A 55,382-nucleotide genomic window follows, 5' to 3' on the forward strand; every position below is an offset into this window, starting at 1 on the left:
GGCGGGGACACGAGTGCCCGAATCGCGGTGAGCAATGTGAGCCCGTCGGGCGGCGGCATGACGATGTCCAGCAGAACCAGGTCAGGTGTGTCCTCCTGCACGCGCGCGAGTGCCGCGTCACTCGGGGTGACGTGCACCGACAGGTCGTGGTGGGAGCTCAGGATGCAGCGCAGGGCGTCCCGCACGAGCTCCTCGTCGTCCACGACGAGCACACGGATCATCACTGACTCCCGACAGGTGAGCGGCCGAAGGTAGGAGAGCTGAAACCCTCCGCAGGGAGGAGATCGCCCCAAGTCCAGGGTGCGACTATTGCTTGCGCATCATAGGCCGGTCCGGAAGGACGGCTGCGCTCATGATCTGCGGCCGCAGGCCGTGCAACGGGGGAGAAGAACAGTGAACGGGACGGCGACCGCCGAATGCAGGACGGCCAGAGAATCCACTAGCCAAGCATGCTCAGTTCCTGATGACATATCGCGGATCTGCGGGAACGACCTCTCCGTGCTGACCCACCGGGAACGGGAGACGCTCGTCAGGATCGGTGGCGGATTCACCAATGCCGCGATCGCCCGCGGTCTCGGTATCAGCGAGAGGACCGTCAAGAAGCACGTCTCCAGCATACTCGAAAAACTTGCTGTCGCGTCCAGAGTGGAGGCCGCACTGATTGCGGTACTGCGCCACGGTGATCTGTGCGAGTCAGGGTGTACGCATGGCCACCTCCCGAAAGGCCACTAGCAGAAGTCCTCGTAGGTCAGGGATGTTTGCTGGGAGTGGAAAGGGCCGACCGGGCCGCTTTCCAGTAGGGAGGAATTATGTCTGCCAAGGTCTCAAAGATGATGCGTGCACGCGCGGGCGCCTTCGTTGTCGCCGGTGCGGCAGTTCTCATGGCAGGAATGGCAGTACCGGCGCACGCCACTTCGGACTCCACTGTTTGGAACATTCCGGGCGGGAACAAGATAACGGTCAACGCCTGGCACTGCGGTCTGTACGTGAATGCCTGCGACTGGAAGGCGTCCACAAAGATGAGCGGTTCCAACCCCAAGAACGCCCAGTGGATCCAGAACCGCGCCGAGTTGCGGGCGCATGGTGTGAGCGCCAGTCTGACGATCTCCAAGACGCCCTCGGCGACGCTCACCATGAAGAGCCGGTCGCTGGGCGAGGTCCGGCTGAGGAACACCAAGACCTGGATCGCCGACACCAGCGGCCAGATGAAGCCCAGCAAGTTGACCGTGCACGTCTCGACCAAGAGCTGCGGCTCCGCCCAGGTCAACAGCAGCATCAAGGTGAGCGAGAAGTGCGCCTACGCGGGCGCATTCTGACCGTGTCGCGTGCAGGAGCCCTTCTTCGAAGGGCTCTCTGCGCGTGGTGCGGTTGCGCACTGATCGCCTCGTGCGCCGGCGCACCGGCTGAGCCTCATGCCCCGGAGCCGGTAACGCAACTCAGCGTGCTCGTCAGCTCGCAGAACGGTCTGTACTACCACCCGTTCCTTCGGGAGGAACCGGCCAGCCCGGAGGCACAGGCATATGCGCTACGCACGCTGGCTGAGGTAGGCGTCGATCCCAGGCTCAGCATCTCTGACGAGGAGGTTCGAGCCATGCGCGGCGATGCTGTCGCCGCGTCGCCGCTGTGGGGACGTACCTGGCTGATCCCGTTGCGTGCGGCTGGTGCGGAGGGGGCCCTGGTCGAGTCGGACGCCGCTGCGGTGGCCGAACTGCGTCGTGACGGCGGCTGGTACGTCGATCCGATGCTGGGTGACGGCACAGCGGCGGCGAGGATCGGCGGCACCTGGGCGGCCCTGGAACTCCTCGCGGCCACAGACGCCCTGGATGCGTTGCCGCAGCCGCAGACCACGACCACTGCTGAGTGGCTGCGCGAACAAGCAGAGGCGGTGCAGAACATCGATGCTGCCGCTGCTGTCGCCCGTTCCCTGCAGCTGATCGGGATGCCTGTGCCCGACAGGTTGGTCAAGCGGTTCTCCGCGCCCTCAATGGACGGTTTTCCCGCGTTGAAGACGGACGCGCGTAACGCGCGGCTCGAAGAAACGTACAGCTACGTTCTGCTTCGACGGTCCGCAGGCCAGCCCGCGAGGGTCGACCGGACGGCGTGGACCCGTGTTCTCGAGAACAGTGTGGGGAACCTCGACTACGAGCAGCTCCACAGCGTGGTGGCCATCCTGCGGTCGTCGGGAGCAGGCGCGGCCTCGTCAGCGTTCGAAAAGGTCCGGCAACGGCTGGAGACCAATCGCCTCGGCAACGGAACGATCCGCGACCCCGACGCCTATCTCGGCAGTCTGGACGCCTCGCTCTACGTACAACGCCTCCAACTGATGGCTGGTGGAAGTGCGATCGACAGCGAGTTGGCGGAAGCGCTGGAAGGGGTTGCTGATTCGGACTACTTCAGCGGGACCGGACCGGAGCAGTTGATCTGGTCGGCGGTCTACAAGTCTGCCGGGGGGAAGCGTCCCTCCCGCCGGCCGGTGCGCACGCTCTGCCAGGACGGCCAGACGGTGCCCCGCAGCGTCACCGTCGCCAACGCCGCGGTCTGGCAGCGGATGGCTCACGCCTGCACTCAAGCCGGGGGTACGGTCCGTGCGCCCCGCGTGAGCCAGTGGGACGTGGAGACGCCCGAGGGCGCTGTGGCAGCCGCGGAACTTGTTGTCGGCCTTTCCGAGGCGCGTCTGGAGCACAAGGTCCCCGCCTGGATCACCCCCGAGGGACTCGCCGCGTATGTCGCTCGCCCGAATCGTCTCCCCTCGGTGTACGACCTGGCCTTGGTGGTGCGAGCGCACAGCATCCTTGGTGCGGCCCCCGACAAAGCCATCGAAGGTGTGCTTGCCGACGGCCTGGCTCCGTACCGGGGATGCCCTGAGCTTCCGGACCTCTACCAGGTCGGCGCCGGAAACAGCAGGTGTGACCTGCGGACCACCTGGGCGGTGTGGTCCCTGGACCGCCGCTTCGGTGGTGGACTCGATGTCCTCCCTGCCAGAACGGGTGCCGGTGCGCACTCATAGAACCTCAAGAGAAGGAGCACCGGTCAGGTGAACGTGATGTGGGAGGCGAAGGGCGTGAGCAAGTCCTTCACGCTGCGGGGGAGCAGAGTCGACGCGCTGCATGAGGTGGACTTCCAGGTCCCCGCCGGCGAGGTGACAGCCCTGGTCGGGCACTCGGGTTCGGGTAAGTCGACCTTGCTGAACGTCCTCGGTCTGCTGACGCCGCCTGACAGCGGGCGGGTTCTGGTGGACGGCGTGGACACCACGGGGCTTGCCGACGCGGAACTGTCACGGCTGAGAGGGGAGCGGCTGGGTTTTGTGTTCCAGGCCTACAACCTGCTTCCCCAGCACTCCGCGCTGCGCAACGTGGTGCTTCCCTACCGGGGCCCCTACCGGGCCGGGCTCGAGCGTGCCCGTCACCTTCTTGACAGGGTCGGCCTTGCCTCGCGTGCCGGTCACCGGCCGGGTGAGCTCTCCGGCGGTGAGCAGCAGCGTGTGGCCCTCGCCCGGGCGCTGGTGAACGAGCCGTCAGTGATTCTCGCCGACGAGCCGACCGGCAACCTGGACACCGAGAGTGAGCAGCTCCTGCTGGCGCTCTTCCGGGAACTCGCCGCCGAGGGCCGGGCTGTGGTGATCGTCACTCACAACAAAGGCGTGTCGGCCATGGCGGACTCCGTGCACACGATGGACAAAGGCCGCTTCACCCTTCCTTCGCTCATCTCCGAGGCCGAGGGGGACCCTTCGCTGTGAACGTCTTTCAGCTTGCCGTGTCCAACGTCATCTCCCTGCGTCGCAGACTGATCGGGCTGGTGTTGTTGGTGTCGCTGGCGGCAGCCTTCTGCCTGGCCGCCATCGGCGTTGCCGACCAGGCTCAGAACGCCGCGGACACCGGTGTCAAGGAGAGCACCGCGAACCGGAGCATCACCGTAGAGCGGCCGGTCGACCGCACTGACGTCTCGCCGCTGACAGAGCAGGCAGAACAACGTCTGGCGGCTCTTCCCGGCGTGGTGGACGTGCAGCATCAGGCGCAGGTGTCGTTCGCCTTCAAGGACGAGGCGATCGACGGTGTACTGCTCTACGCCACGACCCACCGCAAGGCGTTGACCCCTCCCGTCACCGCGTCCGTACGGAAATCGCTGTTTCCGCTCCGAGCCGGCGAGATGGTGCTGCCCGCGCGAGCACAGGGAGACGATCTCCGAACCGTGTTGGGGAAGCGCATCACGGTCGACACCACGAGGTTCGTGAGTGACGGCGAGGGCACCGGGGCCACCAGCTCGGTTCGTGTGGTGGGTCTCTACGATCCGAGTTGGCAGCTCGACGGACCGGACGCGGCCTACACCGACGACGCCACCGTGGTGAACTGGGCGGCGGCGAAAGCAGGAGTGCCGGAGGACAGCTTCCTGAGCACTGTCGGCTACAACCAGCTCACCATCCTCACGGCCTCCTCCGGAGACGTCCCCGCTGTGCTCGACTCCGTGCAGGCAATGGGGTTTCCAGCCAGCACCCTGCAGCAGCAGCTGCACGCACTTCCGACCGTGCTCGAGCTGATCCGCCTGGTCGGCAAGGTGTTGCTCGGAGTCCTCGGGCTGCTGGCCTTCGCCGGAGCCATCACCGTCACCGGGGCCTTGTCCCGCCAACGAGCCCGGGAGATCGGCATCCTCAAGGCGCTCGGATTCCGTACGCGCACGGTCTGCGTTCTCCTGGTATTCGAGATGGTGCTTGTCGGGGCTGCCGCGGCGTTGCTCGGCCTGGTCGGGGGAGCCGTTCTCAGCACCGTCACCGCCGCGACGTTGCGTGGGATCCCTGATCTTGCGCCCTATCTGGGAGGCGGTCTGCTGCTGCCCTCGCCGGCCACTTCGAGCCTGCTGCTGGCAGCGACTGTCCTGGTGGTCGCAGCAGGCTCCCTGCTTCCTGCCCGTCGTGCCGCACGGCTGGCTCCCACCGACGCGATGAAGGACTGGTGAGCCGTGCTCTCCTCCACTCGACGAACCTCCACCCGGCGCACTGCGTTGACCACTGCGCTGCTTGCCTGCACCGTCTGGAGCCTTGTGAGCTGCTCCGGTCCGGGCGGTGTGGACCTGGGGACGGATTGGGACGGAGCGCAGGCATTCGCTCTGGCGGAGGTCGGCGGTGAGCTGGCAGTGATCGGAGTCAACCCGAAGAGGGGCACTGCCGAGAGCCTGGCGGTGGTGCCCTCGCAGGCGGACGACGAGGACGCGGTGGTACCGCAGCTGGTGCACACGGCGGACGGGCGCTGGATCGTGTCGGTACCGCGCACGGGAGGCAAGCCGGACCGCCGATACGAGATCGACAAGGGTGAGCACACCCTCACTGCTCTGGGAGACGGCGCCGCCCTGCACGGCCTGTACGCGACGAGGAGCCGCCTGGTGGCGGTGCCGTCCGCATCAGGACCGCTGCTGGTCAGCGATCCCGAGGACGGATCGACCACGCGCACCGTGGTGTTGCCCGACCGTCTCCCCCTTGCCGCGGCTGACCGCCACTCGGACACGCTGTGCGTGGGGACCGACGCCGGCACGTACTCCGTGGTGGACGTGGTGAGCGGACAGGTTCGCCCCGTTCCGGCGCGAGTCGGCGACCTTGAGGTCTCGGACCTGGCGTGCACGCGGGGGCGTCCGGTCCTCGTAGGGGGCAAGGGCGCGGACACCTCCGTGCCGCGCATCGCGATGACCTCTGATGACGCCGCCACGGTCGTCCGGATCGAGGGTGGGCGGCCGGAGGCTGTCGCGGTGTCGGGCGACACGGTGGCGGTGGCGCTCCGGAGCCGAGCGGGCATCGAGTTGGTCGAGCTGGACCTCGGTGACGGGAGCGAGACGCGCCGGGTGGGCACCGAACTGTCGGGCGTGGACAGCCTCCGGCGTACGGCGACCGGGTGGCTGCTGTTCTCCCGGGACAGTGTCGCGGTGGTGCGCGACCAGGGGACGACCGTCGAAACCATCGACCTGCCGGGGCCGCTGCTCAGGGGGTGAAGGCAGGCACGGACAGGTGGTGGAGAGCACGTGAGTGTCAACGGGGAAATCCGCTCGACACCCCGGGCCGCTCGTAGCAGCCTTCCGTCATGGAAGAGACGTGCTGGCCGCTGCGCGGCCTCCGCCTGGCCACTGCCCCGGCTCGAACTGCGGTTGCCTGACTTCGCGTTGCTGGAGGAGTTGGCGCGGTTGGCGTCGGCCGGTGTGCACGGTCCGGCGGAGATGCCCTTCTCCGTGCCCTGGACGAAGGGGTCCCCGGAGGAAGCGGCCCGGTCCGTCTTCCAGTACGTGCTGCGCACGTTCGGGGGGCGGCAGCCGGCGCAAGGGGTCAGCGGCTGAGTCCGGTGACGCGGTAACGGGCGAGGCAGTCCGCTCCCAGGTGGGTCGTGGCCTCGGTGAGTACACCCGTCGCCGGATCGACCGTGAAGCGGCACCTGGCCTCCTCGTCCGGCGCCCAGGCGCTCATCGGGAAGGTCCGCATGGGACGCACGGAGGCCTGGACGCTGCGGCCGCCGCTTCCGGGCACCACGTGCACCCGTCGCAGGTGGCCCACGATGCGGGCCGGTGTGAGCAGCTCCGTGAGCCGACGCACGGCACCCGGGGCGTGCGGGTCCGGATCGTCCCCCAGTACAAGCTGTCGCTCGACGCTGTCGGTGCCGGTCACGGTGACCGCCCAAGTGCGGTCACTGGTAGGCGCCGAGGTGGAGGCCTCAAGGTCCGACACGTCCGCGTCGAGGGTGACGTGCGCGGTGAGCACCGCTGGTTCCAGCAGGGTGGCCGCCATCCGCCCCAGAGCCCAGCCGGCACCGTACGTGCGAGCCGGTGGGGTCGACGACGTTGGGGCGACCGGATCGGGAGTGGCGAGTGAGGTGACGGTGTAGTGGGAGGGCTCACCGTCCCGCCAAGGCGTGTCGGCTTCCAGCAGGAAGCCGGTGGCCGTGTCGAGCGCGAGACGCACCGCCTCCGCTTCGGGGGAGGTCCAGGGGCCTTCGGCGCCCTGTGCCCACACCGGGTGCGGGACCAACTCCAGTTCCACGCAGCGCCGTCCGATGCGGGTGCTGTGGCGCGCGGACAGGGAGCCGATGTGGCAGAGCAGAGCGGCGGGATCGAACAGGGCGGCAACGCCCGGATCGCCGCCCTCCCGCTCCCGCATCGCGGCCGAGGTTCCGGCCACCGTGACGATGCTGGTGCCGCCACGCTCGACACAGGTGACGTCCGCCTCGAAGGCGGTGTCCTCCGCCAGCGCGGCCGCCATCCGGGCCACTGCCCAGACCGCCAGCTCGCGCCCGTCCCGTTCCGGCGGAGCGGTCAACCCACAGGAACCTGCCAAGAGACTCCCCTTCTCTCTTCATTGAGCTCTTCCGACCTTCCCTGGATCGGGTGATGGTCGTGGTCCGGGGGCCGTGACGTACGAAGGCCTTGTCCGTTGCGATGGTGCCAACAATCTCCCGGCGCAAGGAGCTTCGCGGTCACCCATCGCGCCGCTCTCGACCTGCCTGATGCTCTCGTTTCGTGGGTGGAGGATCTGATCGGTACCCGAAGGTGTGAGATCGGCAGTCCCTGGCGGAAGCTGACCTCCTTCGACCAGGCCGTGATGCTGCTGGTCTGGCTCGCGCTGGGCGACACCTTCGCCCAGCTCGCCGCACGCTTCGCGGTCTCCACCGACACCGCTTGGCGCTATGTGACCGAGGGCGTCGAGGTCCTGGCGGAGCGGGGCGCCGACACTCGCCCAAGCACTCACCGCCGCCGGCGGGGAGCGGCGACTGCTGCTGGACGGCACCTCATCCATACCTGGCGGTGCGGTGCCCAGGCCACCGAAGCCAACCACGATCCGCTCTACAGCGGTAAGCACCATCGGCATGCGAACCGCCTCCTGGACGCTCGGCGGTATCTCCCTCGCGGGCGCGCTGGCCGCCGCACTGATCTGGCCCGCATGCGATCCTCGCGCACCTCGACCACGATCACAGCGGCCTGCCCTCCCACCATCCCCACCTCGCCGAAGCCTCCGCCACGACGGGCGGTCACCGGTGAGCACACGCCTCGCTCGTCCGGCCGGTGCTTCCCTCGGTCGTCAGGTGAGGGTTTCGCAGGGAGAACAGGTACCGAACCGGGCCGGGCACGCCGCCACAGCTCTTCGAAGGGCGATTGCCCGAGCGGCTCGCTGCTGAACTCCCCAACGGCGGTGCCGGTACGCAGCACCGCCGTCCACGGAGAGTCCTCCGTGGACGGCGGTCCCTGGCACTGGTACTGCGTCGTGGCTTACGGCTTGACGGGGTCGCCCTCACCCAGCGCCAGCCACCACACGTCCTTGTCCTTGGTGAGGTCGATCCTCTGTCGACTTCCATCGGCGAAGCGGAGGTCGGCGGACGCCAACCTCGGCACGACGGGGTCGGAGACGACTGCCTCGACCGGCTCAACGGCGTGTGGGCCATACTGCGAGATCAGCTCGCGAGCGGCCTGTTCCCGGCCGGTGTACCAGGGTGCGCCGATGCGGGAGAGGTCAGCGGCGTCCCCTGTCCGGAGGCGCTGGAGGTACACCTTGATGACAAGCTCTGTCTCTTGTGCCACCTGCTTCGCATCCGGGTAGCGCGACTCCACGGGGCGAACGGTGACCTGTACCTCCGGGGTGTCCTGGAGTGCGTAGGGCGCCGGGTCGTCGCGGTACAGCCACCAGGCTGCGGTGGCACCGGAACACACGGCAACCGCCACCACCACGGCGACTACCCATGTGGATGCTCGGATACCTGCCATCAGTACCATCCCGGCTTGACCCGGACGATGTCCGCCCAGGTGCCCTTCTGGCTCTTCACGAAGGTGTCCAGACGCTGGTTCAGCCGGTTCTTGTTCTGCGCGCTCACATATGCCTTCCCCTTGGCCATCTTGGTGACCACGCCGGCGTGGTCCCAGCCGCCTTTGCCACCCCAGTTGAAGAAGACCACGTCACCGACCTTGGCGTACTGCTGTTTGCTCTCCGTGTTCACCACACCGTTGCTGTGCCGGGCCAGGAACTTGCGCATGTCGTCGGAGACCGTCCAGGTGTGGGAGTTGGTGAAGTAGAAGCCGCCTCCCGAGTGCGGCGGCGACGCGTGCTTGAGCCGCCACCAGTTGTCGAGGCTCCTCTTGTTCTTCTTAACGCCCTTCATGCGCATGCCGCCGCCGTGGTAGAGCGCTTTGGAGACGTAGTTGGTGCAGTTCTGGTTGTACTCGTGGCGTGCGTCCCAGTTGGCCCTCGCCCACTTCGCTGTGCCATTGGCGTCGATGGTGGCGAAGGGAGTGAAGGGGGCGGAGCCTTCCACGGACTCTGCCGAAGGCGGACCGCTGGTAGGGGCGGATCTCACCGTGGGCTGCTCGCTCTCCACGGTGCCGTAGGTCGTCATGAGGAAAGCATCCTCCCCCCGAGGCAGCCGCTGGTCGTACTGAGTCGCGTCCATCTTGCCGCGTAGCGAGGGCGTCTCCCCACCGAACGTGAAGATCACGACCGCCTCGCTCGTCTCCGGATCGGAGGGCGAGTCGGCGAGGAACCGCCGCTCGCTCACCGTCGCGCGGACGGCTACCGAGCCGTCGGTGGTGGGCATGGTCAAGGTATCGGAGATCGTCGAGGTGACGGATGTGTAGACGAGGTCGTCGGACCTCAGCGCGTCCCGGGTGTCGATCAGCCACGACTCCTCCGCCTTGAGCAACCATGAGTACATCGCCGCGTGCGGTCGGCCGCGCACCGCGCCAGCCGCGGTGTGTTGGGCACCGGTCGTCATCGCCGCACCAGCCTCGAGGTACTCCCGGACCGCCCGCACATACGTCGCGCTGTCCGGCGAGGCACTCACCGGCTTGACCGCTTCGCCGGCGACCGTGCTACTGGTCCCGTACGGGTTCGAGGCGCTGAGCCGGAAGCTGTACGAGGTGCCGTTGGTCAAGCCGGTCAGAACGGCGTCCGTGCCTTCGGTGGTCTGCTTGGCGATCACCGCACCGGTGGCATCGACGGCCGAAACCTCGTAGGTGAGTGCTGTGTCGTTGTATCCGCTGTCCTTGCTCGCGGCCCAGGTCACGAGCGCACCGCCGTCTCCGGCGCGAGCCCGTAGCCCACTGGGTGGCGAAGGTGTTGTCGCGGCGCCGTACTCCACCGTGAGCGCGGCCGAGGTGAAGCTGATGGCCGCGGTGCTCGGCGCGTTCTCGGGCATCCGCAGGACGAGGCCGTGGTTGACGTTCGCGCCGTCGGTCCAGCCCGTCACCAGGCCGGTGACGTCAATCTCCCACGGCGCTGTGGCCGTCAGGTTGGCCTCCGGGGCCGTGGCAGCTTCCAGGTCATCTCCCTTTCCGTCGATCGACCATTCCTCGTTGAGCGCGTGCACGTCCACCCGCGGTGCCGTCCCACTGGTCTGGAGCTTGAGGACGGCGCTGGTCACGCGCGCTCCGGCGGGTACGTCCGCGACATCAGGCTTGAGGTACGCGCGCCAGCCCCGGCCGGAGACGTTCCCGACCCTGAGCGGGGTGCCGGTCTCCCCGAGGCAGTCGCTCGCGCCGACGCAGGCGCTGGCGGTGCTGAGCGGCACAGCGATCGAGGATCCGGGAGCCACAGGGGGAGGCAGGTCGCCGCTTCCCGCCGTGATCGGGGTGGGCGTGGTCCAGGCCGAGCACCTACCCGAGTAGCAGGCCCTCATAGACCAGTCGAACGGGCCGTTGCCGGTGAGCCGGTCGGCCGGTACCTGGAAGCTGGCGCGTTCGCCGTTGTTGACGAGCTGGGTGCCGAGCGTCTGCGTTCCGCCGGGAGTGCGGAGGCGGAACTGGGCTTCGACCATGCCGCCGTTAGGCGAGCTGACGATTCCGGTGATCAGAGGGGTGGGGGTGTCTGTCGCTCCGGTCTGCAACGCCGTTGGTAGGTCTGCGGGCAGGACGGCGCTCGCGTCCGCACGGAAGGTGTTCCAGTCCGACCAGGCGGAGGTGTCGACCCCGTCACCAGTTCGGGCACGCATGCGCAGATGGGCACCGTCGGGAAGGGCCGACGCGGTGGGAACCTGGAGTGAGGCGGTGGCTCCCGGCGCGAACACCGCGCTCTTGCCCGTCCATGTGTAAGTGGTGTCGGCGAAGTCCGGGTCCGGCTGGACTTGAAACTCCGTTACCAGCGAACTCTGCGGGTCGCTGTCGCTCACCTTCGCCAGCAACGTGGGCGTCAGTGTTCCGGCGGTCGTCATCATGGTGCCGGCTTTGAGCGGGCTGAGACTCAGCGCAGTGGGCGTACCGGGCGTGGAGTTGTAGGTGACGATCAGGGATGGCTCGGTTGCCGAGTCGTGCGATCCATCGACGTAATTGGCGGACCGGTACCGGCGCCAGGTCAACGGGTCAGCCTCGTCGACGGCCGCCACGCGCAGCCCGTGGTCGGGCTGGCCTTCTGCCCAAGCCTGCACGATGCCGTTCACGTTCCACGACACCTGCCCGGCGGGGCAGTTGGCGTTGTAGCCCTTGGCCGCCTTCGACACGGAAGCCGCTGTGGCCGTCGTGCTCGGCTGTTGCGACCAGGAGATGGCCGAGGGATCCCAGCCGCTGGTGATCCGCCGTACCTGGATGCCGGAGTTCGCTGTGGAGCACGAGGCCGACCAGTGCGAGTACAGGCGCAGGCTTGCCTCAACGATGCGCTTGCCGGCGAACCGGGAGGTGTTGAACTTCAAGTAGGACCGGGCTCGTTCGGTGCCGTTGTACGTTCCGGCCTTGAGCTCAGTGGACCCGCGCTGGGAGGTGGGATAGGCGCTGTCCTGGATCCAGGTGTCCGTCACAGGGCCGAGGAGTGTGTTGGTCGGGTCGACCACGACCGGGTATGTCACGTCGTGATCGTCGAGGAAGGACCTGTCCGGCTTCAGGACGAGCGTTTGTTCAGTTCCGCTGTTCTCGACCGCGACTGCGACATCCGTGACGTTCTCCGGCTCGCCCGATGCGGCCCCCTCGGCGGCTCCCCACATGACGGGGACTGGCGCGGTCGCCACGCTGTCGCCGCCAGCGTCCTTCCAGAGCAGTCGCTTGTCTGCTGTTCTCCTGAGGTCGAGACCCTCGGCGATCACGGGTATGCGCAACTCCACCTGCTCCTTCGGCCGCTTCTTGAGCACGAAGTGATGGGAGAAGCCCTCGGGCAGCGCGGTGAGCACGAGGTCCGTGTCGGGCTGCACGTCGCGATAGACGGCGGTGTTGCCCACGAGTGCGGGTCGGGGGAGGTTTCCGCCCCAGCCTATGCCGAAGCTCTGTTCACCCGCAGTCACCTCCGCGAGCGGGGCATCGACTCCGTCGGAGAAGGCGATGTCAGTCGCGGCCTGCCTGGGTCGTACAACGCCGTCCCGGTACTCCAGCGTGGTGTCGATCTCCCGCCAGGAGCCGCGCGCGTCGCGGACCCGGATCGGTCCGGTAGTCGACTCCTCCGTCAGCGATCCGTCCGGATTGACGTAGGTGGTCGAGCTCTCGGTCCGCAGAGCCTCGACCTCGAGACGCTCGCCTGCCGCAGCCGCGTGCCTCCGGGCGGCGCCAGTCGCTGCCTCCTCGGAATTCCGTTGGTCTGCAGTGACCGGTGCGGACAGAGGGGGCACAGCGCCGGCGACGGTTTCCCCCGTCACGCCCACCCCGACCGCCAATGCGCCGACCATGCTGTAGGTCATCACTGAACGTAATGGCCTACTAGGTCTGTATTTATCACGCTTCTTCACGTACAACCCCCTTGGTTCATGCTTTCTGCAAAAGATCATTGTTGCTCGGTGATGACATGTCCATACAGACAGTGCGATGAGATGCACATCACTGGTCATCGATCCCAAGGGTTGGAGGAGCCGCGCCGGCTGGCAGGGGCAGGCCGAAGTCGCTGCGCGCCGCGCATGTGCCGTACGCCAGACGGCGGCCGCCGCGTACACCCGGTCGGTGGGGCGTGGTGCGCCTACGTGAAGAACGGGCCGAGCGGACTGAAGACGACGGGGAGCCGGTACTCCGGTGTAGCGGCCGCCCCAAATCCGCTCGACACCCCGGGCCGCTCGTAGCAGCCTTCCGTCATGGAAGAGACGTGCTGGCCGCTGCGCGGCCTCCGCCTGGCCACTGCCCCGGCTCGAACTGCGGTTGCCTGACTTCGCGTTGCTGGAGGAGTTGGCGCGGTTGGCGTCGGCCGGTGTGCACGGTCCGGCGGAGATGCCCTTCTCCGTGCCCTGGACGAAGGGGTCCCCGGAGGAAGCGGCCCGGTCCGTCTTCCAGTACGTGCTGCGCACGTTCGGCCAGTGGCAGCAGGCGAGTTGGTCGCTGTCGCTGGTGGTGGTCGGGCAGGGGGAGGTCGTGGGTCTCCAGGACCTCATGGCGGAGGACTTCGCCGTCACGGGGGAGGCGTCCACCGGGTCGTGGCTGGGGCTGCGGCACCAGGGGCGGGGCATCGGGACGGAGATGCGGGCCGCCGCGCTGCACCTGGCGTTCGAAGGGCTGGGTGCCCGTGCGGTGACGTCGGCCGCGATGACGGACAACCCGCGTTCGCTCGGCGTCTCCCGCAGGCTCGGCTACCGGGAAGACGGGCTGGAGGTCACCTCGGTGGACGGTCGGCGCCGGGCCCTGCACCGGCTGCGCCTGGACCGGGACGGCTGGGAGCGGCACCGCACGGTGCCCGTCGAGGTGAGCGGGCTGACGGAGTGCCGCAGCCTGTTCGGCTGTTGAGGGCCGGACGGCGGTGAGCCGCAGAGCGGCCGGACGGCGGTGCGCCGTGCGCGGCCCGGCGGCGGGCCCGGGAGGGGTCCGCCGCAGGGCCGCGCGGGCGTCCGGCTACCAGCTGGACTTGCGCACGCCGGGGAGCTGGCCGGCGTGGGCCATCTCGCGGAGGCGGATGCGGGAGAGGCCGAAGGCGCGGTAGGTGCCGCGCGGGCGGCCGTCGACGCTGTCCCGGTTGCGGACGCGGGTGGCGCTGGCGTCACGCGGCTGGCGGTTCAACTCAGCCTGGGCGGCCTGGCGTTCCGCGTCCGGAGTGGCGGGGTTGCGGATGATCGCCTTGAGGGCGGCCCGGCGGGCGGCGTAGCGGGCGACGACGACGCGGCGCTGCTCGTTCTTCGCGATCTTGCTCTTCTTCGCCATGTCGGTCAGACCTTCCCGCCGCGCGCCCGGATGCGGGCCACGGCCTTCTCGATGCCGATGCTGTCCACCGTCTTCAGCCCCTTCGCGCTCAGAGTGAGGCGGACGTGGCGGCCCTCGCTGGGCAGCCAGTAGCGCTTGCGCTGGATGTTGGGGTTGAAGCGGCGCGAGGTGCGCCGGTGGGAGTGCGAGATCTGCTTGCCGAAGCCCGGCTCGCGGCCGGTGAGCTGGCAGTGGGCGGACATGGGAAGGGCTCCTGATCACTAAATGAAAATGGTTGTCGTTTGTGTATAGTACCCGTATGGCCCGCAACGAACTACGCCCGGTGATCAAACTCCGGTCCACTGCCGGCACCGGCTACACCTACGTCACCCGCAAGAACCGCCGGAACGACCCGGACCGCATGGTGCTGCGGAAGTACGACCCACTCGCCCGCCGCCACGTCGCGTTCCGCGAAGAGCGCTGATCAGGAGCCCTTGAGATGAAGCCCGGCATCCACCCGCCGTACCGGCACGTCGTCTTCCGCGACCGCGCCGCCGACTTCGCCTTCCTCACCCGGTCCACCGCCGACAGCGCGCAGACCATCGAGTGGGAGGACGGCAACACCTACCCCGTCATCGACGTCGAGACCTCCTCGGCGAGCCACCCCTTCTACACCGGCACCGCCCGGGTGCTGGACACCGCCGGTCGCGTCGAGCGCTTCGAGCGCCGCTACGCCAGGCGTGAGGCCCGGTGATGCCGGAACCGAACAGCCGGCTCCCCGGCCCGGCGGACGGCCGCCTGCCGGTGGTCGTCGTCGGCGGCCTGCACGCCACCGCCCGCGCCGCCACGGTCGGCACGCTGCTGGAGGCGGTGCCCGGAAGCGTCGCGCTGCACCACGACCTGGCGAGCGCCACCGACGGCTCGGTCCGGCGGGTGGTGCGTGAGAGCCGCGGCGTGCTGGACACCGGGCACGCACCGCTGGTCAACGACTGCGCCTGCTGCGCCCTGCGCGAGGACCTGGTGCCGGAGTTGGAGCGGCTGGCCGCGAGCGACCTGTGCCGGCTGGCCGTCGTGGAGCTGTGGGACTCGGTCGAGCCGCGCGCGATGGCGGAGGTGATCGCCGCGCACAGCGGTGACGGGCTGCGGCTGGCCGGAGTGGTCACGGCGGTGGACCCGGCGCTGGTGCTGCCCTGTCTGGGCAACGGCGACGACCTGGCCGAGGCCGGGCTGGCCGCCGCCGCCACCGACCAGCGGACCGTCGCCGACACCTGGGCGCGGCAGCTGGAGTACCCGGCGGTGCTCACCGTGGTCGACGGTCCGGAGCCGGCCGACGAGGAGGACCTCGCGCTGCTGCACCAGTTGCACCCGACCGCCCGCCAGGTCCGCCTGGACGACCCGGACTTCGTGGCCGCGCTGACCGCGGGCTTCGACGTGGAGTCGGCAGCCGCCCGGCAGCACCCGGCGTGCGCCCTGCTGCCGCAGGCCGCTTCGGCGGACGGCGTCGAGACCTTCGTCTGGCACCAGTTGCGTCCCTTCCACCCGGCCCGCCTCTACGCGGCGCTGGAGGACCTGTGCCGTGCGGCGGCCCGCAGTCGCGGCAGGTTCTGGCTCGCCGACCGGCCCGACACCCTGCTCGCCTGGGACGCCGCGGGCGGCGCGCTGTGCGTGGAGGACGCCGGGCCGTGGCTGGCCTCGCTGCCGGACGCCGCCTGGGAGATGGTGCCCCCGGCGCGTCGTGCGGCTGCCGCGCTCGACTGGCACCCCGAGCACGGCGACCGCAGCCAGCACCTGGTCTTCACCTCGCCGGACCTCGACCGCGAGGGGCTGTGCGAGCTGCTGGACTCCTGCCTGCTCGACGACGAGGAGTACGCGGCCGGCCGGGACGCCTGGAAGTCGCTGCCGCACGCCTTCGACGAGCTGCTCGACCCCGTGGGCTGACCGCACGCCCCGGCCCTCTCCCGGCCCCGGTGACACCAGCCCTACTGGCCCTGTCCCGAGGCCCGACCCCCGACCATCCATCACCCCTCCCGAGGTTCGCCATGTCCCCTCGCGCTGTCTCGCGCAAGCCGCTCAAGCCGCGTCCCAACCCGCTGGACGCCGCGGGTATCACCTACATCGACTACAAGGACACCGATCTGCTGCGGAAGTTCATCTCCGACCGGGGCAAGATCCGCAGCCGCCGGGTGACCCGTGTCACTGCCCAGCAGCAGCGCCAGCTGGCCCGCGCGATCAAGAACGCCCGGGAGATGGCCCTGCTGCCCTACTCCTCCCGGTGACGACCCGGAGCCGGCACCGGAGCAGCCGCGGGGGCGCCGCGGTCACGCCGCCCGCCCGGTGGGGTTCCGCAGCGGAACCCGGGGCGGGCGGCGTGCGTCTCTCCTGTGGGTGAACGCCGCACCCGTTCAACGGCGTTGCGGGACGTGTGCTCGTGGCGCGGTTCGCCGGGTGCGCTGCGTGCGGGGCCGAACCCCCTCGGTGGTGGCCGGCTCTCCGCTCTGACCGGGGGTGATGGCATCACGACTCGCTGTCGTGCACGTGCATCGGCACATGCATCAGCACGTGAACGACGTTATGATCCGGGTTGGTTGGGCAATGAACTACCCGGGAGAGTCCGATGCACCAGGCACACAACGGCATGGCGGCCCAGGACCTCCACGGGGTCACCTGGCAGAAGAGCAGGCACAGCAACTCCCAGGGCACGTGCGTGGAGTTCGCGAAACTGCCCGGCGGGGACGTGGCGGTGCGCAACAGCCGGTTCCCCGACGGTCCGGCGCTCGTCTACACCCCGGCGGAGGTCGAGGCCATGCTGCTGGGCATCAAGGACGGCGAGTTCGACCACCTGATACACGACTGACGCAGCCGTGCGACTGACGCAGTCACGCGCCTGACGCCCGCACGCGCTCGGACACGCCTCGGCCCGGCCCGGAGATCTCCGGGCCGGGCCGAGGCGTGTTCCTGTGCTCAGGAGGGGACCGGGCCCAGGCGGAACAGCGCCCAGACCACCTTGCCCGGCTGCGGTTCTGGCAGCGGCTGCCACCCCCAGCTGTCGCTGAAGGACTCCACCAGGAACAGGCCGCGCCCGGACTCCGCGGTGACGTCGGCGAAGTCCGCGAGTGCCGCGAACGGGTCGGCGTCGTCCAGTGCGGAGATGGGCGGCGTGCGGCTGGGGTCACGGACCGCGCAGACCAGCCGGGACGCCCAGCGCATCAGGTGCAGCCGCACGGGTGCTTCCTGGAAGGCCGGTGCGCAGCCCGGTAGTCCGTGCCGAAGTGCGTTGGTCACCAGTTCGGAGACGACCAGCGTCACCCCGTCGCAGTGTTCCGACAGACCCCAGCCGCCCAGGGTGCTCCGGGTGAAGTCCCGAGCGCTCTGCACGGCCTCGAATCGGGGCGGCAGCGCGCTCGAAGCGGAACTGGAGAGAGCTCCCGGGTCGAGCGGGGGGAGTCCCTGCCATAAAGGCTCGAGCACTGTGGTTCCTTCGGTCCCCATAGCGAGGTTCCCCCTGGCTGTGACGGCAGTGGAGGTCCGTGGCGGACCGGACGGCGGTGCTCACCCGATGGCATCGGGACCCAAACACGTTGACACCGCGTGCACTTGGGCTGCCCCCATGGTTCCCAATGCGAACAACGGATGCAAGGGCAGATGCACGTGCATCTGTAACTTTCGATCGTGTGTAACCGGATGGGCACGCAACGGAGCGCAGAGATGGCAGACTGCTTGTCCATCGGGGCGGGTGTCTGATCAAAAGAGGGGCAATTCCGGTGACAGGCGGAGCGAACGGGACAAGCGGCTCAAGCGGGTCGATGGTGCGCCGGATACTCCTCGGATCCCAGTTGCGACGCCTTCGGGAGTCGCGCGGGGTGACGCGGGAAGCGGCCGGCTACTCGATCCGCGCTTCGGAATCCAAGATCAGCCGAATGGAGCTGGGACGGGTGAGCTTCAAGGCACGAGACGTCGCGGATCTGCTGACGCTGTACGGCGTCACCGACGAAGCGGAACGCGAACCGCTGCTGAATCTGGCGCGGGAGTCGAGCATCGCCGGGTGGTGGCACAGCTACGGCGACGTGCTGCCGTCCTGGTTCCAGACGTACGTCGGCCTGGAGGGCGCCGCCTCCCGGATCGACACCTACGAGGTCCAGTTCGTGCACGGACTGCTCCAGACCGAGGATTACGCGCACGCCGTCGTCGCCAGCGGCCACCGGCGCATGCCCGGCGACGAGATCGACCGCCGGGTGGCGCTGCGCATGGAGCGGCAGAAGTTGCTGCTCCAGGAGACCGCGCCGCACCTGCGCTGCGTGCTCGACGAGGCGGCGCTGCGGCGCCCGTTCGGCAGCCGCGAGATCATGGACGAGCAACTGGAGCACCTGGCGCAGCTCTCCGAGCGGCCCAACGTCACGCTGCAGGTCGTGCCGTTCGACCTCGGCGGGCACCCCGCCGAGAGCGGCGCCTTCACCAAGCTGAGCTTCCCCGAACCGGAGATCCCCGACGTCGTCTACCTGGAGCAGCTCACCGGCTCGCTCTACCTGGACAAGCCGGAGGAGGTCGCCGAGTACACGGGCGTCATGGACCGGCTGTTCAACAACAGCCTCAGTCCGGCGGAGACTCGTGACCGGTTGCTAAGAATCCGTCAACTCGCGTAGAACACAAGTAACATGACGTGCCATCACGAGTCCTCCCAGAGAAGGAATGGCAATGCCCGACTTCGCGGACCTGGCGCTTCAATACATCGACGGTGAATGGCGGCCCGGTTCGGGCTCGTGGGACATCATCGACTTCAACCCGTACAACGGGGAGAAGCTGTGCTCGATCACCGTCGCCACCGCCGAGGAGGTCGACCAGGCCTACCGGGCGGCCGAGCGGGCGCAGCCGGAGTGGGCGGCCACCAACCCCTACACGCGCCGGCTGGTCTTCGAGCGGGCGCTGCGCGTCGTCGAGGAGCGCGAGGAGGAGATAGCCGAGGCGATCGTCGCCGAACTGGGCGGAACACGCACCAAGGCCGGCTTCGAACTGCACCTCGCCAAGGAGTTCCTGCGGGAGTCCGTGCAGTTGGCACTGCGTGCCACGGGGAAGATCATTCCCTCGCCGGTGGACAGCAAGGAGAACCGCGTCTACCAGGTGCCGGTCGGCGTCGTCGGTGTCATCTCCCCGTTCAACTTCCCCTTCCTGCTGTCGCTGAAGTCCGTGGCCCCCGCGCTGGCACTGGGCAACGCGGTCGTGCTCAAGCCGCACCAGAACACCCCGATCTGCGGCGGCTCCCTCGTCGCCAGCATCCTGGAGCAGGCCGGACTGCCCAAGGGCCTGCTGAACGTGGTCATCACCGACATCGCCGAGATCGGTGACGCGCTCATCGAGCACCCGGTGCCCAAGGTCATCTCCTTCACCGGCTCCGACAAGGTGGGACGGCACGTCGCCACGGTCGCCGCCGCCAACTTCAAGCACGCCGTGCTCGAACTGGGCGGCAACAGCGCGCTGATCGTGCTGGACGACGCCGACATCGACTACGCCGTGGACGCGGCCGTCTTCAGCCGTTTCGTCCACCAGGGCCAGGTGTGCATGGCGGCCAACCGGGTCATCGTCGACCGCAGCGTGCAGCAGGAGTTCACCGACAAGTTCGTGGCGAAGGTCTCCACCCTCAAGGTGGGCGACCCGGCGGACCCCTCGACGGTGATCGGCCCGCTCATCAACTCCAGCCAGGTGGAGCGCATCACCTCGCTCGTGGACCAGTGCGTCGAGAGCGGCGCCACCGCGCTGCTGCGCGGCGAGGCGGAAGGCAACCTCGTCTCCCCGTCGGTGCTCACCGACCTGCCCGCCGACTCCCCGGCGCTGCGCGAGGAGATCTTCGGCCCGGTCGCGCTGATCATCCCGGTGGACGGCGAGGACGAGGCCGTCCGGGTCGCCAACGACACTCCCTACGGCCTCAGCGGCGCGGTGCACACCGCCGACACCGACCGGGGTGTGGCCGTCGCGCACCGCATCGAGACCGGCATGATCCACGTCAACGACTCCACCGTCTCCGACGAGCCGATCGTGCCGTTCGGCGGCGAGAAGCACTCCGGTCTGGGCCGCCTCAACGGCGACCACTTCGTGCAGGCGTTCACCACCACCAAGTGGATCGCCATCCAGCACGGCCGCAGCGGCTTCCCCTTCTGACCCACGCCCACCGGCCACCCCTCGCCACACCCTCCGCGGCCCGTCCGGGCCGGCCCCACCGTGGGCCGCCGGGCGGGCCGTCGGCATGTTCCGGCCGGTCCCGGGGCGGTAGAGGACAGAAACCGTCCTCTACCGCCCGTAGCGTTGTCCTCAGCGAGAAGGGGTCGGAACATCCGGCTCCCGTGAACCGCGAGAGGTGAGACCTGTGCCCACTCCCGTATCCCCCGAGGCCCGTGGCGGCGAGCGCGAAGCCCTGCTGGGCTACCTGGAGGCCCAGCGCGGCGGCCTGCGCCGGGCACTGTCCGGACTCACCGAGGCCCAGGCCCGCAGCGTGCCCAGCGCCAGCGCGCTGTCCGTGGCCGGAGTCGTCAAGCACGTGATGGAGGGCGAACGCGGCTGGATTCGCACGATGCGCGGTGAGCCGCTCGACTACAGCGACCCGGCGACGCTTGCGTCCTGGGAGAACAGCTTCCGGCTGACCGAGGACGAGTCGGTGGCATCGGTGCTGGCGCGCTACGAGGAGGTCGCCGCTGAGACCGAGGCAGCCGTGCGGGCGCTCGACTGCATGGACGACCTGTTCGACCTGCCGTCCGCGCCCTGGGACGAGGGCGGGCCGCGCACCTGGCGGTGGGGACTGCTGCACCTCATCGAGGAGGCGGCCCGGCACGCGGGCCACGCCGACGTGATCCGGGAGTCCGTCGACGGCAAGGGCGCGTTCGACCTGATAGAGGGCGCCGACAAGTGGACGGCGGCGGAGCACAGCCCCGCAGCGGGCTGAGGGCTTGCAGGGAAGCGGCACCGCGCTTCCCTGCAAGCCCCTGGTTCACGTGCGACACCTGCGGATCAGCTGTAGCTGACGCCGAACTGCCGGGTGGTGAAGTCCAGTCCGCCGGCCGAGGAGGTGATCTCGTAGCCGAACTGGACGTCGCCGATGGGCTCGTTCGACCTGATCCAGCCCCGGCCGGCGATCCAGCGCAGGACGGACAGGACGTCCACGCTGGCGGCGGAGGTGTGGGAGGTCCGCAGGAAGGAGTAGACGTTGTTGTGGCCGTTGCTGCCCCGGTAGACGTCCCACGTGTGGCCGCCGACGCTGACGCGGGTCTGGTACGTCCCCAGGGGGCCGACCGGGCCGTGCCAGTTCATCCAGAGCATGATCTCGTGGTTGTAGCTGGTGTCCCAGATGTCGTAGGCGGTGGCATACGCGCCGGCCTGGGGGACGGACACGTCGAAGTTGCTGTTGAGTGACGAGAGTTGGTTCAGGTTGCGGTTCACCACGCGCTTGGCGTTGGGGTAGGACTTGATCCCGCCGGTGTTGGGGTGGTTGGCCCATGTACCCCAGTTGCTGTGGCTGTTGGCCCACATGGACTGGTACCCGGCGCCGGAGCCCCAGATGTTGTTGTAGAGGGTGTAACCCCCGGTGCTCCACTGGCCCCACTTGTCACTGGTCGACCAGGTGGCGGCGTGCGCGGGGGACATGGACACCCCGAAGAGCACCGCCAGGGCGAGCAGGGGGGTCAGGAGTCTGAGGAAGGTCCTGCGGGCAGTGCGTTTCACCATGGGTGCCTCTCCTTGGTCGGTCCCGCCGCGCGGGACGCTGTGGGGGTCGGGCCGAGCACCAGGACCGTCGTTCGGACCGGGTGGGGGTGGGGGTCCGGCGGAGTGGGAAGCCCGGTCGTGCGAAGCGGTGTTGGGCCCGTTCGCCACCGCGTCGCTCTGAGCCTGGTCAGGACTGACGGGATGCTCCGCGCGCGGTCTGCCTGGCACGGAACGAGTAGTCGAAGCGCTTCGATCCGTGAGAGTAGAACTCCGCGGCAGGTCGCACAAGCCCTGCGGCACACATTCGGATGAGTGGATTCCGCCTTCGGCCGGGCAGGTGGCACACCGCACGTGCCAAGCGCAATCGCACAGCCCTCGCGCCGCCCGCCCGGCGCTCGTGTTCGAAGCGCTTCGAGGATCGCTTTCGTGGATCGCTTCGCGGATCGAGCGGCCGCCGGCAACCTGCTCGTCCCCGGCTTGCCCGCGCCCCGGAGTCGGCGGCCCGGACCGCCGGCGCGCGTCGGCGTGAGGGGGTCCGTCGCGTGGGCCGTGGGGCACGGACCCGCCGGGCCCGCGTAGTCGCCGCACCCGCAGCGTCTACGCTGGGCGACGAGACGACGTGGGTGACGCGAGTGATGCGGGAAGCGGAGAGAAGGCCGATGTCAGCGATCCGGCTGCTGGTACTGGGGGCGGTCCGCCAGCACGGTCGCGCGCACGGCTACATGGTCCGCAACGATCTTGAGTTCTGGGGCGCCCACGAGTGGTCCACGGCCAAGCCCGGATCGATCTACCACGCGCTCAAGCAACTGGCGAAACAGGGCCTGTTGACGGCCTACGACGTAGCGCCGAGCACCGCGGGCGGACCGCCGCGGACCGAGTACGAGCTGACCGGGGCGGGGGAGCGGGAGTTCGGCGCACTGCTGCGGCACGCGCTCACCGCCGTGGACGAGAAGCCGGACATGCTGACCTCGGGCGTGGGCTTCCTGGTCGACCTGCCGCGTGCGGAGGCGATCACCCTGCTCAAGGCGCGCCTCGCCGCGTTGGAGGCGTGGCGCGCGGAGGTAATCACGCACTGGACGCCGCCCGGCTCCACTCCGGCGGAGTGGGGCCACATCGGCGAGATCATGCAGCTGTGGGTGCACACCGCCGACAGCGGCATGCAGTGGACCCGCGGCCTGATCGAGCGGCTGGAGAACGGTGCCTACGTGATGGCCGGCGAGGGGGAGCGGGAAGTCACAGTCCTGGCCGAAGGCCGGCCCAACCCCTTCACCGCCGGGTGACGACTGCCGGATGACGACTGCCGGATGACGACCGCCGGGTGACGACCGCCGGGTGGCGTTCTCGGCGTGCGGTCGGCCTCAGCTGCCCGTGAGCGACAGCTTCGCGGCGAAGCCGAGGAACGCCGTGCCGGCGGCGGCCGAGGCGCCCGCCTGGAGCTTGCGGCGGCGGCGGAAAGCGGCGGCCAGCCGGGTTCCGGTGAAGATCAGCACAGACAGGTAGACGATGCTGAACAGCTGCGCCCAGGCGCCCAGTGCCGCGAAGGACAGTGCGGGGTAGGGGTAGGCCGGGTCGACGAACTGCACGAAGAACGACACGAAGAAGAGGATGGCCTTCGGGTTCAGCAGGCTCGCCAGGAGCGCCCGGCGGTAGGGCCGCTCGGCGACGCCACCCGCAGGCGCCCGGGAACCGGCCGGCGCGGACGCCTCGGCACCGGACGCCTCGGCACCGGACGGTGCCTCCAGCGTGGTGGCGACCGCCGCCGCGCGACGCCGCCACAGCCCCCACGCGGCACGCAGCATGCCCACCGCGAGCCAGGTCAGGTAGCCGGCGCCTGCGTACTTGACCACGGAGAACGCGACCGGGCTGGCCTGGAGCAGCGAGGCCACGCCGCCCGCCGAGAGCACCATCAGCACGGCGTCGCCGCAGAGCACCCCGCCCGCCGCGCGGTACCCGGCACGCACGCCCAGGCGGGCCGCCACGGAAACCACGTACAGCGAGTTCGGCCCCGGCAGCAGGATGATCAGGGCCAGGCCCACCAGGTAGGTGGGCAGGTCGGTTATTCCCAGCATGCGCGCATGGTCGCATGTCGACGGCCTGTGGCGACACGCGGTTTCGCTACGCGGTCGTCATGTAATCAAGTTTGACCACTGCGCTGGTGCGGCGTACCCTCCGGTAGTGCTAGTCAAGCTTGACTACGTGGAGGAACGCGGGCGTGGTAGGGAGCGGCGGAGTGCGAGCGGACGGCAGCGGGAGTTCCGGCAGGAGCGGGGCGGCGGTGGTCACCGTCGAGGGGCTGTGCAAGGACTACGGCAGGAGGAGGGCCCTGGACGGACTCGACCTGGAGGTGCGCCGCGGCAGTGTGCACGGCGTGCTGGGGCCCAACGGCGCGGGCAAGACCACCGCGGTGCGGGTGCTCACCACGCTGCTGCGCCCCACCTCGGGGACGGCGACGGTGGCGGGCCACGACGTGGTCAGGAAACCGGACGAGGTGCGCTGCCGGATCGGGCTCGTCGGCCAGCACGCCGCCGTCGACGAGCAGCTGAGCGGCCGGCAGAACCTCGACCTGTTCGGGCGGCTGCACCACCTGGGCGGCCGGGCCGCCGCCCGGCGCGCCGCGGAACTGCTGGAGCTGTTCGAGCTGGGCGACACCGGCACGCTGCCCGTCTCCGGCTACAGCGGCGGCATGCGCAGGCGGCTCGACCTCGCCGCGTCCCTGGTCACGGCCCCCGAGGTGCTGTTCCTCGACGAGCCCACCACCGGGCTCGACCCGCGCGGGCGCACCGAGGTCTGGAACGCGGTGCGCACCCTCGTCACCGGCGGCACGTCCGTCCTGCTCACCACGCAGTACTTGGAGGAGGCCGATCAGCTGGCCGACCACGTCTCCGTCCTCGACCGCGGGCGCCGGGTCGCCGACGGCACACCCGCCGACCTGAAGGCCCGGCTCGGCGCCGACCACCTGGACGTCGTCGTGCGCGACGCCGCCCGGCTCGACGCCGCCGCAGCCGCGCTGCGGGCGGCGACCGGCGCCGCCGAGGTCCGCACCGACCACGACCGGCGCCTGGCCAGCGCGCCCGTCACCGACCGGACGGCCGCCCTCGCGGCCACCCTGCGGCACCTGGAGGCCGCCGGGATCGGTGCGGACGGCATCGACGACATCGCCCTGCGCCGCCCGACGCTCGACGAGGTCTTCCTGCACCTCACCGACCGGCCCGATCCCGGCGACCGGCCCGACCCAAGCGACCGGCCCGACCACAGCGAGGAGCCCAGCGCCGCATGAGTACACCACCGACCGCATCCACCGCCACCGCGGCCGGCCCCGCCGCCGTCACCGCGACGGCCGCGGCCCGCCCCGGGGCCGTCCGCGTCCCCGTCCCGCCCCGCACGCCCGCCGCCCGGCTCGCCCGCCTGCTGACCGACTCCCTCACCATGACCCGGCGCGGTGTCGCCCGCTGGGCGCGCCAGCCCGCGGAACTCCTCGTGGGGCTGCTGTTCCCGGTGCTGATGCTGGTGATGTTCGCCTACTTCATCGGCGGCGGCATGGCCGTCGAAGGCGGCTCCTACCAGGAGTTCCTGGTGCCCGGCATGCTGGTGGTGACCGTCGCCTTCGGCTTGGAGAACACGATGGTCGCCCTCACCCAGGAACTCGACCGGGGCATCGTCGACCGGTTCCGGTCGATGCCCATCGCCCCGTCCTCGGTGCTGGTCGGCCGCAGCCTGCTCGACATGGCCGCGTCCGCCGCCGCGCTGGTGGTCATGGTCGGTGCCGGTCTCGCCATCGGCTGGCGCTGGCACGGCTCCCTCGGCGCCGCCGCCGCCGGGCTCGGGCTGCTGCTCCTGCTGCGGTTCGCCATGCTCTGGGTCGGCATCCATCTGGCGCTCGTCGCCGGGCGGCCCGAGCTGGTGTCCGCCGTGCAGATCCTCGTCTGGCCGGTGGCGTTCCTCTCCAGCGCCTTCACCTCGCCGGACACGATGCCCGGCTGGATGGGCGCCGTCGCCGAGTGGAACCCGCTCTCGGCGACCGCCACCGCGCTGCGCGACCTGTTCGGCAACCCGCAGTGGCACGACGGCGGCTCCTGGGCCACCGAGCACGCCGTGCCGCTGGCCGTGGTGTGGCCGCTGGTCCTGCTGGCCGTCTTCGCCCCGCTCGCCGTCCGCCGCTACCGCGGCCTGGGCGACTGACGCAACCGCCGGGTCCGGCCCGACCGGCCGGACCCGGCCGCGCCCGCTGGGCGGGACGTCCGGCAGACGTGCGTCCGGCGGTGAGGCAGACGTGCCTCAGACGCGGGCGTGGCGGCGGCGCTGCTGCTGGTCGGGCTCCGCCGACCGCTTCATGCGGTGCTCCACGACGATCACGACCGCCACGATGGCGAAGCCCAGCGCCATCAGGGCGAACGTGAGTGGCGCGGCGTCGCCGGGGGCGAAGAGGTTGCGGTCCTCGTCCTGCCACGGCCACAGCGCCCGCACCGAGCCGGCCATCAGGCCCGTCATCACCACCAGTGTCAGGTGGTGGTAGTTCTCCAGCAGCCACTTCAGCACCTTGACGAACAGCGCCAGGCCCACCAGGCAGCCCAGGCCGAAGGAGCCCAGCAGCACCAGGTCGCGTTCGTTGGCGGCCTCGATGACGGGCTCGTACAGGCCCATCGTCAGCAGCAGGAACGATCCCGAAAGGCCCGGCAGCACCAGCGCGCAGATCGCCACCGACCCACCGAGGAACACCGTCAGCGGGCTGACCGGCGCCTGCGAGGGCGGCATGCCGGTCAGGACGAACGCGGCCACTCCCACCGCCAGGGCCACGGCGTAGTTCGGGCCCGTCCACCGCTGTCCGGAGTGGGTGTACGGCACCCACAGGGACGCCAGCACCAGGCCGAAGAACAACGCGTAGGCGTACTGCGTGTGGCTCTCCACCAGTGGGGCGACCAGCTTGGCGCCCAGCACGAGCGCCGCCGCCATGCCGACCAGCAGCGGCAGCAGCACACCCCAGTCGACCCGGCGCAGCTCGGCGCCCGCCCGGGAACCGCCTCTGCCGCGCGGCAGGTCGGTGACCGCGTAGCGCACGGCGGTCGTGATGTAGCCGGCACCGCCGATCAGCTTCTCGTACACGCCCACGATGAGCGCGACGGTGCCGCCGCTGATTCCTGGCACCACCTCCGCGGCGCCGATGAGCGAACCGCGGAACGCGTTGAACACACGGGTGCCGACCGTATTCGCCATGATCTCCTGTTTCCCCGGGACTCCGTCAGGCGGTGAATCGCCCCTCATCCTATGCTTCGCGTGGGACGCGTCTGCGGGGGTGCGAAAGCCCTCGCCGGGGCACACGTGGCTGCGGATCAGCCAAGCGGAAGGAGAAGCGGAAGTCGTGGTCGGGGACCCGCAGCGGAACGGCAGCAGGACCGGCGCCTCGGACACCGAGAGCGCCGGAGAGCACACGGACGGCAAGCCGGCGTCCGACGAGGCGCACAGCGCGTTCAGCCACCCGCTGGGCATGCCGCTGCCGCCCATCCCGGAGGACGAGCATCCGACCTCGGAGTTCGCCGTCCCGCAGGGTGTGCGCACCCAGCCGGTCGAGACGCACAGCAGCGCCTTCCACTTCACGCCCGCGCAGGGCATCCCCATGGTCACGTCGCTCGTCAAGGGCAACGCGCCATGGCAGGACCGGATGCGCACCATGGTCCGGCTGCCGCTGGCGGAACGTCCCGCCCCCGAGCGGGCGGCACGGGTCGAGGACGACTCCGGGCCGTCCGTGCCGCGTGTGCTGGACCTCACACTGCGTATCGGGGAGCTGCTGCTCGCCGGCGGTGAGGGCGCCGAGGACGTCGAGGCGGCCATGTTCGGCGTCGCGCACGCCTACGGCCTCGACCGCTGCGAGCCGACGGTCACCTTCACGCTGCTGTCCATCACGCACCAGCCGTCGCTGGTCGACGACCCGGTGACGCTCAGCCGTACCGTGCGCCGCCGCGGCACCGACTACACCCGGTTGGCCGCCGTCTACCGGCTGGTCGCCGACGTCACGTCCGGCGACGTCACGCTGGAGGAGTCCTACGGCCGGCTGGCGGAGATCCGGCGAAACCGGCACCCCTACTCCAAGGGGGTGCTGTCGCTGGCCAGCGGACTGCTGGCAGGCGCCGCCGCCACGCTCGTCGGCGGTGGCCCGATCGTGTTCGTGCTGGCGGCGGTCGGCGCGATCCTCGGTGACCGGTTGGCGTGGATGTTCGCCAGCCGCGGGCTGCCGGAGTTCTACCAGTTCGTCGCCGCGGCCATGCCGCCCGCCGCGATCGGCGTCTCGGTGGTGCTCGTCCAGCACCCGCTGCTGGACGGCATCCGGGCCTCCGCCGTCATCACCGGCGGCCTGTTCGCGCTGATCCCCGGACGGGCGCTGGTCGCAGCGGTGCACGACGGGCTCACCGGCTTCTACATCACCGCCTCCGCCCGCCTGCTGGAAGTGGTCTACCTCATCGTCGGCATCGTCAGCGGCGTGCTGGCGATCCTCTACATCGGCGACCAGTTCGGCGCCGAGCTCAACCCCGAGGGCACCTTCAGCGTCGAACGCCCGGTCACCCAGCTGCTCGCGGCCATGACGCTGGCGCTGGCCTTCTGCGTGCTGCTCCAGCAGGAGCGGTCCACGGTGGTGTGGGCGACGCTCAACGGCGGCGTCGCCTGGCTGGTCTTCGGCGCGCTCGCCCACACCGGCAACATGGACCCCGTCCCGGCCACGGTCGCCGCCGCCGGACTGGTCGGCCTCTTCGGGCAGCTCATGTCCCGCTACCAGTTCGTGTCCGCCCTGCCGTACATCACCGCGGCCATCGGCCCGCTGCTGCCCGGTAGCGCGACCTACTTCGGTCTGCTCGGCCTCGCCCAGGGCCACATGGACGACGGCTTCCAGTACCTGGCCAGGGCCGCCGCGCTGGCGCTGGCCATCGCCATCGGAGTGAACCTCGGCGGTGAGCTGGCGCGGCTGTTCATCAAGTCGCCCGGCCGCGAGACCCCCCTGCCGGGCCGCCGCTCCGCCAAGCGCACCCGCGGCTTCTGACCCCGACCGGCCGAGCGGGTCAGCCGCGGCCCAGCTCGACCTCGACGAGAGGGGCCGTGGACTGGCTCGGACCAGGGAGTCGATCAGACGGCCGGACGCGGTTCCCCGGCTCGCAGCCCGCGTGCGAGCCGGCCGAGCAGCACCGCGTTGAAGAGGCCGCACAGGGCCGCGCCCATCGCGAAGGCCAGAGGGCTGAGCCAGCTGAGCGGGGAGTACTCCACCGGTAGTGACACCAGGATGGCGAGGAAGCTGAGGGGCGCTGTGGCCATGAGCGGCCAGATGCCGGCGAACCCCGGGTCCTGCCGCACGTACGCGGCGAACAGGAAGAACCCCAGCGATGCCGCAACGACCGCGAGGTAGCCCCGGGCGAGCCAGTTGTCCACCGCGGGCGCCAGCAGGACCCGCAGGCGGGAGCGTCCGGAACGTGCTGTGCCCGCGCCCTCCTCGGTGGAGGGGGCAAGGGCGCCGGGGAGCGGGTCGTGTGCTCCGGGCGGCGCGGTGCCCGCACTCCTCGCGACGAGGGCCCCCAGCACGGAGGCGTTCACGAGCGCACACAGCAGGAGTTGAAGGAGCCAGAAGCCCGTGGCCAGCGCCTCGACCGCCCCGCCGCCCTGGGTGCCGGGGCCGAAGGGGAGGAACAACCCCAGGAAGGAGAGGGGCGCCGTGAGCATCAACGGGTCCGGGAGGAAGCTGCTCTCCGGCAGGAGGAACATGGCCGCCACGGAGACGGCGAAGACAGCCAGGTAGCCCCGGGCGAGCCAGTTGTCCGTGGCGAGCGCAAGCAACTTGCGCAGGCGTGGGAGGCGGCGCGAGCGGGAGGCATGCGGCATGGGCGGGGTTCCTTCGGGTCGGTCCAGGCTGGTCGTGACCAAGGATGGGCCGACACGGCACATGCAGGCATGAGTACCGGTACTCACCGGTAGGGACCGATTCCGATGCCGGTTCGCGGCGCCCACGGGCAGCGCCGCGCCCCCGTCCGCAGCGGACGGGGGCGCGGCGCTGCCCGTGCGACGGGTGCCGGACGGCTCAGTGGCTGCCGCCGCTGGCCTCCAGGCGCTTCACGGAGTTCTCCACCTCGGCCTCGGCCTCGACCCGGCCGACCCAGTTGGCGCCCTCGACGGACTTGCCGGGCTCCAGGTCCTTGTAGACCTCGAAGAAGTGCTGGATCTCCAGCCGGTCGAACTCCGACACGTGGTGGATGTCACGGAGGTGCTCCACCCGCGGGTCGGACGCCGGGACGCACAGCAGCTTGTCGTCGCCGCCGGCCTCGTCCGTCATCCGGAACATGCCGATCGCGCGGCACTTGATGATGCAACCGGGAAACGTCGGCTCCTCCAGGAGCACGAGCGCGTCCAGCGGGTCGCCGTCCTCGCCCAGGGTGCCGTCGACGAAACCGTAGTCGGCCGGGTAGACGGTCGAAGTGAAGAGGTGACGGTCCAGACGGATACGTCCGGTCTCGTGGTCCACCTCGTACTTGTTCCGCGAACCCTTCGGGATCTCGATGGTGACGTCGAACTCCAAGGGAGGCTCCTCCGTGATCAACACATGTGTCTGGTGGTTAAGTGTCCCCCACGCCGGTGTGTGCTCGTGAAAGGGGCTGGTCGAAGGTGCGGGAGACGCCCGTCAACCGAGTGGGCCGATCGTTGGGCGCGGCTGCGCGCACCGTCCGCGGGCGCTGGCACGCAGCCCCTCCGCACACCCGGCAGACCTGGCAGCTCACGGCGGGTTCCGCCGTGCTCGGCCTGGTGGTCGCGCTGACCTCGGTGGCGGTCGCGGGCCCGTGGGACTCCGGTCAGCGTACGGCCGAACGGGCCCGTGCGGCCGGTCTGTCCGGCGACAGTGGCGCTCACCACACCGACGACGCCCCAGGTGGCACGCTCGGCACCGGCCCTGACGGCGTACCGGAGCCCGCTCCCAGCGCCCGGGCCGTGCTGCGCGCCCTGGGCAGCGGCACGCCGCCCACCCGGGAGGCGCTCGACGAGGCGCTGCGGCCGCTGCTGAAGGACCCGGCCCTGGGCTCGCTCGTCGCCGCCTCGGTGACGGACGCGGCCACCGGCAAGGAGCTGTTCGCCTCCAAGGCCGGCACCCCGGCCACCCCCGCCTCGACGGTGAAGCTCGCCACCGGCGCGGCGGCGCTCGCCGCGCTCGGCCCCGACCACCGCATCCGCACCCGGGCCGTCTGGGACGACGCCAACGAGCGGGTGGTGCTGGTCGGCGGCGGCGACCCGACCGTCACCGGCAAGCAGCTCGCCGCGCTGGCGAAGCGCACCGCGAGCGCACTGGCCAAGCGCGAGCTGGTCCCCGAGGACATCGCCTACGACACCTCCCGCTACCCCGGCACCGACCGGCACCCGATCGGTGTCAACGACAACATCGCCCCGGTCAGCCCGCTGATGCTGAACGCCGCCCGGCTCGACGACAGCACCCGCGGCCCGGCTCGGAGGGCCGCCGACCCGGCGGGCGACGCCGGCAAGCGGTTCGCCGAACTGCTCGCGAAGAAGGGCGTGCGGGCCGAGGGCGCCGTCCTGCGGGCCACCGCCCCGAAGAAGGCGACGGAGCTGGCCGTGCACCGGTCCGCGCCGCTGTCCACGCTGGTGGAGCGGATGCTGACGCACAGCGACAACGACATCGCCGAGGCCCTGGCCCGGCAGACGGCCCTCAAGGCCGGGACCCGCGCCGACTTCGCGGGCTCCGAGAAGGCGGTGCGGGACCACCTGAAGGCCCTGGACCTGCCGGTTGACGGCGCGCGCTTCGCCGACGGCAGCGGGCTCAGCCGGTCCAACCAGGTCTCGGCACGGTTCCTCACCGCCCTGCTGGCCCTGTCCGCCGACCCGGACCACGCCGAGCTGAGGCCGCTGCTCACCGGGCTGCCGGTGGCGGGCTTCAACGGCACGCTGGGCCGCCGGTACGCGGCGGCGGAGAGCGCGGCGGGCGCCGGTCTGGTGCGGGCCAAGACGGGCACGCTGACCGGGGTCAACTCCCTCGCCGGCACCGTCGTGGACGCCGACGGCAGGCTGCTGGCCTTCGCCTTCCTCACCACCGGCACCACCGACGCGTACGGCGCCCAGGCGGCCCTGGACAAGCTGGCCGCCACCGTCGCCGCCTGCGGCTGCCGCTGACCCCCGCCTCCCGGGCCCCGCGTACCGGCCTCCGCGTACCGGCCCTGCGTCCCTGACGCCCCCGACGGCCCCGAGGCCCGCGCCGACCTGCGGGGGAGTGCCCGGGTCCGGACGTCGCAGGGGCCGGCGGGCCCGCGTACCGCTGCGGCTTTCCCGGCCGACGCCGTACCGTGAAGTCATGACGAGCCTCGGTGGTACGGAGATGGTCGACTGGAATCTCGCGGTCTCGACCGCGACCCGGCTCGTGCGGCCGGGACCCGAAGTGAGCCCGGAGGAGGCCCGCGCGGTGGTCGCCGAACTGCGGCGGCACGCGGCGGCGTCCGAGGACCACGTGCACGGTTTCACCAAGCTGGCGCCCGCGCCGGAGTTCGGCGACACCCCCGTGCTGGTGGTGGACCGGGCAGGATGGATCAAGGCCAACGCGGCCGGTTTCCGGGACCTGCTGGCGCCGCTGATGAGCCGCATGCGCGAGCGCCGCGGCTCCGGGCCCGGCGGAATGGTGCTCGGCGCGGTGGGCGGCAAGGTGACGGGCGTCGAACTGGGTGTCCTGCTGTCGTTCATGGCCTCCCGCGTGCTGGGCCAGTACGAGACGTTCGCGCCGCCGGCCCGAGACCTGCCCACCGGGCAGGCCCGCAGGGGCGGGCGGCTGCTGCTGGTGGCGCCCAACATCGTGCACGTCGAGCGTGAACTGGACGTCGACCCGCACGACTTCCGGCTGTGGGTGAGCCTGCACGAGGAGACCCACCGCACCCAGTTCACCGCCGTGCCGTGGCTGCAGGACCACCTGCGCGGGGAGATCCAGTCCTTCCTCGCCGAGACGGAGCTGGACCCGTCCACCCTGCTGGAGCGGCTGCGCAAGGCGGCGCAGGCCGTCACCGGCGGGCGGCAGGAGCGGGAGGAGCAGGAGCACGGTGCCGGTGGTGCCGGCGGTGCCGGCGGCGACACGGCGGACGGCGAGGGCCGCAGCTTCGTCGACCTGGTCCAGACACCCGCCCAGCGCGACATCCTGGGCCGCCTCACCGCCGTCATGTCGCTGCTGGAGGGCCACGCCGACTACGTCATGGACGGCGTCGGCCCGCAGGTCGTGCCGTCCGTGGCGGAGATCCGGGAGAAGTTCCAGAAGCGGCGGGAGAGCGGCGCGGGGCGGCTGGACCAGATCCTGCGCAAGGTACTGGGCCTCGACGCGAAGCTGCGCCAGTACCGCGACGGCGAGCGGTTCGTACGGGCCGTCGTCGACGAGGTCGGCATGGACGGGTTCAACCGGGTGTGGACCTCTCCGAACACACTTCCCACCAAGGCGGAGATCGCCGAACCGGCGGACTGGGTGGCGAGGGTGCACCGCAAAGCTGAATCATGAGCCGCAACGACCCGTGAATCACCCATCCGAGGGACCGTGAGCGGCCCCGGCCGCGTGCAATGCTCGGAGGAATGGCGCGTCTCTGTCACCATCAACGCACTCAGCGTGACAGCTGCGCGACGAGGTGCGGGATGCGGTTCGCGGTGCCCCGGCGCCGGCGACCGCCTCCCGCCCCCGTCCGCTCCCGCCACCGACATCCATCCCGCACACCGGCCCCTCCCCGAGGAAGTGAAACGGACATGGGTCCTCACCCCGCGGTCGCCGCGATACGCCTGGCGGTCCGCCGCGCACTCCACGAGATCCTCAGCGAAGTCCCCAGCGAAGCCCCCCGGGACCTCCCCGTCCCGGTCACCACCGGCGGGCCCCCCGCAGGCGCACCGGACGCGGCGCCGCCCCCGCCGGAAGCCGACCCCGTCGCCGCGCCCGGCGCCACCGCCGCCCGCAGCTCCCCTTCCCGCGGTCCCGCCCGCAGCAGCTCTGCCCCCGGCAGCCCCGCCGACCGCAGGCCCCTGGTCCTCGTCGCCTGCTCCGGCGGCGCCGACTCCATGGCGCTCGCCTCCGCGCTCGCCTTCGAGGCGGCCCGGCTGGAGGTGCGGGCCGGAGCCGTCACCGTCGACCACCAGCTCCAGCCCGGCTCCGACCTCCGCGCCCTCGACGTCGCCGACCGGCTCACCGCGCTCGGCCTGGCGCCCATCGAGGCCGTCACCGTGGCCGTCGGGCGCGGCGCCGGGCCCGAGGCCGCCGCCCGCGAGGCCCGCTACGCCGCCCTCGACGAGGTCGCCGACCGCCTCGGCGCCGCCGCCGTGCTGCTCGGCCACACCCGCGACGACCAGGCCGAGACGGTGCTGCTCGGCCTCGCCCGCGGCTCCGGCACCCGCTCCCTGTCGGGTATGGCCGCCGTGTCCGGCTCGCTCACCGGCCTGCCCGGCGCCGAGCGCCGCTACCGCCGCCCGTTCCTCACCGTCGACCGGCAGACCACACGCAAGGCGTGCATGGTCCAGTCCCTGCCGGTGTGGGACGACCCGCACAACGCCGATCCCGCCTACACCCGCTCCCGGGTCCGGCACGAGGCCATGCCCACCCTGGAGAAGGCCCTCGGCAAGGGCGTCATCGAGGCCCTCGCCCGCACCGCCCAGCTCTCCCGGGACGACGCCGACGCTCTCGACGCCTGGGCCGCCGAGGCGATGCGCACCGTGCGCATCCCCGAACCCGCCACCGAGGACGGCCAGGGGCAGCCCGCCCGCCCCCGGCACGTCCTGGACGTCGCCCGGCTCCACGCCCTGCCGCCCGCCGTGCGCCGCCGGGTGCTGCGCCGGGCCGCCATCTCGGCGGGCGCACCGGCCGGCTCGCTCTTCGCCCGGCACATCGAGGAGACCGACCGCCTGATCACCGCCTGGCGGGGCCAGCGGGCCATCAACCTGCCCGGGCGCGTGGAGGCCCTCCGACGGGGTGGCACACTGGTCATTCGGCAGAGTGACATCTGAGCGCACATCCGAGCGACTAGCGAGAGCAGCACGGTGGACGACAAGGACATGGGCGCCGACCTCAGTTCGGTGCTCATCACCAAAGAAGAGATCGACGCGAAGCTGGCCGAGCTGGCCGCGAAGATCGACGCGGAATACGCGGGCCGTGACCTGCTCATCGTCGGGGTGCTGAAGGGCGCCGTGATGGTGATGGCGGACCTGGCGAGGGCCCTGTCCACGCCGGTGACCATGGACTGGATGGCGGTGTCGTCCTACGGCGCCGGCACGCAGTCCTCCGGTGTGGTCCGCATCCTGAAGGACCTCGACACCGACATCAAGGGCCGCGACGTGCTCATCGTCGAGGACATCATCGACTCCGGCCTGACGCTGTCCTGGCTGCTGTCGAACCTCGGCTCCCGGGAGCCCGCCTCGCTCAACGTCTGTACGCTGCTGCGCAAGCCGGACGCCGCCAAGGTGGCGATCGACGTGAAGTGGGTCGGCTTCGACATCCCCAACGAGTTCGTGGTGGGGTACGGCCTCGACTACGCCGAGAAGTACCGCAACCTGCCGTTCGTCGGCACGCTCGCACCGCACGTGTACGGCGGCTGACGGCCGCCGGGCCGCTCCGGCGGCGGGAACCGGTCGGGAACATCCGGCCGGTTCCCGCCGTTGGAGCAGCAGAAGCCCGGCTGGTTGACCGCGCCCGGCGGCGGCGGGCGACAATGCTGGGGTACCGTCCGAAGGTCGGTCTTTTCAACTCACTATGGCAGGAGGGACGGGGCGTTTACGCCTCGTGTGGATGGACGTGAAGCGATACTTCCGTGGGCCGGTCATGTGGATCGTGCTGGCCGTCCTCGCCGTGGTCGTGTTGATGCAGGTCGTCGGGTCATCCGAGGGCTTCAAGACAGTGGACACCGGCCAGGTCGTTCAGGCGATCAACGAGAACAAGGTCAAGTCCGCGAAACTGACGACCGGCGACGAGCAGACCATCGAGGTCGAGCTCAAGGACGGCGTCAAGATCAAGGACAGCGACAAGATCAAGGCGAGCTACATCGACGAGCAGGGCTCGGAGCTCGCCAAGACCCTGCAGTCCAAGTTCCAGGACAAGCAGCTGCGGGACGGCTACACCGTCTCGCCCAAGAAGCAGAACCCGTTCGTCGGCATGCTGCTCTCCCTGCTGCCGTTCCTGCTGATCATCGTCGTCTTCCTGTTCCTGATGAACCAGATGCAGGGTGGCGGTTCGCGGGTCATGAACTTCGGCAAGTCCAAGGCCAAGCTCATCACCAAGGACACCCCGAAGACGACCTTCGCCGACGTGGCCGGTTCCGACGAGGCCGTCGAGGAGCTCCACGAGATCAAGGAGTTCCTCCAGGAGCCCGCGAAGTTCCAGGCCGTCGGCGCGAAGATCCCCAAGGGCGTGCTGCTCTACGGCCCGCCCGGCACCGGCAAGACGCTGCTGGCCCGTGCGGTCGCCGGTGAGGCCGGGGTGCCGTTCTACTCGATCTCCGGTTCCGACTTCGTGGAGATGTTCGTCGGTGTCGGCGCGAGCCGGGTCCGCGACCTCTTCGAGCAGGCCAAGGCCAACGCCCCGGCGATCGTCTTCGTCGACGAGATCGACGCCGTCGGCCGCCACCGCGGCGCCGGCATGGGCGGCGGGCACGACGAGCGCGAGCAGACGCTGAACCAGCTGCTCGTCGAGATGGACGGCTTCGACGTGAAGGGCGGCGTCATCCTGATCGCCGCCACCAACCGGCCCGACATCCTCGACCCGGCGCTGCTGCGCCCGGGCCGCTTCGACCGCCAGATCGCCGTGGACCGCCCGGACATGCAGGGCCGCCTGGAGATCCTCAAGGTCCACCAGAAGGGCAAGCCGGTCACACCGGACGTGGACCTGTCGGCCGTGGCACGCCGCACCCCGGGCTTCACCGGCGCGGACCTCAACAACGTGCTCAACGAGGCCGCGCTGCTGGCCGCCCGGTCCAACGCCAAGCTCATCGACAACCACTTCCTGGACGAGGCCATCGACCGGGTCGTGGCGGGACCGCAGAAGCGGACCCGGATCATGAGCGACAAGGAGAAGAAGATCACCGCGTACCACGAGGGCGGACACGCCCTGGTCGCGGCGGCCTCACCCAACTCCGACCCGGTGCACAAGATCACCATCCTGTCCCGGGGCCGTGCCCTGGGCTACACGATGGTGCTGCCGGAGGAGGACAAGTACTCCACCACGCGCAACGAGATGCTCGACCAGCTCGCCTACATGCTGGGCGGCCGGGCGGCGGAGGAACTGGTCTTCCACGACCCGACCACCGGTGCCGCCAACGACATCGAGAAGGCGACGGCCACCGCCCGCGCGATGGTCACCCAGTACGGCATGACCGAGCGCCTCGGCGCGATCAAGTTCGGCTCCGACCAGTCCGAGCCCTTCCTGGGCAAGGAGATGGGTCACCAGCGCGACTACTCGGAAGAGGTCGCCGGGCTGGTGGACGAGGAGGTCAAGAAGCTGATCGAGACCGCGCACAACGAGGCCTGGGAGATCCTGGTCGAGAACCGCGACGTGCTCGACAACCTCGTCCTGGAGCTGCTCGAGAGGGAGACGCTCAACAAGGAGGAGATCGCCGAGATCTTCCGGTCCATCGTGAAGCGCCCGGCCCGCCCGGCGTGGACGGGATCGGCCCGGCGCACCCCCTCCACCCGGCCGCCGGTCTCCTCCCCGAAGGAGCTGGCGCTGAGCAACGGCACACCGTCGCTGGAGAAGGGCCGCGAGATCGGCCCGACCGAGGCGGTCGTCGACCCGGAGACGCGCGAGCGCTGACCGGGGACCGACCCGGGCCCGCAGGGAGTCCCAGGTCACAGCAGGACCGGAATGTCGGCCGCGCCCCTCAGGTTCTAACCTGAGGGGCGCGGCTTTCTCCGTGCACACGTGCGAGGAACGAGGCAATCCATGACCGACCCGGTGACGCTCGACGGCGAGGGCCAGATCGGCGAGTACGACGAGAAGCGGGCGGAGAACGCCGTCCGCGAGCTGCTCATAGCGGTCGGCGAGGACCCGGACCGCGAGGGCCTGCGGGAGACGCCGGCCCGGGTGGCCCGCGCCTACCGGGAGCTGTTCGCGGGGCTGCGGCAGCAGCCCGAGGACGTGCTGACGACGACGTTCGACATCGGTCACGACGAGATGGTGCTGGTGAAGGACATCGAGGTGGTCTCCACCTGCGAGCACCACCTGCTGCCCTTCCACGGCGTCGCACACGTCGGCTACATCCCGGCGACGTCCGGCAAGATCACCGGCCTGTCCAAGCTGGCCCGGCTGGTGGAGGTCTTCGCCAGGCGCCCCCAGGTGCAGGAGCGCCTCACCACGCAGATCGCCGACTCGCTGACCCGCATCCTGGAGCCGCGCGGCGTCATCGTGGTCATCGAGTGCGAGCACATGTGCATGTCGCTGCGCGGCGTGCGCAAGCCCGGGGCCAAGACCACCACCTCGGCGGTGCGCGGCCAGCTGCGGGACGCCACCACCCGCTCCGAGGCGCTGAGCCTGATCCTCTCCCGCTGACCGCCGCCGTGCCCGCCCGGGGCGGGCCGGCCGGCGCGGAGCGCATACGCTGGAGCCATGAGCCCGCAGCGCGCCCCCCGGCCCCGCCTGCCCGGACTGCCGTCCCTGGAGCGGTGTGCGGTCATGGGCGCGGTGAACGTGACGCCCGACTCCTTCTCCGACGGCGGCCGGTGGTTCGACACCACGGCGGCCGTCAAGCGCGGCCTGGACCTGGTCGCGGAGGGCGCGGACCTGGTGGACGTCGGCGGTGAGTCGACGCGGCCCGGCGCGACCCGCGTGGACGAGGCCGAGGAGCTGCGCCGGGTGGTGCCCGTGGTGCGCGGGCTGGCCGGCGAGGGTGTGGTGGTCAGCGTCGACACCATGCGGGCCTCGGTCGCCGAGCAGGCCGTGGCGGCGGGCGCCCGCCTCGTCAACGACGTCAGCGGCGGTCGCGCCGACCCCCGCATGGTGGCGGCGGTGGCGGCGGCGGGCGTGCCGTTCGTGGTGATGCACTGGCGCGGCCAGTCGGTGGACATGAACGACCGCGCGGTCTACGCCGACGTGGTCGGCGAGGTACTGGCGGAGCTGCGGAGGGCGGTGGACGCGGCGGTCGCGGGCGGCATCGCCCCCGAGCGGGTGGTGGTCGACCCGGGACTGGGCTTCGCCAAGCAGGCCGAGCACGACCTGGCCCTGGTCGCCTCGCTCGACCGGCTGCGGACCGAACTGGAGCTGCCGATGCTGGTGGCGGCCTCCCGCAAGCGCTTCCTCGGCCGGGTCCTGGCCGACGACGGCCGCACTCCGCCCCCGGCGCGGGAGCGGGACGCGGCCACCGCGGCGGTCACGGCGCTCGCCGCGCAGTCCGGGGCCTGGGCGGTGCGGGTGCACGAGGTGCGGGCCAGCGCCGACGCCGTCCGTGTGGTGGCGGCCGTTCGCCAGGCCGCCGCGGAGGCCACCTGAGCCCCGGGCGCCCGCCCCGTCTCCGCCCGGCCCGCCCGCGACCCGGCCCGCCCGCGAGCCGGCCCGTCTCCGCCCCCGCGCTCAGTCCGTGCGGCGCGGGACCACGTTGATGTTGAAGGTGTAGGACCCCAGGCCGTCGGCGATCCCCATGAACAGCAGGGCGAAGTGCTCCTGCCCGCGTGCGGTGGTGAGGCCGCCGAGGTCCAGCTGGGAGGACGGCGGCCAGCCCAGGTCGGTGAGCAGCCGGCCGGCGGTCTGCTTGGCCTCGGCGTCGTCACCGGAGAGGAAGACGGTGCTCGGGCCCGTCAGCCCGTCCGGCGCGGTCATCGTGGTGGAGTCCATCGTGCACAGCGTCTTGACGACGGGAGTCCGCGGAAAGGCCTCCTGGATCTGTTCGGCGAGGCTGCTGTTGGGGTGCAGGAGGGTGGTGAAGTCCTCGGAGAGGCCGACGCCGACGTCGATCAGCACGGTGCCGGCCAGCGCCGGTGCGCCGATCGAGCGCAGCAGCTCCACGGAGGCGCCGCCCGGGGTGGCGTTGACCAGTACCTCCGCGTGGGCTGCTGCCGCCTCCAGCCCCGCGACAGCCGGACCGAGGTCCGCCCGTTGCTCGGGACGGCGTGAACCGAGGAGCACGTCGTGCCCTGCCGTGCTCCAACCTTGGGCCAGCGCCTGGGCGACGTGGCCGGTGCCGAGAAGTCCTATACGCATGGGGCGACGCTAGGCGCCCGGCAGTGCCCGGCGGATCGGGCCGCGGACCCAGACGGGACCGGCACCATGGACGTAGTCCCGTAGTCCCGCAGTCCCGCAGTCCCGCAGTCCCGCAGTCCCGTAGTCCCGCAGCACCGCAGCCTCGCAGTCCCGTGCCGTGGCCGTCCGGGCCTCGCCGTGCCTTCGGCGGCCGTCAGCTCTGTGGTGTGCCTCACTCCGTCGGGGTGCGGGGGAGGAATACCGGAGTGGGCGGCGGAGCTGACGGGTAGGGGCCACGGCCGGGACACCCGGACCCAGGGGGCGCGTCCCCGCACCCGGCAGCCGTCCGGTGCGGTGCCCGCGGGTACATTCGACGCGGCCGGGCCGAAGGGGCGCCCGGCACCGGACGTGCAGGTCGAAGGGAGTGAGGACGTCGTGGACCGAGTCGCTGTGCGCGGACTCAGGGCACGAGGGCACCACGGGGTCTTCCCGGCGGAGCGGGAGCTGGGCCAGGAGTTCGTCGTGGACGTCGACATGGCCGTCGACACCCGGCCGGCGGCGGCCGGGGACGAACTGGCCCGCACCGTGCACTACGGCGTGGTCGCCGAGCAGGTGGTGGCGGTCGTCGAGGGCGAGCCGGTCGACCTGATCGAGACGCTGGCCCAGCGCATCGCCGACCAGTGCCTCAGCCACGACGCGGTGCGGGAGGTCGAGGTGGTGGTGCACAAGCCGCAGGCCCCGATCACCGTGCCCTTTGACGATGTGACCATCACGATCAAGCGGAGCCGACATGACGCCGAACAGTGATCCGACCGTGCAGCCGGTACCCGCCTCGGTGGTGCGCCAGGTGGACGCCGCCGACATCACCCTGAGCAACCCCAAACGGGCCGTGGTCTCGCTGGGCAGCAACCTCGGCAACCGTCTGGAGACCCTGCAGGGCGCGGTGGACGCACTGGAGGACACCCCGGGTGTCCGGGTCAAGGCGGTGTCGCCGGTGTACGAGACGGAGCCGTGGGGAGTGGAGCCCGGCTCGCAGCCGGCGTACTTCAACGCGGTGGTGCTGCTGAAGACGACGCTGCCGCCGGACTCGCTGCTGGAGCGCGGCCAAGCGATCGAGGAGGCCTTCGAGCGGGTGCGGGACGAGCGGTGGGGCCCGCGGACCATCGACGTGGACATCGTCGCCTACCAGGACGTGGTCTCCGGCGACCCGGTGCTGACGCTGCCGCACCCGAGAGCGCATGAGCGGGCCTTCGTCCTGGTGCCGTGGCACGATGTGGACCCGGCCGCCGAGGTGCCCGGCCGCGGACCCGTCACCGAGCTGCTGGCAGCGGTCGGCCGGGACGGTGTGTCGGTTCGCCCGGACCTGGAACTCGTCCTGCCCGACTAGCCGTTGAAGGACACGTGAAAGAGATCCGTATCCGCACGCTTGCCGGGATCCTCGCCGTCTCCGCTGTGCTGTCCTGGGCCGGCGCCCGGCTGTGGGAGTCCGTCGGCACCCTGCCGGCCGTGCCCGTGCTGGCCCCGGTGGTGCTGGCGCTGATCGCCACGGTGCTGCTGGCCACCGCCCTGTCCCTGCGGTCCCGGCTGCGCGCACAGCGCGAACGCCGCCCGGAGGCGAAGGGCGTCGAGCCGATGATGGCCGCACGGGCCGTGGTGTTCGGGCAGGCCAGCGCGCTGGTCGCGGCCCTGGCCGCGGGCGTCTACGGCGGCACGGGGGTGCTGCTGCTGACCTCCGGCCTGGTGGACGTGCCCGCGCGGCGCGACCAGGCGATCTACGCGGGGCTCTCGGTGGTCGCGGCGCTGGCGGTGGTGGCGGTCGCCATGTGGCTGGAGCGGATCTGCCGTCTGCCCGACGACGAGGAGGGCCCCCAGGCCGCCCCGGCCTGAGGCCCCTGAGGACCCTGAGGCACTGAGGACCCTGAGGCCGCGAGGCCCGCCTTCCGGCGTCCCGCCCCGTTCCGCAGCTCCGGCTAGGTGCGGGCGAGTGAGGCGAGGAAGGAGTCGACCATCGCGGTCTGCACGTCCGAGGGGAAGCGGCCGGGGTCGAAGAGGGCCTGGACGACGAGGCCGTGGGTGAAGGCGACGGCGGTGGCGGCGGACTGCTCCGGGTCGGCGGTCGCGGGGAGCTCGCCTGCGTCGCGTGCGGCTTCCAGGTGGGGGCGGAGCGTCGAGCGCAGCCGGGCGTAGCGGTCGGCCTGCTCCGCGGCGAGGGCGTCGTCGGCGAGGGAGAGGTCCCAGGAGCTGACCCAGATGCGGTTGCGTGCGGTGTCGCCCGGGGTCAGCGGCAGGATGTCGAGGAGCATCGCGCGCACCGTGGCGAGCCCCGGTGCCGGGCGCGCTCTGCGGGGCCGCAACGCGGTGTCCTTCTCCAGCAGGTCCAGGGCGTGCGTGACGAGGGCCCGTTTGGTGGGGAAGTAGTGCATGAGCATCCCGGTCGAGACGCCCATGGCGGTGGCGACGGCGCGCAGGGTCAGCCCGCCGAAGCCCTTGTCGGCGAGAACACGCCACACCGCCTCTGACACGTCCTTGCGGCGGGCTTCTCGGTCTCCGGGCGCGGGTGGCATGCTGCTAGCTTACGTACCGAACGCTTGTTACGTACCTGGAGGGCGAGGCCCCATGTTCATCCTGTCGCTCGGCGACCGTGCTCAGCTCCGCCCCCTGGAGCCCTGGCAGGCACCGGAGTTCCTGTCCCACATCGACCGGGCCCGGGCCACCGTCGACCCGTGGATACCCTGGGCCTCCCGCAGCACCGACCTCGCCTCCGCCACGGCCACCCTCCAGGGTTACGCCGACCGGCAGGCCGCGGACGGCGCCCGCATCCACGGCATCTGGCTTGACGGCACCCTGGTCGGCGGCGCCATGTTCACCCGCTTCGACGGTGCCTTCGGAGTGTGCGAGGTCGGCTGCTGGCTGGAGCGGGCCGGGGAGGGGCAGGGGCTGGCCACGAGGGCGTGCCGGGCGCTGATCGACTGGGCCTTCGCGCAGCGCGGCATGAGCCGGGTCGAATGGTGGGCCGCCTCGGGCAACGCCCGCAGCATCGCGGTCGCCCGCCGGCTCGGCATGAGCCGCGACGGTGTGCTGCGGCGGCACTCCGTCCACCGGGGCGAACGGCGCGACATCGAGGTGTGGTCGGTCCTCGCCGAGGAGTGGCCGACCGCCGGTGACACGTCCGAGGCCGCCGTCCGCGCCGAACTCGACCGGCTGATGGGCGTGTTCGTGGGCGCCTTCACCAACGCCGGCGGCAGGCGTCCGGACCTCGGCGTCATCCGTGACGTCTTCGTACCGCAGGGGCGGATCATCGCGAACGTCGGCGGCGAGCCCGTGACCTACGACCTCGACGGGTTCATCGCACCACGTCAGAAGATGCTCACCGACGGGACCCTGACGGAGTTCTCCGAGTGGGAGGTGAGCGAGCGCACCGAGGTCTTCGGGTCGATCGCCCACCGGTTCAGCGAGTACCGCAAGTCCGGTCACCACAACGGCGAGTGGTTCGAGGGCGGCGGACACAAGACCACGCAGTTCCTGCGCACCCCCGCGGGCTGGAGAATGTCCTCCCTGGCCTGGGACGACGCCCCCACGACACCCTGAAGCCTGCCCGGCAGGCCCCGGGCGTCAGGCGCCCTAGACGTCGGCGACCGTCTCGACGGCGGCCTGCGCGCGCGGCACGCCCTGCTCGTCGGCGTCGATGGACCGCCGCAGCGCCTCGTGCAGCTTCGCCGGCGTCAGCACGCCCTCGAACCGGTCGCCGTCCAGCACCGCGATCCAGCCCGCGTCGTGCTGGAGCATCGTGCTGAACGCCTGCTTCAGCGGCGCGCCCACCGGAAGCCACGCCTCCATCCGGCGGGCGTGGCTGCGCACGGTGGTGGCCGCGCCGCCCGGGGCGGACACCGCGTCGGCGGACACCCAGCCGTGCAGGTCGCCCGAGTCGTCCAGGACCACCGCCCAGCGGGCGCCCTCCGCCCGCATCCGGGCGGCGGCCTGCTCGGGCCGGTCGTCGAGCCGCACCACCGGCGGCTGCTCCAGGTCGCCGCGCTCGATCGGCGTCACCGACAGCCGCTTCAGGCCGCGGTCGGCGCCGACGAAGTCCGCCACGTACGGCGTCGCCGGGGCGCCCAGCACCTTGCTGGGCGGGTCGAACTGCTCGATGCGGCCGTGGCCGTACACAGCGATGCGGTCACCGAGCCGGACCGCCTCCTCGATGTCGTGGGTGACGAACAGCACCGTCTTGCGCACTTCTGCCTGCAACCGCAGGAACTCCGTCTGCAGGCGCTCGCGCACCACCGGGTCGACCGCGCCGAACGGCTCGTCCATCAGCAGCACCGGCGGGTCGGCGGCCAGCGCCCGCGCCACCCCGACCCGCTGCCGCTGCCCGCCGGAGAGCTGGTCGGGGTAGCGGCTGCCGAACACCTGCGGGTCAAGGCCCACCAGCTCCAGCAGCTCCGCCGCCCGGGCGCGCGCCTTCGCCCGGGACCCGCCGAGCAGCAGCGGCACGGTGGCGGTGTTCTCCAGCACCGTCTTGTGGGGGAACAGACCGACCTGCTGGATGACGTACCCGATGCGGCGGCGCAGCACGACCGGGTCCACGGCGGAGACGTCTTCGCCGCCCAGCAGGATGCGCCCCTCGCTCGGCTCGATCAGCCGGTTGACCATCTTCATGGTCGTCGTCTTGCCGCACCCGGACGGCCCGACGAGCGTGACCAGCTCGCCCTCGGCCACCTCGAAGGAGAGGTCGTCGACAGCCGTCGTGCCGTCGGCGTAGCGCTTGGTCACACGCTCGAAACGGATCATGGTGCCTCATTCTGTCAGCCGCCCGCGTTACAGTCCCGTACGTGACTTCGAACGGGTGCCTCGCCGCCAACGAGTGGATCTGCGCCGAGTATGTCCGCACCCGCAGCCAGGAGCTCGTCGACGCGACCGTCCAGCACGTCGGCATCACCGTCGCCTCGGTACTCATCGGCCTGCTGATCGCGTTGCCGCTGGCCGTCGCCGCCCGCCGCTGGCGCCGCCTGAGCGGGCCCGTGCTGGGCCTGACGACGATCCTCTACACCATCCCGTCGCTGGCCATGTTCGCCCTGCTGGTGCCGCTCATCGGGGTGTCCGTCGCGGTGGTCGTCACGGGCCTGGTGCTGTACTCGCTCACCGTCCTGGTGCGCAACATCCTCGCCGGCCTGGAGGGTGTGCCCGAGGACGTGCGGGAGGCCGCCCGCGGCATGGGCTACGGGCCGCTGCGCCTGCTGCTCGCCGTCGAACTGCCGCTGTCGCTGCCCGCGCTGATGGCGGGCGTGCGCATCGCCACGGTGTCCACGGTGGCGATGACCACCGTCGGCGGCATCATCAACTTCGGCGGTCTGGGCAACCTGCTCTTCGCCGGGCTGGACAGCGTCTTCAAGGCGCAGGTCCTCACCGCCTCGGTGCTGTGCGTGGTGCTGGCGGTCCTGGCCGACGTCGGGCTGCTGGGTCTCCAGCGCCTGCTCACCCCCTGGACCAGGGCGCGGCCCGGGAAGGCGGCCTGACCGTGGGAGCGATCGCCGACGCCTGGGCCTGGCTGGCCTCGGCGGACAACTGGACGGGTGACGGCGGCGTGTGGCAGCGCCTGGGCGAGCACGTGTACCTGACGGTGGTGTGCCTCGCCGTGGCCTGCCTGATCGCGCTGCCCGTCGCGCTGTGGCTGGGCCACCTCGGACGCGGTGGCGCGCTCGCCGTCAACATCTCCAACGTGGGCCGGGCCGTGCCGACGCTCGCCGTGCTGGTGCTGCTGACGCTCAGTCCGCTGGGCAGCTACGGCGAACTGCCCACCGTCATCGCGCTGGTGCTGTTCGCGGTGCCGCCGCTGCTGACCAACGCCTACGTCGGCATGCGCGAGGCCGACCGGGACGTGGTGGAGGCCGCCCGGGGCATGGGCATGTCCGGCTGGCAGCTGCTGTCCCGGGTGGAGGTCCCGCTGGCCTTCCCGCTGATCATGACCGGTGTGCGGTCGGCCGCCGTGCAGGTGGTCGCCACGGCGACGCTGGCGGCCATCGCGGGCGGCGGCGGCCTCGGCCGGATCATCACCGCCGGGTTCAACACCTACAACACGCCGCAGGTCGTCGCCGGGGCCCTGCTGGTCGCCGTACTGGCCCTGCTGGTCGAGGCGGTGCTGGTGCTGGTGGCCCGGGTCGTCGACCCGATGCGCCGCACCGCGCCCACCGCCGCCGCCACCGCGCCCGTGCCCACCGAGGTCGCGGCGTGAGTGGTGCGCCGCCCGTGGCGCGGCGCCCGTTCGGCGGGTGGGATACCCGCGTCCGAACGGTGGAATACGGGACGACGAACCGCTGCCGGCGCACATACGGTGTCCGGAGCCGAAGTTGAGGAGCACCTCGTGAGCCCCATCCGCATCCCCGCCCGCCGACGTCTGGTCGCGGCGACCGCCGCCGTGCTGCTGACCGCCGGGCTCACCGCCTGCGGCGGTGGCAGCCTTGAGGAGCAGGGCGGTGACGGAGGCGACGGCGGCAAGGGCACCCTGGTGGTGGGGTCCGCCGGTTTCACCGAGTCCGCGATCATGGCCGAGCTGTACGCCGCGGTGCTCGACGACGCCGGATACACCACCCGGGTGCAGAAGCTCGCCAGCCGCGAACTCTACGAACCCGCCCTGGAGAAGGGCGAGATCGACGTGGTGCCGGAGTACGCGGCGACGCTCGCCGAGTTCCTCAACGCCAAGGTGAACGGCGCCGACGAGGCCGCGAAGAACCCCGTGGCCTCCAGCGACGTGGACAAGACCGTCGAGGCGCTCACCGAACTCGCCGAACCCCGCGGCCTGACCGTGCTCCCCGCCGGGGAGGCGGTCGCCCAGAACGCCTTCGCGGTCACCGAGAAGTTCGCCGAGGACAACGACCTCAGGACGCTCAGCGACGTCGGCGAGGCGGACCTCAGGATCAAGCTCGCCGCGGGCGACGAGTGCGGCGACCGCCCGTTCTGCCGCCCCGGCCTGGAGAAGACCTACGGCATCGACATCACCGAGGTCGACCCCAAGGGCGTGGGCAGTGTGCAGGCGAAGCAGTCCGTGAAGGACGGCACCAACGACATGGTGCTCACCATCACCACCGACGCCACCCTGGAGAGCTTCGGACTGGTCCTGCTGGAGGACGACAAGAACCTCCAGAACGCCGACAACGTGCTGCCGGTGGTCAACACGAAGGACGCCGGCGCCAAGGACGTCGCCACCGCCCTCAACCGGCTCACGGAGGAACTCACCACCGAGGACCTCACCGAGCTGAACCGCAAGGTCGACGCGGACCGGGAGAAGGCAGAGGACGTCGCCCGGGAGTACCTGGAGTCGAAGGACCTGCTCGGTTCCTGACGCCCCCGCGCGCGGGGGCTGGTGTGGGCACCACGCGTGAGCAGCCACGCGTAAACAGCTAGGAACGATTTGCCCTGCGGCCTCCCGACCGGCGGGCACGCACGGTAAGTTTCAGGCCATGCCACGAGGACGCCACCGCCATGCGCCGCCGCTGCACCGGCTGCTCGCCCCGGCGGCCATCGCCGCCGCCGCACTGACCTGCGCGGGCGGTGCCCTGCTGGCGGGCGGTGGCGGATCCGGCACCTGGGTGCTGCGCGGCCTCAGCCTGGGTGCGGCAGCCGCCGCCGTCACCGGCGCGGTGCTGATGCGCCGCTGGGACCGGGCCGCCGGTCAGCGCGTCGCGGAGGTCAGGGCCCAGCGCGCCACCCTGGAGTGGCGGGCCGAGGAGCGGCAGGCGGAGCTGGAGACGGACCTCGACGAGGCCCGCGAGATCCGCGGCAAGCTGGAGGACGTACTGCGCCGCAAGCGGGCGGAGTTGGAGCGGCTGCGCACCGAGCACGCCGCGCTGCTCCGCCGCTACGCGACCGCGGAGACCGAGCGGGCCACCGCGCTGGAGGGCCGCCGCCAACTGGCGATAGCCGCGACCGAACCGGCGAGGGAACTCACCTCCCGCGCGGCCGACCACCGCCACGCCTCGGGCGCGCCCACTCCGCTGACCTACCTTCAGGCGGGCGAGGCGCTGCGCCACCTCACCCGCAGCCGGGCCCGGCAGAACGCCGAGCACCAGGCCAGGCGCCGCGCCGAGGCCCAGGTCGAGCAGCGTGTCAGCGCGCTGCGGGCCGCCCAGGCCGAGGGCCGGCGGCTCGCCGAGGGCGAGCCGGGCTTCGACTTCTTCGAGGCCCAGGACGACCCGGAGGTGCTGACGGAGCAGGCAGGTTCGGAGAACCCGGCCGACCTCACCGACATCGCCGCCCCGATGGACATCACCGCCGCCACTGACCCGGCTGCCGCCGAAGCCGCGGACGGCACCGAGGCCGACTCCGCTTCTGACGCCGCGACCGGCCCGGAAGCCGACACCGACCCCAAGGCCGAAACCGAAGCCGACCGCGAAGCCCCGGCCGAAGCCGACCGCGAAGCCCCGGGCGGGTCCGCCGAGGACGCCCCGGCCGGGTCCGCCGGGGACGCCCCCGCTGCGGACGGCGGGGCCTCGGACGGCGGTCCGTCTGCCGGATCAGTCTTCCGCACCCCGCCGGTTGCCGGTCGCACTCCGCCGTCGGCCGTGCGGCGGGCGAGGGCGGCCCAGCCGCGTCCGCTCGGTGAGCGGGAGGCGGCCGTACGGGAGGCGGCCGCGCGGGAGACGCCGGTGCGGGAGCCGGTCGAGGAACCGGACCTGCCGCACGCCACCCCGCGGCTCCGCCCGCGCCCGGCCGGCAAGGTCATCGACCTGGCCGAGCACAGCGAGGGCGAGACGGCTGAGAGCAGCCAGACCAGCCAGGACCTCAGTAACGCAGAGGGCACGGACGACAGCAAGCGCCGTCAGGCCGGGGAGCGGCGCCACCGCCGCATCTCCTGACCGGCCCGGCGCCCCTCCGGGCTGCCTGCCCCCTCCGGACTGCCTGCCTGCCCCGCCGGACTACTTGTCGATGTCCCCGACGACGAAGAAGAACGAGCCCAGGATGGCGACCATGTCGGCCACCAGGGTGCCCGGCAGCAGTTGGCTCAGCGCCTGGATGTTGTTGAACGAGGCCGAGCGCAGCTTGAGCCGGTGCGGGGTCTTCTCCCCCTTGGACACCAGGTAGTAGCCGTTCAGCCCGAGCGGGTTCTCCGTCCAGGCGTAGGTGGCGCCCTCGGGTGCCTTCAGCACCTTGGGCAGGCGCTGGTTGACCGGGCCGGGCGGCAGCTCGGCGAGCCGGTCCAGGCACGCGTCGGCCAGGTCCAGCGCGTTGTGGGTCTGGCGCAGCAGCACCTCGAACCGGGCCAGGCAGTCGCCCTCGGAGCGGGTGACGACCTCCAGGGTGTCCTGGAGCTCGCCGTACGCCAGGTACGGCTCGTCGCGGCGCAGGTCGAAGGAGACGCCGGAGGCCCGTGCGATGGGACCGCTCACGCCGTAGGCGTGGACCGTCTCCGCGCTGAGCACGCCCACGCCGCGGGTACGGGCCCGGAAGATCTCGTTGCCGAGCACCAGGTCGTCGAAGACGTGCATCCGGCCGCGCACGGCGGCCACCGCCTCGCGGACCCGCCCGGCCCAGCCGGCGGGCAGGTCCTCCTTGAGGCCGCCGACCCGGTTGAACATGTAGTGCATGCGCCCGCCGGAGACCTCCTCCATGACGTGCTGGAGCTTCTCCCGCTCGGTGAACGCGTGGAACATCGGCGTGATGCCGCCCAGCTCCAGCGGGTACGAGCCGAGGAACATCAGGTGGTTGAGCACCCGGTTCAGCTCGGCCAGCAGCGTCCGCGTCCACACGGCACGCTCGGGCACCTCCATGCCCAGCATGCGTTCCACGGCGAGCACGACGCCCAGCTCGTTGGAGAACGCGGACAGCCAGTCGTGGCGGTTGGCCAGCACGATGATCTGGCGGTAGTCACGGGCCTCGAAGAGCTTCTCGGCACCCCGGTGCATGTAGCCGACGACGGGCTCGGCGACGCTGATGCGCTCACCGTCCAGGACCAGCCGCAGCCGCAGCACGCCGTGCGTGGAGGGATGCTGCGGGCCGATGTTGAGCACCATGTCCGTGCTCTCGGCCGCTCCACCGATACCGACAGTCGTCTCCGTCATGGCGCACAGTCTGGCAGCTCGGCGCCCGCGGGTCCTCCTGCGGTCTGATCCGTGCCGCCGCGGTCCCGCCTACGCTGGGGGACATGCAGCATCAAGCGGGCAGCGAGGCACAGGAGAACGGTCCGGCCACAGGGGCGGGCGCCGCGCCCACGGCGGGCAGCGCCGCGCCCCCCGACCGCCCCGCGCCCCCCGACCACGCCCATGTCCCCGACCCCGCCCCGGGCTCCGAGCCGGTTCCGGCCCCCGAAGAGGCCCCCGTCACCGAGGCGGCCCCCGCTCCCGCCGGGCACGACGCCCCGGCGGGGGAGTGGCGGGGCGTCGAGCGGGCGCTGCTGCGCATGCGGCGGGTGGTGCTGCTGGGGACGACGCTGCTGTTCGCCGGCGTCCCCACCGCGGTGCTGCTGCTGGTCCTCGGACCGCCCTGGGGGCTGCTCCCGCTGCTGTGGCTGGTGCCGGCGACGTGGGGCTGGTTCGCGCTGGCCCGCAACTGGCGGTCGTGGCGGTACTCCGAGCGGGCCGACGACCTGCTGATCAGCCGCGGTGTGCTGTGGCGCGAGCTGACCGTGGTGCCCTACGGCCGCATGCAGCTGGTCGAGGTCACCTCGGGGCCGCTGGAGCGCCGCTACGGTCTGGCCCGCCTCCAGCTGCACACCGCGGCGGCGGCGACCGACGCGGCCATTCCAGGCCTGGTGCCCGCCGAGGCGGAACGCCTGCGCGACCGGCTCACCGAGCTGGGCGAGGCCCGTTCGGCAGGGCTGTGAGCATGGTTGCGGACCCCGCCGAGGGCACCCGGCTGCATCCCATCACGCCGTGGCGGCGGGCCTGGGCGCCGATCGCCGGCTTCGCCGTCTTCGCCGCGCAGGACTTCAACCGCACCCGGGAGTGGATCACCCAGCTCACCTTGGGCTGGCTGCTGGTGGCCTTCGCGGTGCTGCTGCCGGTCGCCGCGCTCTACGGCTTCCTGTCCTGGTGGGTGACGAGCTACCGCGTCACCGACACCGAACTGCGCATCCGCACCGGCCTGCTGTTCCGCCGTGTCGCGCACATCCGTCTTGACCGCATCCAGGCCGTCGACATCACGCGTCCGATGTTGGCCCGGGTGGCCGGGGTGGCGAAGCTCAAGCTGGACGTGGTCGGGACCAACTCCAAGGACGAACTGGCCTTCCTCGGCGAGGCGGAAGCGGTGGCGCTGCGCGCGGAGTTGCTGGCGCGGGCGGCGGGCATAGCGCCCGAGTCGGCACCGGACGCCGGGGAGGCACCGGAGAGCGAACTGGTACGCGTCGCGCCGCGCATGCTGACGGTGGGTCTGCTGCTGATGGGCTCCGGCTGGGGCCTGCTCGCCGCGATCCTGCTGGGCCCGGTGTTCCTCTGGTCCGTCACCGGCAGCGTGGGCGCGGCGCTGGTCATGGCGGTGCCGATGGTCGGCGGTGTGTGGATGTCGACGATCGGCCGCTACCTCAACGAGTACGACTGGAAGGTCGCCGAGTCGCCCGACGGCCTGCGGCTGGACCACGGCCTGCTCGACCGCGAACACGCGACCGTGCCGCCGGGCCGGGTGCAGGCGGTGCGGGTGCTCCAGCCGAGGCTGTGGCGCAGCCGCGACTGGGTGCGGGTGGAGCTGTCCGTGGCCGGCGGGGACGCGGGCAGTCTGCTGCTGCCGGTCGCCGAGCGGGCCGTCGCGGCGCAGGTGCTGGCCAGGGTGCTGCCGGGCGTGGACCTGGCCGAGGCCGCCGCCGCCGCGACCCCGGTGTCCCGGCGGGCCCGCTGGGCGGTGCCGCTGTGGTGGCGCGGCTACCGGCACGGGGTGACGGACGCGGTGTTCGTCACCCGGCAGGGGCTGCTGTGCCGCGAGATGACGCTGGTGCCGCACGCCAAGGTGCAGAGCGTGCGCCGCACGCAGGGCCCGTGGATGCGGCGGCTCGGCCTGGCGGACGTGCACGTCGACCACGGCGCCAACGGTGCGACGACGGCCCGGCTGCGGACGGCCGGCGAGGCGTCGGAAATCGTCACCGCGCAGGCGGAGCGCTCCCGCACCGGCCGCCGCACCGCCGGCCCCGAACGCTGGCTCACCGCCCCGGCGCTCACCGCCCCGGAGTCCGCTGCTGCGGGCACCCCGCCCACCGACGCGGGTCACGCACCCGCCGCCCCGGGCCACTCCACGCCGTCCTGAGTTCCGCCGGCCGCGCCTGCACGTGCCGCCGCCCCGTGTATCGGGCGCGGCCCCGCGGATCGCGCCCCGCCGCCGGGGAGCGCGGTGCTGCTCCCCTCAGGCGGGCGGGTCGGAGGGGAGCAGCAGCGGGATGCCGACGGGTTCCAGCAGCCAGGTGTGCGCGCCCAGGCCGTGCGGGTCGGTCAGCTCGGCCGCCTCCCCGGCGCGTCCGAGCGCCCGCAGGTACCCGGCCGGGTCGGTCCCGGCCAGGGCCAGCGGCGGGCGGGTGCCGTCCACGCCCAGCGCGCGCAGCGCCTCCCGCTGCGTCAGCAGCGTCGCGCCGGGCGCCGCGCAGGCGTCCAGCGCCACGTGCGCCGTCAGGTCCGAGGTGCCGTCCGGGACGGGACGCACCGTCCGGCCGTCCCGGTAGCCGGTGAGGGTGCCGAACGGGGGGCGGGCGTCCCGGGAGTGCGCGTAGTCCACCGCGACGGCCAGGCCGCCGCGCAGCGCGGCGGCGGCCCGCCGCCAGGCGAGGTCGCGGGGGCGGCCGATCTCGGCGCGGTGGCCCGGCTCGGGCCGGCCGGGCAGCGGCCACCACCGCTCCAGCCAGCGGGCGTCCTCGCCGTCCACCCGCTCGCCGAGGCGTTCCACGCCGTCCGTCCGCTCCACCAGGACCCGCCGCCACACGCCGCGGCCGTCGGTCTCGGCCACCTCGCACGGCACGTTGTCCAGCCACTCGTTGGCGAACAGCAGCCCGCTCCGGCCCTCGGGCACGTCCGCGCGCCACTCGATCCGCGGGTCGAGGCCCGGCGGGCGGGCGGCCAGCTCGACCGCGACCGGCCGCAGCCGGGCCGCCACGTCCGGCGGCACCAGGCCCAGCACCGCCGACGTCAACTCGCCGCGCCCGGCGCCCACGTCGAGGAACGCCAGTTCCGCGGGACGCCCCAGCGCCTCGTCCACCCGCCGCAGCAGTTCCGCGACGGCCGCCGCGTACAGCGGGGAGGCGTGCACGGAGGTGCGGAAGTGCGCGCCGGGCGCCTCCCGCACGAAGAAGCCGTCGGGGCCGTAGAGCGCGTGCTGGGCGGCGTCGCGCCACCCGGTCCAGTCATCGGTCACGGCTGCCACGTTAGAAGCCCCGCAGGGGTTCCGGTTCCGCACCCGCACCCCTGGTCTCCACCTTGCGGAGTATGCCGGTCGCCCGCGGATCGATCGTCCGGTTGACCCCTGCACGTACTTCACCTGCCTACGCTGGGTTACGTGAACCGGCTCTACGAGTTTCTCCGCGCGCATCCCACGTGGGTCGACGGCTTCTGGGCCTTCGTCCTGCTGATGTTCTCCGCGCTGTGGATTCTGGTGGCGGAGTTCGAGGAGGGGGCCCTGAGCGGCCGCGGGCAGCTCGTCAGCTCGGTGTTCATCACCCTCGCCCTGTGCACGGTGGTCGCGCTGCGCCGCCGCCACCCCGAGGCCATGCTGCTGCTGGCGACCGCCGCCGGTGTAGTGCAGGTCCTGACGGGCGTCTTCGCGATCGTGCCCGACTTCGCGATGCTGGTCATCGTCTTCACCGTGGCGACCAGGACCGTCCGCTGGGCCTCGCGCTACGCGTTGGTGGGCGCGTTCCTGGCGCCCAGCATCGCCGCGGTGGCGTTCTTCGTGCCTGAGCACACCGGGGACGTGGTCACCGACGTCTTCGGCGTCGTCTTCCTCACCCTGTGCTTCCTGCTGGCCTGGGTGCTGGGCGACTCGCTGCGCACCCGCCGCGCCTACTACGCGCAGCTGGAGGAGCGGGCCGCCCGCCTGGAACGGGAGCGGGAGGCCCAGTCGAAGGTGGCGGTGGCCGCCGAACGGGCGCGCATCGCCCGCGAGCTGCACGACGTGGTGGCGCACAACGTGTCCGTGATGGTGGTCCAGGCGGACGGCGCCGCCTACGTGCTGGACACCGCCCCCGACCAGGCGCGGCAGGCGCTGGAGACGATCTCCGGCACCGGCCGCCAGGCGCTCGCCGAGATGCGGCGGCTGCTCGGCGTGCTGCGCAGCGGCGAGGGCCCGCAGGGCGGCGAGTACGTGCCGCAGCCCGGAGTGGAGCAGCTGGCCGACCTCGTCGACCAGGTGCGCGGCGCCGGCCTGCCGGTGGACTTCCGCATCGAGGGCACCCCCCGCCCGCTGCCCAGCGGGGTGGAGCTGACCGCCTACCGGATCGTGCAGGAGGCCCTGACCAACACCCGCAAGCACGGCGGCCCGGACGCCGGGGCGACGGTCCGGCTGAACTACGGCGACCGCGAGCTGCGGCTGCTCGCCGAGGACGACGGCCGGGGCTCGCAGGCGGAGCTGTACGAGGAGGGCGGCGTCGACGGCCAGGGCCACGGCCTCATCGGCATGCGGGAGCGGGTCGGCATGATCGGCGGCACGCTGCGGACCGGCCCCCGGCCCGGCGGCGGGTTCCAGATCTCCGCCGAGCTGCCGCTGAAGGGCGCAGACTGAGTACCCGGGCCGGAACAGCCGGACCGGCCCGGCCGCCCTGTGCCCGGCCGCCCTGTGCCCGGCCGCCCTGTGCCCGGCCGCCCTGTGCCCGGACACCGTGCGACCTGACAGGTTGCGACCAGAGACCTTGTGACCAGATGCGAGAGGTACCCCCGAGATGACCGTCCGCGTAATGCTCGTCGACGACCAGGCGCTGCTGCGCACCGGATTCCGCATGGTGCTGGCCGCCCAGCCCGACATGGAGGTCGTCGCCGAGGCCGGGGACGGCGCGCAGGCCATGGAGGTGCTGCGGGCCACCGCGGTGGACGTGGTGCTGATGGACATCCGCATGCCCGTCATGGACGGCGTGGAGGCGACCCGCCGGATCTGCGAGGCCGGCGAGGGCGGCCCGGGGGACCCGAAGGTGCTGATCCTGACCACCTTCGACCTGGACGAGTACGCGTTCGCCGCGCTGAAGGCCGGGGCGAGCGGCTTCATGCTGAAGGACGTCCCGCCGAACGAGCTGCTGGCCGCGATCCGCTCGGTCCACAGCGGCGACGCGGTGGTGGCCCCGTCGACGACGAAGCGGCTGCTGGACCGCTTCTCCCCGCTGCTGCCGTCCGCCGTCGCCAAACCGGTCAGCAAGGAGGTCGCCCGGCTCACCGAGCGGGAGCGCGAGGTGCTGCTGCTCGTCGCGCAGGGCCTGTCCAACGGCGAGATCGCCGCCCACCTGGTGCTGTCGGAGGCCACGGTCAAGACGCACGTGGGCCGCATCCTCACCAAGCTGGAGTTGCGCGACCGGGTGCAGGCCGTCGTGCTCGCCTACGAGACGGGCCTCGTCCAGGCCGGTGGCGCCCGCTGACCGGCCGACGCCGCC

At 71.5% G+C, this 55,382-nt stretch carries 55 protein-coding genes and 2 pseudogenes (1 of these 57 only partly in view); 40 read left to right on the plus strand and 17 right to left on the minus strand.

Annotated features, from left to right (window positions below; translation table 11 throughout):
- Positions 1–221: the beginning of a response regulator transcription factor gene (locus QNO07_RS02330; RefSeq protein ID WP_283989674.1), read on the minus strand. Its footprint begins 427 nt before the window's first position; the window shows 221 of its 648 coding nt (coding positions 1–221); its start codon is at positions 219–221; the stop codon falls past the left edge of the window.
- Positions 222–498: 277 nt separating this feature from the next.
- On the opposite strand from QNO07_RS02330, the gene QNO07_RS02335 reads away from it, so the two are divergent.
- From QNO07_RS02335 to QNO07_RS02365, 7 genes are all read left to right on the plus strand, one after another.
- Positions 499–732, plus strand: coding sequence for a response regulator transcription factor (locus tag QNO07_RS02335; protein ID WP_283990041.1), 234 nt, complete (start codon positions 499–501; stop codon positions 730–732).
- 287 nt (positions 733–1,019) lie between these two features.
- Positions 1,020–1,316, plus strand: a complete 297-nt coding sequence (locus QNO07_RS02340; protein ID WP_283989675.1) for a hypothetical protein — start codon at positions 1,020–1,022, stop codon at positions 1,314–1,316.
- A gap of 125 nt (positions 1,317–1,441) precedes the next feature.
- Positions 1,442–3,007, plus strand: a complete 1,566-nt coding sequence (locus QNO07_RS02345) for a hypothetical protein (protein ID WP_283989676.1) — start codon at positions 1,442–1,444, stop codon at positions 3,005–3,007.
- A 36-nt stretch (positions 3,008–3,043) separates the two neighbouring features.
- Positions 3,044–3,736 (plus strand): ABC transporter ATP-binding protein, encoded by a 693-nt coding sequence (locus tag QNO07_RS02350; RefSeq protein ID WP_283990042.1) that lies wholly within the window; start codon positions 3,044–3,046, stop codon positions 3,734–3,736.
- Positions 3,733–4,950 (plus strand): ABC transporter permease, encoded by a 1,218-nt coding sequence (locus QNO07_RS02355; RefSeq protein WP_283989677.1) that lies wholly within the window; start codon positions 3,733–3,735, stop codon positions 4,948–4,950. The genes QNO07_RS02350 and QNO07_RS02355 overlap by 4 nt, the downstream gene beginning before the upstream one ends.
- 84 nt (positions 4,951–5,034) lie before the next feature.
- The gene (locus QNO07_RS02360; RefSeq protein WP_283989678.1) at positions 5,035–5,973 is read left to right on the plus strand and encodes a hypothetical protein; all 939 of its coding nucleotides are present in this window, start codon (positions 5,035–5,037) and stop codon (positions 5,971–5,973) included.
- 153 nt (positions 5,974–6,126) lie between these two features.
- Complete coding sequence (locus QNO07_RS02365) at positions 6,127–6,312, plus strand: hypothetical protein (protein WP_349636799.1); 186 nt, start codon at positions 6,127–6,129, stop codon at positions 6,310–6,312.
- Here the strand turns inward: QNO07_RS02365 and QNO07_RS02370 are convergent.
- Positions 6,302–7,285: a hypothetical protein gene (locus QNO07_RS02370; protein WP_283989679.1), complete on the minus strand. Its 984-nt coding sequence runs from the start codon at positions 7,283–7,285 to the stop codon at positions 6,302–6,304. The two genes, QNO07_RS02365 and QNO07_RS02370, sit on opposite strands and share 11 nt — an antisense overlap.
- A gap of 204 nt (positions 7,286–7,489) precedes the next feature.
- Between QNO07_RS02370 and QNO07_RS27650 the strand changes: the two are divergent.
- Positions 7,490–7,678 (plus strand): annotated as a pseudogene (locus QNO07_RS27650) (helix-turn-helix domain-containing protein); the annotation flags it as partial.
- 554 nt (positions 7,679–8,232) lie between these two features.
- Here QNO07_RS27650 and QNO07_RS02375 read toward each other — a convergent pair.
- Both QNO07_RS02375 and QNO07_RS02380 read right to left on the minus strand, forming a co-directional pair.
- The gene (locus QNO07_RS02375) at positions 8,233–8,724 is read right to left on the minus strand and encodes a hypothetical protein (RefSeq protein WP_283989680.1); all 492 of its coding nucleotides are present in this window, start codon (positions 8,722–8,724) and stop codon (positions 8,233–8,235) included.
- Positions 8,724–12,605, minus strand: a complete 3,882-nt coding sequence (locus QNO07_RS02380) for a DNRLRE domain-containing protein (RefSeq protein ID WP_283989681.1) — start codon at positions 12,603–12,605, stop codon at positions 8,724–8,726. The genes QNO07_RS02375 and QNO07_RS02380 overlap by 1 nt, the downstream gene beginning before the upstream one ends.
- 448 nt (positions 12,606–13,053) lie before the next feature.
- On the opposite strand from QNO07_RS02380, the gene QNO07_RS02385 reads away from it, so the two are divergent.
- Complete coding sequence (locus QNO07_RS02385) at positions 13,054–13,632, plus strand: GNAT family N-acetyltransferase (RefSeq protein ID WP_349636800.1); 579 nt, start codon at positions 13,054–13,056, stop codon at positions 13,630–13,632.
- Positions 13,633–13,737: 105 nt separating this feature from the next.
- Here the strand turns inward: QNO07_RS02385 and rpsN are convergent, their stop codons facing one another.
- Both rpsN and rpmB read right to left on the minus strand, forming a co-directional pair.
- Positions 13,738–14,043: a 30S ribosomal protein S14 gene (rpsN, locus tag QNO07_RS02390; protein WP_283989683.1), complete on the minus strand. Its 306-nt coding sequence runs from the start codon at positions 14,041–14,043 to the stop codon at positions 13,738–13,740.
- A gap of 5 nt (positions 14,044–14,048) precedes the next feature.
- On the minus strand, positions 14,049–14,285 hold the full coding sequence (rpmB, locus tag QNO07_RS02395) for a 50S ribosomal protein L28 (protein ID WP_283989684.1): 237 nt from the start codon (positions 14,283–14,285) through the stop codon (positions 14,049–14,051).
- 56 nt (positions 14,286–14,341) lie between these two features.
- Between rpmB and rpmG the strand changes: the two genes are divergently transcribed.
- The 5 genes from rpmG to QNO07_RS02420 all read left to right on the plus strand — a co-directional run bounded on the left by rpmG (position 14,342) and on the right by QNO07_RS02420 (position 16,876).
- A complete protein-coding gene (gene rpmG / locus QNO07_RS02400) occupies positions 14,342–14,506 on the plus strand; it encodes a 50S ribosomal protein L33 (protein WP_283989686.1) in 165 nt (54 codons plus the stop codon).
- Positions 14,507–14,521: 15 nt separating this feature from the next.
- Complete coding sequence (locus QNO07_RS02405; RefSeq protein WP_283989688.1) at positions 14,522–14,776, plus strand: type B 50S ribosomal protein L31; 255 nt, start codon at positions 14,522–14,524, stop codon at positions 14,774–14,776.
- A complete protein-coding gene (locus QNO07_RS02410) occupies positions 14,776–15,960 on the plus strand; it encodes a CobW family GTP-binding protein (protein ID WP_283989689.1) in 1,185 nt (394 codons plus the stop codon). Before QNO07_RS02405 ends, QNO07_RS02410 begins: the two co-directional genes overlap by 1 nt.
- 101 nt (positions 15,961–16,061) lie before the next feature.
- Complete coding sequence (gene rpsR, locus QNO07_RS02415; protein WP_283989691.1) at positions 16,062–16,298, plus strand: 30S ribosomal protein S18; 237 nt, start codon at positions 16,062–16,064, stop codon at positions 16,296–16,298.
- A 338-nt stretch (positions 16,299–16,636) separates the two neighbouring features.
- Positions 16,637–16,876, plus strand: coding sequence for a DUF397 domain-containing protein (locus QNO07_RS02420; protein WP_283989693.1), 240 nt, complete (start codon positions 16,637–16,639; stop codon positions 16,874–16,876).
- Between the two features lie 107 nt (positions 16,877–16,983).
- On the opposite strand, the gene QNO07_RS02425 is transcribed toward QNO07_RS02420, so the two are convergent.
- Positions 16,984–17,511: an ATP-binding protein gene (locus QNO07_RS02425; protein ID WP_283989694.1), complete on the minus strand. Its 528-nt coding sequence runs from the start codon at positions 17,509–17,511 to the stop codon at positions 16,984–16,986.
- 314 nt (positions 17,512–17,825) lie between these two features.
- Between QNO07_RS02425 and QNO07_RS02430 the strand changes: the two genes are divergently transcribed.
- The 3 genes from QNO07_RS02430 to QNO07_RS02440 all read left to right on the plus strand — a co-directional run bounded on the left by QNO07_RS02430 (position 17,826) and on the right by QNO07_RS02440 (position 20,950).
- Positions 17,826–18,662 (plus strand): Sco1979 family transcriptional regulator, encoded by an 837-nt coding sequence (locus QNO07_RS02430; RefSeq protein WP_283990043.1) that lies wholly within the window; start codon positions 17,826–17,828, stop codon positions 18,660–18,662.
- A 52-nt stretch (positions 18,663–18,714) separates the two neighbouring features.
- Positions 18,715–20,172: an aldehyde dehydrogenase family protein gene (locus tag QNO07_RS02435; protein ID WP_283989695.1), complete on the plus strand. Its 1,458-nt coding sequence runs from the start codon at positions 18,715–18,717 to the stop codon at positions 20,170–20,172.
- A 205-nt stretch (positions 20,173–20,377) separates the two neighbouring features.
- Complete coding sequence (locus tag QNO07_RS02440; protein WP_283989697.1) at positions 20,378–20,950, plus strand: DinB family protein; 573 nt, start codon at positions 20,378–20,380, stop codon at positions 20,948–20,950.
- Positions 20,951–21,015: 65 nt separating this feature from the next.
- Here QNO07_RS02440 and QNO07_RS02445 read toward each other — a convergent pair whose 3' ends face one another.
- Positions 21,016–21,729, minus strand: coding sequence for a GH12 family glycosyl hydrolase domain-containing protein (locus QNO07_RS02445; protein WP_283989698.1), 714 nt, complete (start codon positions 21,727–21,729; stop codon positions 21,016–21,018).
- Positions 21,730–22,367: 638 nt separating this feature from the next.
- Here QNO07_RS02445 and QNO07_RS02450 point away from each other — a divergent pair.
- Positions 22,368–22,988, plus strand: coding sequence for a PadR family transcriptional regulator (locus QNO07_RS02450; protein WP_283989699.1), 621 nt, complete (start codon positions 22,368–22,370; stop codon positions 22,986–22,988).
- Between the two features lie 78 nt (positions 22,989–23,066).
- Here QNO07_RS02450 and leuE read toward each other — a convergent pair whose 3' ends face one another.
- The gene (gene leuE / locus QNO07_RS02455; RefSeq protein ID WP_283989700.1) at positions 23,067–23,777 is read right to left on the minus strand and encodes a leucine efflux protein LeuE; all 711 of its coding nucleotides are present in this window, start codon (positions 23,775–23,777) and stop codon (positions 23,067–23,069) included.
- A gap of 206 nt (positions 23,778–23,983) precedes the next feature.
- Here leuE and QNO07_RS02460 point away from each other — a divergent pair, with 206 nt between their 5' ends.
- Together QNO07_RS02460 and QNO07_RS02465 are read left to right on the plus strand one after the other, a co-directional pair.
- The gene (locus QNO07_RS02460; RefSeq protein WP_283989701.1) at positions 23,984–24,985 is read left to right on the plus strand and encodes an ATP-binding cassette domain-containing protein; all 1,002 of its coding nucleotides are present in this window, start codon (positions 23,984–23,986) and stop codon (positions 24,983–24,985) included.
- Positions 24,982–25,887 carry an ABC transporter permease gene (locus tag QNO07_RS02465; RefSeq protein WP_502961755.1) on the plus strand — a complete coding sequence of 302 codons (906 nt, stop codon included), beginning with the start codon at positions 24,982–24,984 and terminating at the stop codon, positions 25,885–25,887. Before QNO07_RS02460 ends, QNO07_RS02465 begins: the two co-directional genes overlap by 4 nt.
- Before the next feature lie 96 nt (positions 25,888–25,983).
- Here the strand turns inward: QNO07_RS02465 and QNO07_RS02470 are convergent, their stop codons facing one another.
- A complete protein-coding gene (locus QNO07_RS02470) occupies positions 25,984–26,919 on the minus strand; it encodes a DUF368 domain-containing protein (RefSeq protein WP_283989703.1) in 936 nt (311 codons plus the stop codon).
- Between the two features lie 145 nt (positions 26,920–27,064).
- Between QNO07_RS02470 and QNO07_RS02475 the strand changes: the two genes are divergently transcribed.
- Entirely contained in the window at positions 27,065–28,735 is a 1,671-nt protein-coding gene (locus tag QNO07_RS02475) for a threonine/serine exporter family protein (protein ID WP_283989704.1), read from the plus strand.
- A gap of 83 nt (positions 28,736–28,818) precedes the next feature.
- Here QNO07_RS02475 and QNO07_RS02480 read toward each other — a convergent pair whose 3' ends face one another.
- Positions 28,819–29,565: an SCO4225 family membrane protein gene (locus tag QNO07_RS02480; protein WP_283989705.1), complete on the minus strand. Its 747-nt coding sequence runs from the start codon at positions 29,563–29,565 to the stop codon at positions 28,819–28,821.
- A 196-nt stretch (positions 29,566–29,761) separates the two neighbouring features.
- Positions 29,762–30,256 (minus strand): inorganic diphosphatase, encoded by a 495-nt coding sequence (locus QNO07_RS02485; protein WP_283989706.1) that lies wholly within the window; start codon positions 30,254–30,256, stop codon positions 29,762–29,764.
- Positions 30,257–30,342: 86 nt separating this feature from the next.
- On the opposite strand from QNO07_RS02485, the gene dacB reads away from it, so the two are divergent.
- The 7 genes from dacB (at position 30,343) to folP (ending at position 39,160) form a co-directional block, all read left to right on the plus strand.
- Positions 30,343–31,854, plus strand: coding sequence for a D-alanyl-D-alanine carboxypeptidase/D-alanyl-D-alanine endopeptidase (dacB, locus tag QNO07_RS02490; RefSeq protein WP_502961756.1), 1,512 nt, complete (start codon positions 30,343–30,345; stop codon positions 31,852–31,854).
- A gap of 178 nt (positions 31,855–32,032) precedes the next feature.
- The gene (locus QNO07_RS02495; RefSeq protein ID WP_283989707.1) at positions 32,033–33,211 is read left to right on the plus strand and encodes an Rv3626c family coenzyme F420 biosynthesis-associated protein; all 1,179 of its coding nucleotides are present in this window, start codon (positions 32,033–32,035) and stop codon (positions 33,209–33,211) included.
- Positions 33,212–33,450: 239 nt separating this feature from the next.
- The gene (gene tilS / locus QNO07_RS02500; RefSeq protein ID WP_283989708.1) at positions 33,451–34,695 is read left to right on the plus strand and encodes a tRNA lysidine(34) synthetase TilS; all 1,245 of its coding nucleotides are present in this window, start codon (positions 33,451–33,453) and stop codon (positions 34,693–34,695) included.
- 48 nt (positions 34,696–34,743) lie between these two features.
- Entirely contained in the window at positions 34,744–35,283 is a 540-nt protein-coding gene (gene hpt, locus QNO07_RS02505; protein ID WP_283990046.1) for a hypoxanthine phosphoribosyltransferase, read from the plus strand.
- Positions 35,284–35,473: 190 nt separating this feature from the next.
- On the plus strand, positions 35,474–37,489 hold the full coding sequence (gene ftsH, locus QNO07_RS02510) for an ATP-dependent zinc metalloprotease FtsH (RefSeq protein WP_283989709.1): 2,016 nt from the start codon (positions 35,474–35,476) through the stop codon (positions 37,487–37,489).
- 129 nt (positions 37,490–37,618) lie between these two features.
- Entirely contained in the window at positions 37,619–38,224 is a 606-nt protein-coding gene (folE, locus tag QNO07_RS02515; RefSeq protein WP_283989710.1) for a GTP cyclohydrolase I FolE, read from the plus strand.
- A 57-nt stretch (positions 38,225–38,281) separates the two neighbouring features.
- On the plus strand, positions 38,282–39,160 hold the full coding sequence (gene folP, locus QNO07_RS02520) for a dihydropteroate synthase (RefSeq protein WP_283989711.1): 879 nt from the start codon (positions 38,282–38,284) through the stop codon (positions 39,158–39,160).
- Between the two features lie 81 nt (positions 39,161–39,241).
- On the opposite strand, the gene QNO07_RS02525 is transcribed toward folP, so the two are convergent.
- The gene (locus QNO07_RS02525; RefSeq protein ID WP_283989712.1) at positions 39,242–39,868 is read right to left on the minus strand and encodes an NADPH-dependent F420 reductase; all 627 of its coding nucleotides are present in this window, start codon (positions 39,866–39,868) and stop codon (positions 39,242–39,244) included.
- Between the two features lie 414 nt (positions 39,869–40,282).
- Here QNO07_RS02525 and folB point away from each other — a divergent pair, with 414 nt between their 5' ends.
- The 3 genes from folB to QNO07_RS02540 are packed head-to-tail and all read left to right on the plus strand — an operon-like array spanning position 40,283 to position 41,734.
- The gene (gene folB / locus QNO07_RS02530; RefSeq protein ID WP_283989713.1) at positions 40,283–40,654 is read left to right on the plus strand and encodes a dihydroneopterin aldolase; all 372 of its coding nucleotides are present in this window, start codon (positions 40,283–40,285) and stop codon (positions 40,652–40,654) included.
- Entirely contained in the window at positions 40,638–41,234 is a 597-nt protein-coding gene (gene folK / locus QNO07_RS02535; RefSeq protein WP_283989714.1) for a 2-amino-4-hydroxy-6-hydroxymethyldihydropteridine diphosphokinase, read from the plus strand. Before folB ends, folK begins: the two co-directional genes overlap by 17 nt.
- Positions 41,235–41,248: 14 nt before the next feature.
- Positions 41,249–41,734 carry a DUF3180 domain-containing protein gene (locus tag QNO07_RS02540; protein WP_283989715.1) on the plus strand — a complete coding sequence of 162 codons (486 nt, stop codon included), beginning with the start codon at positions 41,249–41,251 and terminating at the stop codon, positions 41,732–41,734.
- A gap of 83 nt (positions 41,735–41,817) precedes the next feature.
- Here the strand turns inward: QNO07_RS02540 and QNO07_RS02545 are convergent, their stop codons facing one another.
- Entirely contained in the window at positions 41,818–42,411 is a 594-nt protein-coding gene (locus tag QNO07_RS02545) for a TetR/AcrR family transcriptional regulator (protein ID WP_283989717.1), read from the minus strand.
- A gap of 52 nt (positions 42,412–42,463) precedes the next feature.
- On the opposite strand from QNO07_RS02545, the gene QNO07_RS02550 reads away from it, so the two are divergent.
- The gene (locus QNO07_RS02550; protein WP_283989718.1) at positions 42,464–43,435 is read left to right on the plus strand and encodes a GNAT family N-acetyltransferase; all 972 of its coding nucleotides are present in this window, start codon (positions 42,464–42,466) and stop codon (positions 43,433–43,435) included.
- Positions 43,436–43,468: 33 nt separating this feature from the next.
- Here QNO07_RS02550 and QNO07_RS02555 read toward each other — a convergent pair whose 3' ends face one another.
- Positions 43,469–44,635, minus strand: a complete 1,167-nt coding sequence (locus QNO07_RS02555; RefSeq protein ID WP_283989719.1) for an ABC transporter ATP-binding protein — start codon at positions 44,633–44,635, stop codon at positions 43,469–43,471.
- Between the two features lie 41 nt (positions 44,636–44,676).
- Between QNO07_RS02555 and QNO07_RS02560 the strand changes: the two genes are divergently transcribed.
- The 4 genes from QNO07_RS02560 (at position 44,677) to QNO07_RS02575 (ending at position 48,696) form a co-directional block, all read left to right on the plus strand.
- The gene (locus QNO07_RS02560; protein WP_283989720.1) at positions 44,677–45,360 is read left to right on the plus strand and encodes an ABC transporter permease; all 684 of its coding nucleotides are present in this window, start codon (positions 44,677–44,679) and stop codon (positions 45,358–45,360) included.
- Between the two features lie 2 nt (positions 45,361–45,362).
- On the plus strand, positions 45,363–46,076 hold the full coding sequence (locus QNO07_RS02565) for an ABC transporter permease (RefSeq protein WP_283989721.1): 714 nt from the start codon (positions 45,363–45,365) through the stop codon (positions 46,074–46,076).
- Positions 46,077–46,214: 138 nt separating this feature from the next.
- Positions 46,215–47,183 (plus strand): ABC transporter substrate-binding protein, encoded by a 969-nt coding sequence (locus QNO07_RS02570; protein WP_502961769.1) that lies wholly within the window; start codon positions 46,215–46,217, stop codon positions 47,181–47,183.
- Positions 47,184–47,301: 118 nt separating this feature from the next.
- A complete protein-coding gene (locus tag QNO07_RS02575) occupies positions 47,302–48,696 on the plus strand; it encodes a hypothetical protein (RefSeq protein ID WP_283989723.1) in 1,395 nt (464 codons plus the stop codon).
- Positions 48,697–48,756: 60 nt separating this feature from the next.
- Here QNO07_RS02575 and QNO07_RS02580 read toward each other — a convergent pair whose 3' ends face one another.
- Positions 48,757–49,899: an NADH-quinone oxidoreductase subunit D gene (locus QNO07_RS02580; RefSeq protein ID WP_283989724.1), complete on the minus strand. Its 1,143-nt coding sequence runs from the start codon at positions 49,897–49,899 to the stop codon at positions 48,757–48,759.
- 266 nt (positions 49,900–50,165) lie between these two features.
- Here QNO07_RS02580 and QNO07_RS02585 point away from each other — a divergent pair.
- Positions 50,166–50,660 (plus strand): annotated as a pseudogene (locus QNO07_RS02585) (PH domain-containing protein); the annotation flags it as partial.
- Between the two features lie 2 nt (positions 50,661–50,662).
- Complete coding sequence (locus tag QNO07_RS02590) at positions 50,663–52,069, plus strand: PH domain-containing protein (RefSeq protein WP_283989727.1); 1,407 nt, start codon at positions 50,663–50,665, stop codon at positions 52,067–52,069.
- 96 nt (positions 52,070–52,165) lie between these two features.
- Here the strand turns inward: QNO07_RS02590 and QNO07_RS02595 are convergent, their stop codons facing one another.
- Positions 52,166–53,164, minus strand: a complete 999-nt coding sequence (locus QNO07_RS02595) for an SAM-dependent methyltransferase (RefSeq protein ID WP_283989728.1) — start codon at positions 53,162–53,164, stop codon at positions 52,166–52,168.
- A 141-nt stretch (positions 53,165–53,305) separates the two neighbouring features.
- Here QNO07_RS02595 and QNO07_RS02600 point away from each other — a divergent pair, with 141 nt between their 5' ends.
- Entirely contained in the window at positions 53,306–54,526 is a 1,221-nt protein-coding gene (locus QNO07_RS02600; protein ID WP_283989729.1) for a sensor histidine kinase, read from the plus strand.
- 157 nt (positions 54,527–54,683) lie between these two features.
- Positions 54,684–55,367, plus strand: a complete 684-nt coding sequence (locus tag QNO07_RS02605) for a response regulator (protein ID WP_283989730.1) — start codon at positions 54,684–54,686, stop codon at positions 55,365–55,367.
- Positions 55,368–55,382: the final 15 nt, after the last annotated feature.

It is taken from the genome of Streptomyces sp. 549 (assembly GCF_030124175.1).
In the GTDB taxonomy this organism is placed as follows: domain Bacteria; phylum Actinomycetota; class Actinomycetes; order Streptomycetales; family Streptomycetaceae; genus Streptomyces.

What these genes read in the sequence shown, in the direction of transcription:
- QNO07_RS02590 (WP_283989727.1), top strand. Translation starts at nt 50,663, where the DNA reads ATGGTTGCGGACCCCGCCGAGGGCACCCGGCTGCATCCCATCACGCCG.
- QNO07_RS02580 (WP_283989724.1), bottom strand. Translation starts at nt 49,899, where the DNA reads ATGACGGAGACGACTGTCGGTATCGGTGGAGCGGCCGAGAGCACGGAC.
- QNO07_RS02375 (WP_283989680.1), bottom strand. Translation starts at nt 8,724, where the DNA reads ATGGCAGGTATCCGAGCATCCACATGGGTAGTCGCCGTGGTGGTGGCG.
- QNO07_RS02420 (WP_283989693.1), top strand. Translation starts at nt 16,637, where the DNA reads ATGCACCAGGCACACAACGGCATGGCGGCCCAGGACCTCCACGGGGTC.
- hpt (WP_283990046.1), top strand. Translation starts at nt 34,744, where the DNA reads ATGGGCGCCGACCTCAGTTCGGTGCTCATCACCAAAGAAGAGATCGAC.
- QNO07_RS02405 (WP_283989688.1), top strand. Translation starts at nt 14,522, where the DNA reads ATGAAGCCCGGCATCCACCCGCCGTACCGGCACGTCGTCTTCCGCGAC.
- QNO07_RS02340 (WP_283989675.1), top strand. Translation starts at nt 1,020, where the DNA reads ATGAGCGGTTCCAACCCCAAGAACGCCCAGTGGATCCAGAACCGCGCC.
- QNO07_RS02550 (WP_283989718.1), top strand. Translation starts at nt 42,464, where the DNA reads ATGTTCATCCTGTCGCTCGGCGACCGTGCTCAGCTCCGCCCCCTGGAG.
- QNO07_RS02430 (WP_283990043.1), top strand. Translation starts at nt 17,826, where the DNA reads ATGGTGCGCCGGATACTCCTCGGATCCCAGTTGCGACGCCTTCGGGAG.
- folP (WP_283989711.1), top strand. Translation starts at nt 38,282, where the DNA reads ATGAGCCCGCAGCGCGCCCCCCGGCCCCGCCTGCCCGGACTGCCGTCC.
- QNO07_RS02525 (WP_283989712.1), bottom strand. Translation starts at nt 39,868, where the DNA reads ATGCGTATAGGACTTCTCGGCACCGGCCACGTCGCCCAGGCGCTGGCC.
- QNO07_RS02350 (WP_283990042.1), top strand. Translation starts at nt 3,044, where the DNA reads ATGTGGGAGGCGAAGGGCGTGAGCAAGTCCTTCACGCTGCGGGGGAGC.
- QNO07_RS02575 (WP_283989723.1), top strand. Translation starts at nt 47,302, where the DNA reads ATGCCACGAGGACGCCACCGCCATGCGCCGCCGCTGCACCGGCTGCTC.
- leuE (WP_283989700.1), bottom strand. Translation starts at nt 23,777, where the DNA reads ATGCTGGGAATAACCGACCTGCCCACCTACCTGGTGGGCCTGGCCCTG.
- QNO07_RS02450 (WP_283989699.1), top strand. Translation starts at nt 22,368, where the DNA reads ATGTCAGCGATCCGGCTGCTGGTACTGGGGGCGGTCCGCCAGCACGGT.
- rpmG (WP_283989686.1), top strand. Translation starts at nt 14,342, where the DNA reads ATGGCCCGCAACGAACTACGCCCGGTGATCAAACTCCGGTCCACTGCC.
- QNO07_RS02545 (WP_283989717.1), bottom strand. Translation starts at nt 42,411, where the DNA reads ATGCCACCCGCGCCCGGAGACCGAGAAGCCCGCCGCAAGGACGTGTCA.
- ftsH (WP_283989709.1), top strand. Translation starts at nt 35,474, where the DNA reads ATGGACGTGAAGCGATACTTCCGTGGGCCGGTCATGTGGATCGTGCTG.
- folE (WP_283989710.1), top strand. Translation starts at nt 37,619, where the DNA reads ATGACCGACCCGGTGACGCTCGACGGCGAGGGCCAGATCGGCGAGTAC.
- QNO07_RS02435 (WP_283989695.1), top strand. Translation starts at nt 18,715, where the DNA reads ATGCCCGACTTCGCGGACCTGGCGCTTCAATACATCGACGGTGAATGG.
- QNO07_RS02470 (WP_283989703.1), bottom strand. Translation starts at nt 26,919, where the DNA reads ATGGCGAATACGGTCGGCACCCGTGTGTTCAACGCGTTCCGCGGTTCG.
- rpsR (WP_283989691.1), top strand. Translation starts at nt 16,062, where the DNA reads ATGTCCCCTCGCGCTGTCTCGCGCAAGCCGCTCAAGCCGCGTCCCAAC.
- QNO07_RS02605 (WP_283989730.1), top strand. Translation starts at nt 54,684, where the DNA reads ATGACCGTCCGCGTAATGCTCGTCGACGACCAGGCGCTGCTGCGCACC.
- QNO07_RS02465 (WP_502961755.1), top strand. Translation starts at nt 24,982, where the DNA reads ATGAGTACACCACCGACCGCATCCACCGCCACCGCGGCCGGCCCCGCC.
- QNO07_RS02555 (WP_283989719.1), bottom strand. Translation starts at nt 44,635, where the DNA reads ATGATCCGTTTCGAGCGTGTGACCAAGCGCTACGCCGACGGCACGACG.
- QNO07_RS02495 (WP_283989707.1), top strand. Translation starts at nt 32,033, where the DNA reads ATGACGAGCCTCGGTGGTACGGAGATGGTCGACTGGAATCTCGCGGTC.
- QNO07_RS02425 (WP_283989694.1), bottom strand. Translation starts at nt 17,511, where the DNA reads ATGGGGACCGAAGGAACCACAGTGCTCGAGCCTTTATGGCAGGGACTC.
- QNO07_RS02445 (WP_283989698.1), bottom strand. Translation starts at nt 21,729, where the DNA reads ATGGTGAAACGCACTGCCCGCAGGACCTTCCTCAGACTCCTGACCCCC.
- folK (WP_283989714.1), top strand. Translation starts at nt 40,638, where the DNA reads ATGACGCCGAACAGTGATCCGACCGTGCAGCCGGTACCCGCCTCGGTG.
- tilS (WP_283989708.1), top strand. Translation starts at nt 33,451, where the DNA reads ATGGGTCCTCACCCCGCGGTCGCCGCGATACGCCTGGCGGTCCGCCGC.
- QNO07_RS02480 (WP_283989705.1), bottom strand. Translation starts at nt 29,565, where the DNA reads ATGCCGCATGCCTCCCGCTCGCGCCGCCTCCCACGCCTGCGCAAGTTG.
- rpsN (WP_283989683.1), bottom strand. Translation starts at nt 14,043, where the DNA reads ATGGCGAAGAAGAGCAAGATCGCGAAGAACGAGCAGCGCCGCGTCGTC.
- rpmB (WP_283989684.1), bottom strand. Translation starts at nt 14,285, where the DNA reads ATGTCCGCCCACTGCCAGCTCACCGGCCGCGAGCCGGGCTTCGGCAAG.
- QNO07_RS02380 (WP_283989681.1), bottom strand. Translation starts at nt 12,605, where the DNA reads ATGACCTACAGCATGGTCGGCGCATTGGCGGTCGGGGTGGGCGTGACG.
- QNO07_RS02410 (WP_283989689.1), top strand. Translation starts at nt 14,776, where the DNA reads ATGCCGGAACCGAACAGCCGGCTCCCCGGCCCGGCGGACGGCCGCCTG.